Genomic DNA, 56,229 nt, shown 5'->3' with positions numbered 1-56,229 from the left:
GCAGAAATTCGCGGGCATTCATGGCCAGGTAGCCGATGCCGGCGCTGGCGGAAATGGTTTCCGCGACGATCAGCGTCAGCCACATAAAGCCGAGGGCAAAGCGCACGCCGACCAGGATCGAGGGCAGGGCGCCGGGCAGGATTACCTGACGGAACAGGCTGAAGCCTGACAGGCCGTAGCTGCGCGCCATTTCCACCAAGGCTGGGTCGACGTTGCGAATGCCGTGGTAGGTGTTCAGGTAGATCGGGAACAGCGTGCCGAGGGCGACTAGAAAGATCTTTGCGCTCTCGTCGATACCGAACCAGAGGATCACCAGCGGGATCAGCGCCAGGTGCGGCACGTTACGGATCATCTGCACCGAGCTGTCGAGCAGGCGCTCACCCCAGGTCGACAGGCCGGTGATAAAACCCAGTAGCAAGCCCAGGCTGCCGCCGATAACAAAGCCAATAGCCGCGCGCCAGCCGCTGATGGCCAGGTGGGTCCAGATTTCACCGCTGCGCAGCAGCTCCCAGGCCGCGTTGAGCACTGCGCTGGGCGCCGGGAGAATCCGCGTGGACAGCAGGCCGCTGACCACCGCCAGTTGCCAGGCCGTCAGCAGCGCCACGGGCAAGGCCCATGGGGCTAAGCGCAGGGTCAGGTTGTTTAAGATTGTGTTGCTCATCGGTACCTCGAAATATCGTTATCCACATCTCCGCGTAGCCCGGATGCAATCCGGGGAAACCGGAGTGCAGAGCCCCGGATTTCATCCGGGCTACGATGTCTTCAGATCAACTGGCCGACGCCGCTTTGGGCAGAATGTCGCTGGAGATCATTTCCCCAAACGGGCTGACATAACCCTGGCTAGCTGGCACTTCGGGACGGTTAACGTCCAGGTGCGGGAACAACAGTTCGGCAACCCGGTACGACTCCTCCAAATGCGGATAGCCAGAGAAAATAAAGGTGTCGATGCCCAGGTCGGCGTATTCCTTGACCCGCGCGGCCACCGTCGGGCCATCGCCAACCAGTGCCGTGCCGGCACCGCCGCGTACCAGGCCGACTCCGGCCCAGAGGTTGGGGCTGACTTCCAGGTTGTCCTTGCTGCCGTCGTGCAGGTCGGCCATACGCTGCTGGCCGACCGAGTCAAAGCGCGCCAGGGAGGCCTGAGCGCGGGCGATGGTGTCGTCGTCGACATGGCTGATCAGCTTGTCAGCAGCAGCCCAGGCTTCGGCATTGGTTTCGCGCACAATAACGTGCAGGCGGATGCCGAAGCGCACTTCGCGGCCTTGGGCTGCGGCCTTCTCGCGTACCGCTGCAATCTTCTCGGCCACGGCGGCCGGTGGCTCGCCCCAGGTCAGATAAAGCTCGACCTGCTCGGCGGCCAGGTCCTGCGCCGCGTCTGACGAGCCGCCGAAATACAGCGGCGGACGTGGTTGTTGAATGGGCGGGTAGAGCAGTTTGGCGCCTTTGACTTGAATATGTTTACCGTCGTAGTCCACCACTTCACCTTCCAGCACGCGGCGCCAGATGCGGGTGAATTCCACCGAGGCTTCATAGCGTTCGGCGTGGGGCAGGTTGAGGCCATCACCGGCCAACTCATCCGGGTCACCACCGGTCACCAGGTTGAACAGCGCGCGGCCGCCCGAGAGGCGATCCAGGGTTGCAGCCTGACGCGCGGCCACGGTTGGCGAGATGACCCCGGGGCGCAGGGCGACGAGAAATTTCAGGCGCTGGGTCGCGGCAATCAGCGACGCGGCCACCAGCCAGGAGTCCTCGCAGGAACGTCCGGTCGGGATCAGTACACCGCCAAAACCCAGACGGTCGGCTGCTTGAGCAATTTGGGTGAGGTAGCCGTGATCGACGGCGCGCGCGCCCTCGCTGGTGCCCAGGTACTTGCCGTCGCCATGGGTGGGCAGGAACCAGAAAATATTCAAACTCATGGAGTGGTCTCCTTTTACGAAATCGGTGGTGCAGCCCGGCGTGCATCCGGGCTGTGTGGGGAGAGCGTGGTGAGCCTTATTGGGCCGCTGCTACCTTGGCTGAGGACGCCGTAGTTGGCGCTCCATCTGGCCGAGTCCAGATCACGTCCTTGATCACCAGGCGCTTGGGGATCAGCTTGAGGTCGGTGAAGGTGTCGGCGATCTTCTGTTGAGCCTCGACCACGTCCGGGGTGATCAGCTGGGCACCGTAACCCTGGCGCTCTACTGCAATGCGCGTGATCTCAGGAGACAAACCGAGCAGTGGCGCAACTTGGGCTGTGGCCGCATCAGTGTTGGCTTTGGTCCACTCACCGATTTTGCGGATTTCATCAACCAGGGCGACGACCACTTCCGGGTTCTTCTGCTCAAAAGGTTTGGATGTCAGGTAAAACTGGTGATTGCTGACCAGGTCTTTGCCGTCACGCAGGGTGCGTGCGTGCAACTGGTTTTCTGCTGCTGCCTGGAAGGGGTCCCAGATGACCCAGGCGTCGACGCTGCCACGCTCGAAGGCGGCGCGGGCATCGGCGGGCGGCAGGTACACCGGTTGGATATCGCTGTATTTCAGGCCGGCATCTTCCAGGGCGCGTACCAAGAGGTAGTGCACGTTGGAGCCTTTGTTCAGGGCGATTTTCTTGCCTTTGAGATCAGCAACCGATTTCAGTGTTGAGTCTTTCGGCACCAGAATGGCTTCGCTGAACGGTGCTGGCGGCTCAAAGGCTACGTATTGCAAGTCAGCGCCTGCTGCCTGGGCAAATACCGGTGGGGTTTCGCCGGTGGTGCCGAAGTCCACCGAACCGACGTTCAGGCCTTCGAGCAACTGGGGGCCGGCCGGGAACTCCGTCCACTTCACGGTTACGCCTTGATCGGCAAGGCGCTTTTCCAGTGAGCCACTGGCCTTGAGTAGCACCAGGGTGCCGTATTTCTGATAGCCGATACGCAGTTCTTCGGCTTGGGCTTGAGTGATGGCGCCAAAAGCGCTGGCCGCGACAAACAGGGCGACCAGACTCCGACGCAAGGTTTTAGTGCGCATAGCGCTCTCCTTTGCAGTTGGGGTTTTTGGGTTGCGACCTGCTTGCCCGTTGGCGGGCGAGTAAGGTGAGGTAAAACGTCTTGCGGTGTGTCAGATACTCCAGCGGGCGTTGATCAGTCGATCATTCAGCACACCCGGTTCAATCGGTGCCGGACGGCGGGCCAGGGCCTGCTGGAAGTGCTGTAAGGCATCATCCAATCGTTGTTCCAGGGCCGGTGCCAGTTGCGCCGGTGCGCCGTTCTCGCCGTAGGCAATCTGGCTGTCGTCAGCAAAGATGGCGTGCAGCATTTCCTGAGCTTTCAGCGCCGCCAGTACCGGCTTGAGCGCATAGTCCACCGCCAGCATGTGCGCGCTGCTGCCACCGGTGGCAATGGGCAGCACCACCTTGTGGTTCAACGCGCGCTCGGGCAGCACATCGAGCAGGGTCTTCAGCGCGCCGGAAAACGACGCCTTGTACACCGGTGTGGCGATAATCACGCCGTCGGCGCGCGCTACCTGCTCAATCAGTTGCTGCACGGCCGGGCTGCTGAAATTGGCAAACAGCAAGTCTTCGGCATTGAAATCACGCCCCTGGTAGCTGATCACTTCAACACCGCGCAGCTGTAACCAGTGTTTGGCGCGATCAAGCAGAATATTGCTGCGTGATTTCAGGCTCGGGCTGCCGCCTAGGGATACGACCAGCATTATTCGGGCTCCTTAGGTCCTTAGAGCCTATTTACGATCTCGCAGCAGGGCCGACGCGCAGCAGATCGTAAACAGGTTCTTAGCGGTTTGGCTGCGGGGTTAGGCGCAAGTAAGGTTTGACCGCGCGATAGCCTTTGGGGAAGCGCTGCTTGATCTCCTCCTCATCCTTGAGCGACGGCACGATCACAACCTCATCACCGTCCACCCAGTTGGCTGGGGTGGCGACCTTGTGGTTGTCGGTCAATTGCAGCGAATCGATCACCCGCAGGATCTCGTGGAAGTTGCGCCCGGTGCTGGCCGGGTAGGTGATGGTCAGGCGCACTTTCTTGTTCGGGTCGATGATGAACAACGAACGCACGGTCAGGGTGTCGTCGGCGTTCGGGTGGATCAGGTCGTAGAGGTCGGAGACCTTGCGATCGGCGTCGGCCAGGATCGGGAAGTTGACCGTGGTGTTTTGCGTTTCGTTGATGTCGTCGATCCATTTGATGTGCGAGTCCACCGGGTCAATCGACAGCGCGATGGCCTTGACGCCGCGTTCGGCAAACTGCTCTTTAAGCTTGGCGGTAAAGCCCAGTTCGGTGGTGCATACCGGGGTGAAGTCAGCCGGGTGGGAGAACAGCACGCCCCAGCTATTGCCCAGCCATTCGTGGAAGCGAATGCGGCCTTCACTGGAGTCCTGTTCGAAATCGGGGGCGATGTCGCCGAGTCGGATGGTCATGCGTGTTCTCCTTGGGTCGGTCGTTACGTGGTACTCACTATGCTTAGGCTTTTTATATTTTAAAAAGAATAAATAACCATTTATTTAGCACTTAAAGGAATATGCGATTGGTGAGGCAGTAATGCGTAGGATGGATTAGGCGCGAACCGGGATCAGACAAACACCATCGACTCTCAACGCGCCTTAACCCACCATCGCGATCTACCGGCAAACCACGATGGTGGGTTACGCGGCACTCAATTGTGTGGTGCCCCTATAACCAACCCCAGCGCCGCTAACCCACCCTACAAAAGCGCTGTGCAACACCTACTGGGTACGTACACAAAAAAACCGGGCATGCGCCCAGTAAATATTCCACCTGAGGAATCTGGTTATAGCGCGTGGGACTGGTACAGCTCGGTCAGGGCTTCTCCACGCAGGTAGGCCTGTTCGCCCGAGCGCCGGTCTCGCGGACGGGCCAGCTCGCTGAGCAGCTCCTGCAGCTTCATGCGGGTGAAGGCATCCACAGCACTGAACGGCCCATCGAGTAACGGCACAGCGGCCTGCGATACAGCCCACGGGCAATAACCGCGCGCTGCACCTGGCCGCCGGAAAGTTGCGTAGGCCTTGCCGTTAAGGCCGACATCGCGCAGCAGTGGCTACACCCGTTTGGGGCAGGGCTGCCTTCCGGCCCGTTGGCGCGCCGGTCAGGAGATGCAGCACAACGTGGGTTTAGGGTTACAGCAGGGGCAGGCTGTAGCTGACGATCAGACGGTTCTCGTCCAGATCGGTCGCTGCGTTGCTGCGGAAGGTCGCGTTTCGCCAGGACAAGCCCAGGCCTTTCAGCGGGCCGTCTTGCAGGGCGTAGTCCAAACGGAAGTCGCGTTCCCATTCTTTGCGGTCGCTGGCAGCAGCGTCGATGTTGTTGCCAGACAGGTAGGTCACGGTGGCTTTCAGGCCTGGAATGCCGGCGCTGGCAAAGTCATAGCCGTATTCGGCCAGCCAGGTACGCTCGCCGGCGCTGGCGAACTTACCGATCTGCCGGTCAGTGATCAGGTACGCGCTGGCACCGTCACCCTGGTTTACAAACGGGAAGGCGCTGTCGCCGGACACTTGCTGATAACCGGCGATCAGCGCATGGCCACTCAGGCTGTAGGTGAACAGCGCGCTCCAGGTGTTGTTGTCGACTTCACCGGTGTTGCTGTCGCCAGCACGCCAGAAACCGCTGCTTTTGTAGCCTTCGGTACGGCCGGCGAGGCTGCCGTTCTTGCCATCGGAACCGCTGTTGAAATAACGCAGATCGGTTTTCAGCGCGCCGACTGGCAGAGCCAGGTTATGGGTCAGGCCGAGGAAGTGCTGTTTATAGAAGTCTTCCAGGCTGCCGTAGTAGTACTGCGCGGTGAGGTCCTTGGTGATCTTGTAGTCGCCACCGGCATAGATGAATTCATTAGAGTCGGCGGCCTTGCCCTGGACGCTACCGGCGCCACCAATACGCAAAGCGACATCGTCGGTGGAGCTGCGGGTCTTGGTGCTTTCCAGTTGGCCGGCGGTGAGGGTCAGGCCGTCGATCTCGGCGGAGGTGACTTGTGCGCCTTCAAAGGTTTGCGGCAGTAGACGACCATCGTTGAAGGTGATCACTGGCAGCTTGGGCTGCAGGGTGCCGATGCGCAGTTCGGTCTTGGAGAGACGCACTTTGCCGGTCACGCCCGCCTTGCCGTAGTTGTCCACCGCACTGCCGTCGCTTTCCAGGGGGAACAGCGCGCCAGGGTTACGGCTGCGCTCGGCTTTGCTCGTAGTGCCGCCGCTGTCCAGCTTGACCCCGACCAGGCCGATGGCATCCACACCAAAACCAACGGTGCCCTGGGTGTAGCCCGAGACGAAGTTGAGCTGCAAGCCCTGGCCCCATTCGTTGGCCTCGGTGTTGTTATTGGCGGTGTTTTTATCGTTACGGTCGTAATAGAAATTACGCAGATTCAGCGTGGCCTTGCTGTCTTCGATAAAGCCGGCGGCGGTGGCCTGGTTGGCGAGGGCAACCAAAGTGATGGCCAGGGCCAGTGTGGACTTGTTCATGCTCGATGCTCCAAATGCAGGTCTGTGCGAAATGTGTGTGGCACTGCAGAAGGGGCTCGAGCGGACGGTGTGCGTTGCACCAGTCTTAGCGGAAACAAGGAGCCCCTGTTATGGGCCCGATGCGGTAGTCCGCTGTCGGCTTGGGCGCACTGTAGGGATTATTAGTAATCCCTAAAAAGAATTTATTTTTACTTTGTAGTAACTAAAAAGAATAAGCGTTGCTTAGTCGTGAAGCCCATAAGCTAATGCTAAAAAATTATTTGCTACGACTTTTTTAGATCATTTAGTTTGTCTCTACCGGATCACCGGACTTCCTGTTCAACCCTGAAGTTTGTCGTGATCCGGTCTGCCTAAAAGGCCGGCACGCCCTTGACGAGGTCTGCTATGCCTAGCCGTTCCCAATTCAAACATCGCCCTATGTTGAGCGTGGCCCTGGCTCTGAGCCTAGGGCTGGCCAGCGTGCTGCCCGCCGATGCCGCCACGCAACTGCGCATCGGTTACCAAAAATCCTCAACCCTGATCAGCCTGTTGAAAAGCAACGGGGATCTCGAGAAGGCCCTGGCCAAGCAGGATGTCAGTGTCAGCTGGCATGAGTTCCCCAACGGTCAACCGCTGCTTGAGGCACTGAACGTCGGCAATATCGATGTATCTGCAGATGTTGCCGATACCGTACCGGTGTTTGCCCAGGCTGCTGGCGCGCAGTTGACCTATTTCGCCCAGGAAGCGCCATCGCCGTCGGCCCAGGCGATTATCGTGCGTGATGATTCGCCGCTGCACAGTGTTGCCGAGCTGAAAGGCAAGAAGGTGGCGGTGACCAAAGCGGCTGGCAGCCATTACCTGTTGCTGGTGGCCCTGGCCAAAGCCGGCCTTAAATTCAGCGATATCGAAGCGGCTTACCTGACCCCGGCCGATGGCCGCGCCGCATTTGAAAACCGCAAAGTCGATGCCTGGGTAACCTGGGAACCCTTCCTCAGCGGTGCGCAGCAGCAGTTGCCGACTCGTACGCTGGCCGACGGCAAACAGTTGGCTGATTACCAACGCTATTACCTGACCAGCACCACGTTTGCCAAAAACAATCCGCAGGTTTTGGCGGTGGTTTTCGACGAGCTGGTTAAGACCGGTGATTGGCTACTCGCCAACCCGCGTGCTGCGGCGCAAGTGCTCAGCCCGCTGTGGGGCGGTCTGGACCCTGCCATCGTCGAGCAAGCCAATGCTCGGCGCAGCTATCAGGTGCGCCTGGTACAACCGCAAAGCCTCAAGGAACAGCAGAAAATTGCTGATGCCTTCGTCGCCGAAGGTTTGTTGCCCAAGCCGGTTAATGCCCTCGATGTGACTATCTGGAAGGCGCAATAATCATGGCCACCGAGCTACGTGCCAGTTCCCAGTCATTTGATAGCGCTTTGCCGCTCTTCGATCCCCGGCTGTTTCCCTGTGACTTCGCCAACCGCAGCGGCAAGGTTGAACGCCTGGCGCGCAAGCTGGCGGCCACTGCGGTGCAGCGTGATCGGCAGGGCGGTAGCGCCCAAGCCGAACGTCAGCTGCTGCGCGACAGCGGCTTGCTGACCCTGGCCATTCCCAGCAGTTTGGTGGTCAGGGTCTGGTATGGCCGGAGATCTACCTGATCATCCGTTACTTGGCGGCCGTGGACAGCTCGCTGGCCCATCTGTTTGCCTTTCAGCATCTGCAGGTGGCGACCATTCTGCTGTTTGGCAACCTCGACCAGCAGCGCCACTGGTTGAGCCGCACGGTGCATGAGCGCTGGTTCTGGGGTAACGCCACCAATGGCCGCGATAGCCGTCTGACACTCAGCCGCCGTGAGGAGCATTACGAACTCAATGGCAGCAAGTCATTCTGCTCCGGTGCCTTGGGCGCCGATGCTCTGGTGATCAGCGCGCCGCGCAGCCACAACCCGGAGGACCGCGTGTTTATCGTGCTGCCCAGCCAGCGTGAAGGGCTGGCGGTGAATGATGACTGGGACGGTTTCGGCCAGCGCCAGACCGACAGCGGCACGGTGCAATTCGACAATGTGTTTGTCGACAGCAGCGAGCTCCTCGGCCCCAGCGGCGTAAGCCCGCGCACCACGCTACGTGCCTGTCTGTCGCAGTTGATCCTGACCCAGTTGTACCTGGGTAATGCCCAGGGCGCGCTGGACGCGGCGCTGCGTTACACCCGCGAAAATAGCCGCGCCTGGCCGGCTTCCGGGGTGGCCTTGGCCAGCGATGATCCCTATATCCAGCAGCGCTATGGCGAGCTGTGGCTGCTGTTCCGCAGTGCACAACTGTTGGCCGACAACGCCGCGCAACGCCTGCAGAGCGCCTGGGAAAAACCTGCGCTGACGGCTGCCGAGCGCGCCGACGTGGCGCTAGCCATCAGCGAAGCCAAGGTGGTGTCAGCCCGCGCCGCGCTGGAAATCACCTCGCGGATTTTTGAAAGCATGGGTGCCAGTTCTACCAGCTCGAAATACGGCTTCGACCGCTTCTGGCGCAACGTACGGGTGCACAGTCTGCATGACCCGCTCGACTACAAGGTGCGCGATCTCGGGCACTGGTTACTCAACGGCAAGGCGCCCGCGCCTTCGCTGTATGGCTGAACCTGCAGAGTCAGAAATGATTCGGTAAAGCATCCATAGCATGTACCCATGCCCAGTTTTAGGGGGAGCGTTCAGGCAGGACGCTGCCCCTTCTGTTATTGGCCGCAGGTTGGCCAAAAGTATTTCCGGCTAGCCGTGCTGCGCCTGCGTTGCTCACGCAGGCCGTTTTAGCATCGGCTAGTGAGTGGCCTCGGCGCGCTGCATCAGTGTGCGCTGGCGCCATTCCATAAAGGTTTTCAGCAGCAAGGTCAGCAGTGCCATGCAGGCCAGCAGCGCGGCGGCGGTAAAGGCAGCGGCGGGTTTGTAGTCGTTGTTCAGTTGATCGACCAGCAAGGGCAGGGTCAGGGTCTGGTTGATGATGGTGCCGGACACCACCGACACCGCGCCGAACTCGCCCACCGCGCGGGCATTGGTGATGACCACGCCATACAGCAGCGCCCATTTGATTTTCGGCAGGGTGATATGGCGGAAGATCTGCCAGCCGTTGGCGCCCAGGCACAGGGCGGCGGTTTCTTCATCTTGGCCTTGGGACTGCATCACCGGAATCAAGATGCGCGCGACATACGGCGCGGTAACAAACACTGTGACCATGACGATGCCCGGCCAGGCAAACATCAGCTGCATGCCGTTATCGTAGAACCAGCGCCCCAGCGCGTGCTCCAGGCCATACACCACCAGGTAACAGAGCCCAGCCACCACCGGTGACACCGCATAGGGGATGTCGAGCAGGGTGGTCAGCAGCTTGCGCCCGCGAAAATCGTAATGGGTCACGCACCAGGCCAGCAGAATGCCGAAACACAGGTTAATCGGCACGGTCAGCGCCGCCACCAGCAGGGTGAGGCCGATGGCGTGAAGCATGTAGTCTTCGCCGAGGTTGCCCCACAGCAAGGCCAGGCCACCGGAGAAGGCTTTACTGAAAATCAGCGCCAGCGGCACCAGTAGAATCAGGGTAATCAGGCTCAGCCCGAGGCCGATCAACAGCCATTGATGCCAGTATTGAGGTTTTTTCATTTGCCTTGCCGTTGCCATTTAAACAGGCGGCCTTGCAGCACTTGCAGGGTAAACAGCAGCACCAGTGAGGCCAGCAGAATGACTGAGGCAATTGCCGCAGCCGCGGGGTAGTTGAACTCCTGCAGACGCACGAAAATCATCAGCGAAGACACTTCGGTTTTGAACGGTATGTTGCCGGCAATCATGATCACCGCACCGAACTCACCGAGGCTGCGGATAAACGATTGCGACGCCCCGGTGACCAGCGCTGGGATCAGGGTGGGCAGCACCACGTAAAAGAACGTCTGCACCCGATTGGCACCCAGGGTGCTGGCGGCTTCCTCGTAATCGCGGCCAAGGTCCTGCAGCACCGGCTGTACGGTACGCACCACAAACGGCAGGCTGGTAAACACCATTGCAATCAGGATGCCCGGATAGGCATAGGCCAGCTTGATGCCCATGGGCGCGAGCCATTGCCCCAACCAGCCACCGGGCGCGAGCAGGGTGGCCAGCGTCAGCCCGGCCACCGAGGTGGGCAGGGCGAAGGGCAGGTCGATCAGCGCATCCACCAGGCGACGCCCGGGGAAGTCATAGCGGGTGATGATCCACGCCAACAACAGGCCGATCAGCACGGTGGCGATGGTGGCGTAGAACGCACCACTGATGGTCACCTTGTAGCTCTGCACCACGCGTGGGTCGCTGATTGCTCGCCAGTACTGCGCCCAGCTCATGTCGCTGACATACAGCAGCAACGCCGACAGCGGAAACAGGATGATCAGCGAGATGTAAAAGGTGCTGAAGCCGAAACTCAGACCAAAGCCTGGTAGCAGCGGGTTCTGCAGAAAGAAGCGAGGTGTCTTAGGCACACATAAATCCCTGAAAGCACAAACCGCCGTAAAGACGGCGGCTGTTTGTTGCTCAAACCGATGAGGTCTTAGCGACCCTCGGCCAAAAGTTGGTCAAGGATACCATCGGCATCGAAGTGCTTGGCAGTGATCTCATCCCATGTGCCGAGGACTTCGGTTGGGTTGATCAGGCGAATCTGCGGGAACTGCGCCGCGGTAGCCGCCACCACTTCCGGGTTGTGCACACGGTAGTTGTAGGTGGTCAGCAGCTGCTGGATGTCTTTGCTGTACTGGAAGTCCAGGTAGGCTTTGGACACTTCACGGGTGCCTTTTTGATCGACCACTTTGTCGACCAGCGCCACTGGGAACTCGGCGAGCACGCTAACCGGCGGTACGACGATTTCGTATTCGCCGGATTTGAATTCCTCACCATTGGCGATGTTGACCACTTCCGATTCAAAGGTCAGCAGCACATCACCTTGGCCGTTCTGGGCGAAGGCAACGGTGGCGGCTCGGCCACCGGTAGGGAAGTTTTCGACGTTGCGCAGCACGTTACCGACAAAGGTTTTGATCTGGCTTTCATCGCCCTTGAACTGCTCGTTGGCATACAGCCAAGCGCCCAGGTAGCTGTAGCGAGCGTTGCCGGAGGTTTTCGGGTTAGGGAATACCAGCTTCACGTCATCACGGGCCAGGTCGTTCCAGTCCCTGATGTTCTTTGGGTTGCCCTTGCGCACCAGAAACGCCGTGGTGCTGTAGTACGGCGAGCTGTTGTTAGGGAACTGCTTGGCCCAGTCTTCGCGCAGCAGGCCGCGCTTGGCCAGGATGTCGACGTCGGTAACTTGGTTGAAGGTTACGGTGTCGACTTTCTTGCCCTGGATGATGTCCTGAGCCTGGCGCGAGGAGCCGGCGAATGACTGGTCAATCTTCTGTTCTTTACCGGTCTGTGCTTGCCAGTGGGCGACAAACTTGGGGTTGATCTCGGCAAACAGCTCACGGGCGATGTCGTAGGACGCATTCAGAATCGGCGCGTCTTCGGCCAGCGCAGCGGCGCTGCCCAGTAGGCTTGAGGTGATGGCGCTGGCCAGCAGAATTTTCTTAAGCATGATGAAGGCGTTCCTCGTCACGGCGCCGGCAGGCAGCGCGGGGTAGAGCCTGACCTGTTGGCCAGAATGTGGCGCCGATACTGCACAAGTTTTTTATTCTTAAAAAGAAACATTTAATGCTATTGATATAACCGAAAGTGACTTTGGTGCCGACATTTTTGCAGCCTTTAGCCGCTGACTTGAGCGGCTAAAGATCTGTCGCGACAGTTCTAGGCGCCGACGGTCAGGCGCTGCGAAGCCTGTGTTGATCAACACGGTTTTGTAGGCGGTAGAGGTAGGCGAAACCCTGCTCCCAGCGCTGATGCCCGGACTGCACATTAATATGCCCGGCGCCGCTGAGGATCGTCACATCGCTGCCCCAGTCACGGGCCAGCTCGATCGCCCGGGCAGCGCTGGCAGCAGCGTCGTTGTCCGAGCCCACCAACTGGCTGGGGAACGGCAGTGGCTGCTGCGGTATCGGTGCGAAGTTCTGCAACGCTGCCGGGCAATTGCTGCGCTGCACATCCGCTGGGGCGACCAACAAGGCCCCTTGTACCCGACCCAGCAACTCGACTGGCGCTTGAGCCGCCCAGTGCGCCACGGTGATGCAACCCAGGCTGTGGGCAATCAGGATGGTCGGGCGCGGGTCACTGGCGATACTGCGCTGCAGTTCGGCCACCCAGGTGTTGCGGTCAGGGTTCAGCCAGTCGGCCTGCTCCACACGTGCACTGTTCGGCAGGCTACGGTGCCAGTGGCTCTGCCAATGCGCGTCGGCCGATCCTTGCCAGCCCGGCACTATCATGTAACGGATAGTTTGGTTGCGCATCGTGCGCCCTCCTGCAGATGTGAGTGGCTGCAGTGTAGGGAGGGATTATAAATATCAAAAAGAATAAGAACTTATTTGCTTATGCCTAAAATTTCATTCCGTTGCGTCAGGTATGCAAGGGTTTGTATATGCAAAAAAGAATATAAATGTTCTTAAATAATATTTTTAAGAATATTGGCGCCTCTCTATTATCCGCTCCATGCCCACTGACTACGGCCAGTTTTCGCCGCTTATAGGGGCTATTTCAAGGAGCACTACCATGACCGCAACCCTACGCAACCTTGAAGGTCAGGACGACGCCAGCATCCTGCGCGAGATCCAGGCTGCGCTGAATGGCCTGAAGTTTGGCGCGGTGGAAATCACCGTGCACAACGGCCAGGTCGTGCAGATCGAACGCAAGGAAAAATTCCGTTTGCAGGCTCCGGCCGGCAAAAACGCCTGACCACTAGAACCAACCTCAAAACCCGACTGGACCACCGGAGGGTGTGAGCATGAACCGAGCACAAACCATGAGCACACACCGGTATTGCAGCTGTCAGCCGCGAATGCGCTGTTGATCGCCACTCCCTAAAGAAAAACCAAGCCATTAGAAAATCAAAGATTTTAGGAGCTGCACCATGTCCATTCGCCGTTTTGCTTTTGCCGCCCTCGCCAGCGCACTGACTATTGCCGGAGCCGCAGGCCCGGCAGCCGCTGCAGAAACCCTGCTCAACGTGTCCTACGACCCGACCCGTGAGCTGTACAGTGACTTCAACGCCGCCTTCAACAAGCACTGGCAAGCCCAGGGCCATGAAGCTGTGACCATCCAGCAATCCCACGGTGGTTCGGGCAAACAGGCCCGTGCGGTAATCGATGGTCTGCGTGCCGACGTGGTAACCCTGGCTTTATCCGGTGACATCGACGAGCTGTACAAGCTCGGCAAGTTGATCCCTGAGGACTGGCAAACACGCCTGCCAGACGCCAGTACGCCGTATACCTCGACCATCGTGTTCCTGGTGCGTAAGGGCAATCCCAAGGGGTTGAAAGACTGGGATGACCTGGTCAAACCGGGCGTTGAAGTGATCACCCCGAACCCGAAAACCTCTGGAGGTGCACGTTGGAACTTCCTCGCGGCCTGGGCCTTCGCTCAGCAGAAGTACGGCAGCGAGGCAAAAGCCCAAGCGTTCGTGGGTCAGCTCTACAAAAACGTGCCGGTACTCGACACCGGTGCCCGTGGTTCGACCATCACCTTCGTCAACAACCAGATCGGCGACGTGCTACTGGCCTGGGAAAACGAAGCCTTCCTGGCGCTGAAGGAAGAGGGCGGCGACAACTTCGAAATCGTTGCGCCGTCGCTGTCGATCCTGGCCGAGCCGCCGGTGGCTGTAGTGGATGCAAACGTCGACAAGAAAGGCACCCGCAAAGTAGCTGAGGCCTACCTCAACTACCTGTATAGCGATGAAGGTCAACGTCTGGCGGCCAAGCACTTTTACCGCCCGCGTAACCAGGCTATTGCGAGCGAGTTCGCCGAGCAGTTCCCGGCACTGAAACTGGTCACTGTCGATAAAGACTTCAACGGTTGGAAGGCCGCACAGCCGAAGTTCTTTAACGATGGTGGGGGGTTCGATCAGATCTATCAGGCGCAGTAAGCCTTAGTCCGTAGGGTGGATGGCCACCCCGTGGATCACGCTTCACCGATCCACCATCAACCTGCGCGAAGGTGACGCAGGTGGAAGTGAAAAGCGACTTCCACCCTACAGCCTGCATGGGTATCGCTGCGCTCAACCCATCCTACGGATTCGTCTGTGTCGTTAGATCGTCGCTTAACAAGCACAAGGCCAAATCATGTCTCGTCGTACTTCCCCCGTCATACCCGGCTTCGGGCTGACGCTGGGTTACACCCTGGTGTACCTCAGCCTGTTGGTTTTGATTCCGCTGGGTGCCATGTTCGTTCATGCCGCTCAGCTCACCTGGGCAGAATTTTGGGCGATTATTTCCGCGCCGCGGGTACTGGCAGCGCTCAAACTGAGCTTTGCCACGGCCTTCGCGGCGGCCATCATCAACGGCATTATCGGCACGCTGCTGGCTTGGGCGCTGGTGCGCTACACCTTCCCGGGGCGCAAGGTCATCGAAGCGATGATCGACTTGCCCTTCGCCTTGCCCACCGCCGTTGCCGGTATCGCCCTGACCGCCTTGTATGCTCCAAGTGGTCTGGTGGGACAGTTCGCCACCGACCTGGGCTTCAAAATTGCTTACACGCCCATCGGCATCACCCTGGCGCTGACCTTTGTCACCTTGCCGTTTGTGGTGCGCACTATCCAGCCGGTGCTGGCGGACATCCCGCGTGAGGTCGAAGAAGCGGCGGCCTGCTTGGGTGCCAAACCCTTGCAGGTGTTTCGCTATGTGCTGCTACCGGCGTTGCTGCCGGCTTGGTTGACCGGCTTCTCGCTGGCCTTTGCCCGCGGTGTCGGCGAGTACGGTTCGGTGATTTTTATCGCCGGCAATATGCCGATGAAAACCGAGATCCTGCCGCTGTTGATCATGGTCAAACTCGACCAGTACGACTACACCGGTGCCACAGCTATCGGTGTGCTGATGCTGGTGGTCTCCTTCATCCTGCTGCTGCTGATCAACTTGCTGCAGCGCCAGATCGCTAAAGCCTGAGGAGGTCGCCATGTCTTCTATCACCCTAAGCGCTTCAGCCTCGGCCAACGCGGCGCGGCGCGGTAATGTGCTCGGTCGCCGGCTGCTGATCATCAGCGCCTGGTTAGTGTTTGTGCTGTTCCTGCTGTTGCCGCTGTTTATCGTGCTGAGTGAGGCGCTCAAGCAGGGCATCGGCACCTTCTTAGGTGCAATCTTTGAAGCCGATGCGATTGCCGCGTTGCAGTTGACGCTGCTTGCCGTGGGCATTTCGGTGCCGCTCAATCTGGTATTTGGCGTGGCCGCTGCCTGGTGCGTGAGCAAGTATGAGTTTCGCGGCAAGAGCATTCTGGTGACCCTGATCGACCTGCCGTTCTCGGTGTCGCCGGTCATCGCCGGTCTGATCTACGTACTGCTGTTCGGTGCCCAAGGCTTTATTGGCCCGTGGCTGCGTGAGCACGATATTCAGATCATTTTCGCGTTGCCGGGCATCGTGCTGGCCACGGTATTTGTCACCGTGCCCTTTGTCGCCCGCGAGCTGATCCCGCTGATGCAGGAGCAGGGCACCCAGGAAGAGGAGGCCGCGCGCCTGCTCGGCGCCAACGGCTGGCAGATGTTCTGGCATGTCACGTTGCCCAATATCAAATGGGGCCTGATCTACGGCGTGGTGCTGTGTACGGCGCGGGCCATGGGCGAATTTGGGGCGGTATCGGTGGTGTCTGGGCACATCCGTGGTTACACCAATACGCTGCCGCTGCATGTCGAGATTCTCTATAACGAATACAATCACGTCGCCGCGTTCAGCGTCGCCAGCCTGCTGCTCTTGCTGGCGCTGTTTATTCTGCTGCTCAAGCAGTGGAGCGAGTCACGTATCAACCGCCTGAAAGCCAGTGCTGGCGAGGAATAAGTCATGTCGATCGTAGTATCCAATGTCAGCAAGAACTTCAATGCGTTCAAAGCGCTGAACGACATCAACCTGAACATCCAGAGCGGCGAGCTGGTAGCTCTGCTCGGCCCGTCCGGCTGCGGCAAAACCACCTTGCTGCGGATTATTGCCGGTCTGGAAACCCCAGACGTCGGCAGTATCGAGTTCCACGGCGAAGATGTATCGAGCCACGATGTGCGCGACCGTAATGTCGGTTTCGTCTTCCAGCACTACGCACTGTTCCGCCATATGACCGTATTCGACAACGTCGCCTTTGGCCTGCGCATGAAGCCTAAGCGCGAACGCCCGAACGAGAATGTGATCAAGAAGAAGGTCCATGAGCTGCTCGAACTGGTGCAGCTCGACTGGCTGGCCGATCGTTACCCCGAGCAGCTCTCTGGCGGCCAGCGTCAACGTATCGCCCTGGCCCGGGCGCTGGCGGTAGAGCCGAAAGTGCTGCTGCTTGATGAGCCCTTTGGGGCCCTGGATGCCAAGGTGCGTAAAGAGCTACGCCGCTGGCTGGCGCGTCTGCACGAAGAAGTGCACCTGACGTCGGTGTTCGTGACCCACGACCAGGAAGAGGCTATGGAAGTGGCCGACCGTATTGTGGTGATGAACAAAGGCGTGATTGAGCAGATCGGCTCGCCAGGTGAGGTGTACGAGAAGCCGGCCAGTGATTTTGTCTATCACTTCCTCGGCGATGCCAACCGCCTGTATGTCGGCGACGACACCCATGTCCTGTTCCGCCCGCACGAGATTCACCTCTCGCGTCAGGCTGAAGAGGGCCATCAGGCCGGTGAAGTACGCGACATTCGCCCGCTTGGCGCGATCACCCGCGTGACCCTTAAAGTCGCCGGGCAGAGCGAGCCAATTGAAGCCGAAGTGGCTAAAGATCACCTCAGCCTGGCTAACCTGAGCCGTGGTGAAACCCTGTATTTCAAACCCAAAGCTGGGCAGCCGGTGATTCAGCAGCGCTGAGAGCCTGCATACGATCTGCTGCGCGTCGGCCCTGCTGCGTTAAAAACAGGCTCGGAATGCTCATGTACAAAAGTACACTCCGCTTCCTCGCCTCTTTTTGCCTTGCAGGACTCTAGCTCGCGAGATCGTAAGTAGGCTCTAGGTAGAACCAACAAGGAGCGCAATGCGCTCCTTGTTTATTTTGGGCTTCAAGCTATTTGCGTTGCCACTTACCTTGTAGCTGGATGTACTGCCCAGGCGGGGTTTTGTCGATGGCTTTCTGCCCGGCAATGGCTTCCACATCAGTTAGTTTGATGCCGTTTTGCGCGGCCAGCTTTTGGTACTCAGCGCGCCGTGCTTGGTTGATCAACTGGGCGATTTCCGCGGCTTGGCCACCGCCGCTGACAACCCCTAGATAGCCATTGGGCATTTCACCCAATTGGCCGCTGGCTTTGGCGTCGCCAAGGGCAGACATGGCTTCGTTGAGGTTCAAGGCGACGGCTGGCAGGCTCAGGCTAAGCAGCAGCAATAGGCTGGCGAGGTGTTTCGTTAGGTTCATGCTCGGGCTCCTTAGAACAATCCACTGGATTCGCTGAACATGCTGTCCAGGGCTTTATCCACCTTGATATAAATTTCGTGTTCGATCTTCACATTGAGGTTGATGTTGATTGGCTCATTCGGCATCGCCAGCTGCACGGTCGGGGTGCAGGCCGTGCTGAGCAGCCCTAGTAGCAGGGCGGCGAAACAATTACGCACGCGCATGGCGCTTCTCCTTGATCTGAATCATGGCTCTGTCGGAGCCGTCTTGGCATTGCGCTCCAGCATACGCTGTTGCACGCGCTGTCTGATGATATCGCTAACCTTGTCGGTCAGTTGCAGGCTGGCCAGCAGTGTCGGGATGTCTTCTTCCAGGTTGATCGTGAAGTGAATCGGCCGGCCTTGCTCGATGGCCGGGTTTTGTCCCTCCAGGCGCAGGGCCAGGTTCAGTTTGCCCTGCGGGTTGTAGTCGACCTGGCTGCTCAGGGTGGTAAAGCGGAAATCCTCCAGTGATTGGGTCACCAGTTGCATCGCCGGGTTGCTTTGGCCCAGGGCGCGGATGCGTTCGGAGTGGAACTGTAGCTGGCCGCCAGGTGCGCGTGCGCTCAGTTGGCCTTGTCCGATGGTCACGCCTTGACGGCTGATTTGCAGCGGTAAGCGGCCATCGAGGGTGCCCGTGCCGGCCAAACCTTCTGTGGGATAGAGGATAAACAGCTGTTCAAGTTCCACGCCCTGCACCTCTATAGGGAACAGCAGCGGTTCGGCGGCGAGGCTCCACTGCCCAGGCGCCACACGCAGGTTGCCGCCCATCAAGGCCGTCTCGGCTTGCTGCAGCTCAAGCTGGCCTTGGCTGGGCGTTTGCAGGGCAGCGCTGTAGCGGCCTTTGAGTTGCAGTGGCCCCAGCGGAATCCCGGGATTGGCTTGGGCCAGGCGCAGTTCGCTGAGTTCAAGCTGCAGCTGCTTGGGGTCGATTCGCACACTGAGTTTGCCGTCCAAGCCCTCTAGGACGGTGCGGTCATAAATCCCGCCCAGGCCTTTACCTGTGAGCTTGAACACCAGGGTGGGTAGCTGTTGACCGCTGGCCAGGCTGACGCTTGCGTTGGCATTCAGGCGACCGCTATTCAGCTCCAGCAAGGCCGGCCAGGCGCTGAAACTGGCTTGGAATGGGTTGCCGCTGCGCAAAAAAACTTCATTCAGCTGCGCTTGCAGGCTGAGGCCTTGGGCGCTGGTGTGTTGCGCCTGCAGTTTGAGTTGCAGCTCGGCATCGTTGCGCAGCGTGCCCTGCAGCTCCACGCGCTGCTGGCTGGCATCCACGGGGCCCTGCCAGTACCAGCGTTGCGCCTGCAACTGCTGATGCTGCAGCTGCGCGCTCAGGTCGAGGGGGCCGTGCAGGCGCCAGTCGCTCAGCACACCGGCCGCTAGCTGTGCGTGCAGTTGCAGTGAGGGGCTGTTGGCCTTGAGTTGCTGCGCACGAAAATCGCCGTTACCCAGGTGCTGCAGGTTGAGCTGTGAGCCTGGCGCCAGCGTGAGATTCAGTTGTTGTGCGTCCAGGTACGCGTCGAGTTGTAACTGCGCCTGCAGTGCGCCGACATCCCAACCTCCCACCTGCAGTGCGGGGCTGTTGGCGCTGAGCGTGCCATCCAGCAGTTGCAAGCCCCAGGGCAGGCCGTTGGCCAGGATTAGCGTGCCTTGCAACGCCAATGTACTGCGGCCCTTTGCGCTCAGTTGCAGCTGAAGGGGCAGGGCGCGGCCGCTCAACTGTTCGGCAATAACAGGTGGCATTGCTGTGGCATGGATTTTTAGCTGCACAGCCTCAGGGTACAGCTCGGGCGGCAGATCACTGACAAGGCCGGGGGCGATGTGTTGGAGGCTGAGGTCGGCGCTGAGGCTGTCCGCCAGCCACAGTCCATCCAGCGTGTGGGCGGCCAGCTCGAAACTGCCCTGCAGTTCTCCAATTGCCGGTATTGGCCAGGGCTCTGGCAGGTTGGCGCTGGCGTTGAGCTGGCCGCTGGCTTGTTGCAATTGCGACAGGTCGAGCGGGCCTGGAGCAAGGTGCAATTGCCAGCTCGCCTGCAGCTGCGCGGCGGCCGGGGTGGTCGGTAAGTCATCGCGGGGGCTGGGTAGCCATTGGCTGAGCCAGCTGTGCAGTGCCTTGCTCTGTTGCAGGTCGCCACTGATTTTACCCTGCCACAGCGTTGCGCCATTGCCTGGCTGCAAGCGACTGCTGAACTGCAATTGGGGCTGTTGGTTGATGGCCAGGCTCAGCTGCAGCTCTGGTGCGCTAGCTGAACCCTGTAACTGGGCGTGCCAGCGCAGTTGATCCTGCTGGTGCTGCAGGTTGAGTTGCAGGTCGAGTTGTTGCCCCGTGGTTGAGGGCTGTTTTAGCAGCTGCAGATCGCCCAGCAGTTGGCAGCGTGTTGCGCCGCAGGGCAGCTCGATTTGCAGCGCATCGACCTGCAACCGTTGCGGTAACAGGCTGATGACTGCGCCAAGCTGTTGTAGCAGTGCGTCCAGATTGCGGCTCTCAGCGCTTGTTGAGGCGGTGCTAGAGGGGAGGCTCAGTTGTAGGTTGGTGATGTTAATCTGCTGCCAGAACGGCAGTGCCAGGCTGAATCCGCGCCAGTGCAGCTGCAGGTGTTGCAGTTGCACTTCGCCGCTTGGGTGCTGCAGGCTGAGCTGGTCAAGCCGGACGCCTTGGCTGTTGAGGCTTAGGCCGCGCCAGTCGAGGTTTTCGATGTGCTCGCGTTCGAGTAGGCGGTTGAGGCTCACATAGGCGTAAGCACTCAGCAGCGCGAGCAGTAAAACCAAACAACCGATAAGTCGCAGCCAGGTGCGCCGGCTGGGCATAAGCACTGATCCATAGTGAGGGGAGTGTGGCGTGGCAGGACGTTAACCCATGTCTGGCAGGCTGCCAATCACGCGGCGTGTTATCGGCATGAGCCTGGCATTCAGTTGCAGCATCTTTTAAACGCGGGCTTACGCCCATGCCAGGGCTTATCACAGCGGTCAAACGTCGGCCGTTTTGATGGACGCAGTCGGCCGCGAGGCTGTTGCTTTTATGCGGGCCAAGGTTCTAGCGCCCCCGCGTCGTTCACTTAGCGCCCTATCAAGGGCATCGCCGGCGATAGCGTCAGCCTAGATGGGGCGGCGTTTAGCGGTTGATTTGCCCTCAAAAAGGGCAGTGCGACGGCTTGCCGCATCGACTTGTGCACAATTGCGATGCACCCCGTCAAGCAAAATTTAGTGCGTGACGTAAACCCTTGATTCTTTTTATTGATTTTATAAGTCAATGAAATATATGAGTTTTTTGTGCTGGTGAAAAAATCACCAGTTTGAGCTCAGGCCCCACGGGGTAAGCGATCACGGCGCTTGATCCCATGTTATCCACTAAGTTATCCACAGCTTTTGTGGATTAAGCCAAGCGCTTGCTCTAGGCCGCGGGTTAGCGCTTTTTACAAGGCTTTACCTTGGCGAAAATAAGAGTAGAGTGGCGCGCCTTTCCAGCTACCTCTGCTTTTTATGCCACGCGTAATTACTCGTATCCCTGTTGCTCACTCTGTTGTCACGCCTCGTTTGCCTGCGCGCGTTGCGCTCTGGCTGCTAGACAGCCCGCGCCTGAGTGAAGCGCCGAGCGTTAAACGCTTTGCCGGTCGACTGCTCAAGCAACCTGCCTTACAAGGTGTGGTGAAGGCGCAAAGCCGTCTGGGCCAGCTGCTCTGCCGCGACTGCGGTAATCCGCGTGATCGGCGCATGGGTTTTGAGCTGCTACGTCAGGCAGCGCGCGCCGGTGATGTGGGCGCTCAGCTTGAACTCGGTCAGTTGTATTGCCAGTCGCGCCACAACGAGCCGAAAAAAGCGCGGCATTGGCTGGAGTTAGCGGCGGGACAGGGTTCGCTAGAGGCGCAACAACTGCTTAAACAGCTCTGACTCTGTTTAGGGTACTGGTTATACTGCCAGTACTTTTCTGCGGAGCTGCTTATGCCCATCGATCTATCCACCGCGCTGGCGCCGGCATTGCTCGGCGTTGCCGCTGCAGCCCTTCCTCTTATCTATCTCGCGTGGTCGTTGCAGCGCCGCCTGGCGCGCCAGCAGCTGGAATTCAGCTTGCTGCAGGAACGCCTGAGTAACGCGCAACTGGCCCAGGCCGGCCTGGCGGCGCAGCTGGATGATTGCCGCGAAGACATCGCCGAGATCAGTGAAATCAAGGCCGATCAACAGGCCGAACTGGCGGCGCTACGCCGTGAGGCCGACCTGTTGCAACAAGAACGACAGATTGCCCGTGAAGCTGCCCAGGCCTGGGCCGGTCAGCGCGAACAGCAGGAAGCCGAAATTCGCCGCCTGGATGCATTGCGCGCGTCGCTGAGTGCTGAACTCAAAGAACAGCAGGACAGTCATCAACAGCGCCTCAGCGATCTGCAAGGCTCACGCGATGAGTTGCGTGCGCAGTTTGCCGAGTTGGCCGGGAAGATCTTCGATGAGCGCGAGCAGCGCTTTGCCGAGGCGAGCCAGCAGCAACTCGGCCAGTTGCTCGACCCGCTCAAAGAGCGCATCCAGTCCTTCGAAAAACGCGTGGAAGAAAGCTACCAGCAGGAAGCCCGTGAGCGCTTTTCCCTAGGTAAGGAGTTGGAGCGCCTGCAGCAGCTCAATCAGCGTTTGGGGGATGAGGCGACTAACCTGACCCGCGCCCTTAAAGGGCAGAAAACCCAGGGCAACTGGGGCGAATTGGTGCTGGAAAGGGTGCTGGAGCATGCTGGCCTGGAGAAAGGCCGTGAATACCAGACCCAGGTAAGCCTGAAGAGCGCCGACGGTGAGCGTTTCCAGCCCGATGTACTGATCCAGCTGCCGGGCGACAAGCAGGTAGTCGTAGATGCCAAGGTCAGCCTGACTGCGTACCAGCAGTTTATTGCCGCTGAAGATGAACCGAGCCGCCAGCAGGCACTTAAACAGCATGTGCAGTCGCTACGCAGCCACCTCAAAGGCTTGTCACTCAAGGATTACCAGCGTCTGGAAGGCTTGCACAGCCTGGACTTCGTGCTGCTCTTCGTGCCGATTGAGGCGGCCTTTGCCTGCGCGCTGCAGGCCGATCCCGGCTTGTCTCAGGAAGCCTTCGACCAACATATCGTGATCGTCAGCCCGACGACCTTGCTCGCCACGTTACGGGTGATCGACAGCTTGTGGCGCCAGGAGCGGCAAAGCCAGAACGCCCGTGAGATTGCCGAGCGCGCCGGGGCGCTCTACGACAAGTTCGTGGCCTTTATTCAGGACCTGGATGAAGTTGGTACACGCCTGCAGCAGCTGGACAAGGCCTATGCCGGGGCCCGCAATAAGCTGTGTGATGGCCGGGGCAATATCATCAGCCGGGTGGAAAACCTCAAGCTGCTGGGCGCCCGCGCCAGCAAGAGCCTGCCTACCGAGCTGCTCGAACAGGCGGCAGGGGTGATGGCGCTGGATGATCAAATAGCCGAGTAGGGCGCATGATTCAGACGGTTGACCGAACGCTCGCTCAACTCGTCTGAGGGTTTATGGCGTGCCGTTGCTTTAACGCAGCAGTAATACCGCAGCACCTGCCAGCAGGCCGGCCGCCATAACCGGCAGGGTCATCAGCGCCAGCTTGCGACCGCCAATCAGGGCGACGAGGCAGGCTTTGACCACGCTGTTGCTGAGCGCGGCTAGAAAGATCCCCTGCACGGCGACTTGGGCATTGAGGTCACCTTGCGCGCTGCGCGCCAGCGACAGGGTGATGGCATCGACATCGGCCAGCCCCGAAAGCAATGCGACCAGGTACACGCCGACATCGCCGAGCCAGCGCTGCGCCGCTTCAACCAGTAGCAGAATCAACGCCAGCAGCGAGGCAAAACGCAAGGCCGGCCCCAGTTCAAACGGGTTTTTCAGCGGCGGCTCGGCCGCTTCCTCATTCTCTGTGCCCGCGCGGCGGAAATACAGTAGTGCACCGCTGGCGTATACCAAGGTGGCGACGCCCAGTGGCCAGGCCAGCTGTGGCAATAGGCTGGCGTTAACCAGGCCGACTTCCAGCAGGATGCGCGGAAACATCAGGGCTGAGGTAGCGAGCAGGCCGCAGGCCAGGATCGCTTGCAGGTTACGTCCTGCCGCCAGTCGCGCCAGGGTTATGGTCATGGCGGTGGAGGAGACCATGCCGCCGAGCAATGAAGTGATCAGCAGGCCACTGCGCATGCCCACCAGGCGGATCGCCACATAAGCGGCAAAGCCGATGCTGGCGATCAGCACCACCATCCACCAGATGGCGTAGGGGTTAAATACCTGCCAGGGGCCGTAGCCCTGATTGGGCAGCGCCGGCAGCAGCACCAGGGAAATAAACAGCAGCTTCAGCGCGCCGGAGAGTTCCGCCTCGCTGAGCCGCTGCAGGGCGCTGTGCAAGGATTGTTTGAGGCTCAACAGCAGCGCCACGGCCACCGCGCCCCCAGCAGCCAAGCCCGCATAGCCGGCCATGGCCAGGCTGCCAAGCAGAAAGGTGATCAGCAGCGCCACTTCGCTGGTCAGCCCCATATCACCCTGGCGCTTCAGCTCGCCAAAGTAGGAGGCCAGCACTAAGAGGGCAAAACCGGCAAAGATCACCGCCCAGGCAATGACATTGAAATGCTCGCCGAGCAGCATGGCAAAGGCCCCGAGCAGGCTGCTCAGGGCGAAGGTGCGAATCCCCGCCACCAGCTTTGAGTCATCGGCATTGCGGCCCTGCCAGCCGCGCTCGGCACCAATCAAAAGGCCGGCGGCCAAGGCGCTGGCAAAATTCAGCAAGGTGTCGAGAGCTTCCGGCATGAGCGCGTCCTGGGTGAACAATGCGGGCAGTTTAGCCAGTACACCCCAGGCTGTGTTGCGGCAAATCAGTGTCTGGCTGGGTTGATGCGCAAGATTGTTCAAGACGTTGTGGCTGGGATGCGGCAGGCTGTCCTGCTCAAGGAGGGCGCATGAGCCGTTTGCAGCATTTTCTCTATGGTAGTCGCGACAGTATTCCAATGATCGTCGGTATTCTGCCGTTCGGTTTGATCTACGGTGCCTTGGCCAGCCTGGCCGGGCTGAGCCTCGGGCAGGCGCTGGGCATGTCGTTGCTGGTCTATGCCGGCTCTGCGCAATTTATTGCCATCAGCCTGCTGACACTGGGCAGCGGGGCCGTGGTGATTCTGCTCACCACCTTGGTCGTCAACCTGCGCCATGTGCTCTACAGCGCGGCGCTGCAACCTTATGTGGGGCCGCTCGCGCAGCGCTGGCGGGTGCCATTGGCATTCGGCCTGACCGATGAAACCTTTGCCGTGGTGCAGCGCCGTTACTTGGCGCGCGGCATGGCCGAGCACGGTCAGTGGTACCACGCCGGGGTGGCACTGGCGTTGTATGTGTCGTGGGTCGGCAGTTCATTGGTCGGTGCGCTGTTTGGTCAGAGCGTGCCGAACCTGGCGGGCTGGGGGCTGGATTTCGCCATGCTGGCGACCTTTATCGGCATTGTCGTGCCGGCCCTGCGCAGCCAGCCACAGATTGCTGCGGCATTGGTCGCGGGCGCAGTGGCGTTGTTGTGCCATAGCTGGCCCTACAAGCTTGGGCTGATGGCGGCCGCGCTCAGTGGTATTGCGATTGGTGTGCTGCTGGAACGTCGCAAAATACCGGTAGCAGCCGGGGAGGCTGGCTGATGGATATCTGGTTGCTGATTCTTGGCATGGCGCTGATTACCTTTGCCATTCGCTACAGCTTGTTTGCTTTTCCGACGCTGCGTTTCCCGCCGCTGGTGCGCCAGGGGCTGCACTATGTGCCGACGGCGGTGCTGAGTGCGATTGTGCTGCCGGGCATGCTGATACCTGATGGCCAGCAGTGGGCATTCAATCTGCACAATGCCTATCTGCTGGCGGGGGTGGCGACTATTGCCATCGCGGCCCTGACGCGGCACTTGCTGGCTACGATTGGTGGCGGTTTGTTGGTGTTCTTTGTGCTGCGCGGCTTGCTGGGGCAATTGCCGTTGTAGGCGCCGCTAATTTGCTGCGGGTGCAGCAAAAAGTGCGCGCGGTTGTGGCTTTGTCGGGTGGTCTTGCAGTCAAATGCCTGACCACCTCGCAGACAGGTACACGGACGATGACCGAACAATCACAATTCGCATTGCTGGGTAAAAAACGCTTTTTACCGTTTTTCATTACCCAGCTGTTGGGCGCCTTCAACGACAACATCTTCAAGCAATCACTGATTCTCGCCATTCTGTTCAAGATCAGTTCCGGCACCGACAAGGCCTTGCTGATCAACCTCTGCGCCTTGCTGTTTATCCTGCCGTTTTTTCTGTTCTCGGCCCTCGGCGGGCAGTTTGGCGAGAAGTTCGCCAAGGACGCGCTGATCCGCAAGATCAAGTTCGCCGAGATTGTGATCATGCTGTTAGGGGCCGCCGGTGTGCTGCTCGGTAGCCTGCCGCTGATGCTCGCGGTGCTGTTTGCCATGGGCACGCAGTCAGCGCTGTTCGGTCCGGTGAAGTATTCGATTCTGCCGCAGCACCTTGAAGAACAAGAGCTGGTGGGCGGCAACGCGCTGGTGGAAATGGGCACCTTCCTGGCCATCCTCGCCGGCACCATTGCGCGGGGATCATCATGGCCAGCAGCGGTTATGCATCTATCGTTGCCGCCTGCGTAGTGTTGGTGGCCGTGCTCGGGTATCTGGCCAGCCGGGGTATTCCCGCTGCGGCTGCGGCCATGCCGGAGCTCAAGCTGGACTGGAATATCCTGCGCCAGTCTTGGTTAATCATGAAGTTGGGGCTGGGCCAGCGCCCGGCGGTGTCGCGCTCGCTGGTGGGCAATTCCTGGTTCTGGTTCCTGGGTGCGGTGTACCTGACGCAGATTCCGGCTTATGCCAAAGAGTGGCTGTACGGCGATGAAAGTGTTGTCACGTTGATCCTCACCGTGTTCTCCCTGGGCATTGGTCTGGGTTCGATGCTGTGTGAGCGCATGAGCGGGCACAAGGTGGAAATTGGCCTGGTGCCCTTCGGCTCAATCGGTCTCACGGTATTCGGTATTTTGCTGTGGTGGTTTTCCGGCGGTTTCCCCGAGGGCGCGGTGGCGCATGACTGGCTAACGGTGTTGAGCTACAGCCAGGCATGGTGGATTCTCGGTTCGATTCTGGGCATCGGTTTGTTTGGCGGCTTCTATATCGTGCCGCTGTATGCGCTGATCCAGTCGCGTACCGTTGAACACGAGCGGGCGCGGGTGATTGCCGCCAACAACATTCTTAACGCGCTGTTTATGGTGGCCTCGGCTATTGCCTCGATCCTCTTTCTCAGCGTCGCCGAGTTGTCGATTCCGCAGCTGTTTTTGACCATTTCGCTGATGAACATCGCGGTCAACAGCTACATCTTCAAGATCGTCCCCGAATTCAGCATGCGCTTTATGATCTGGCTGCTCAGCCACTCGATGTACCGGGTTGAGCACGAGGGGCTGGAGGCGATTCCTGACGAAGGCGCGGCGGTGCTGGTGTGCAACCACGTGTCGTTTGTCGATGCGCTGCTAATTGGCGGAGCGGTGCGCCGGCCAGTGCGGTTTGTCATGTACTACAAGATCTACAACCTGCCGGTGCTCAACTTTATCTTCCGTACCGCCGGCACGGTGCCGATTGCCGGGCGTAGCGAAGACCTGCTGATCTACGACGCCGCCTTCAAGAAAATCGCCGAATACCTGCGCAATGGCGAAGTGGTGTGCATCTTTCCGGAAGGCAAGTTGACCACCGATGGCGAGCTCAATGAGTTCAAGGCCGGCATCGAACAGATCATTGCGCAGAACCCGGTACCGGTGATTCCCATGGCATTGCAGGGTTTATGGGGCAGCTTTTTCAGCCGTGACCCGCATAAGGGTTTGTTTAAGCGTTTGTGGTCGCGCATCACCCTGGTGGCCGGTACGCCGGTAGCACCCGAAGCGGTCAAGCGTGAACTGCTGCAGACACAGGTGGCGGCGTTACGCGGTGATCGGCTGTAGCGCGCGGCCTCAGCCACTGAGGGTTTACTCGGTGGCTGATTGACAGGCTGGTCGGTCTCGTTTGTCATGCCATCATTGCGCCACTCAGTGGGTGTGGAATCGATGCAGTCTTGGGGTGGTATGCCGTTTCTTGATCAGATGTTTATAAGCAATACCGATCCCAGTGTGCTGGTACTCAGCAGCTATGACCCGCTGCTGGTTGTGATGTCGTTGTGCATTGCCGTGTTTACTTCAGGTATGGCCCTGCAGTTGGCCGGGGTTGCCCGCGATAGCCAGTTAGCCTGGTGGCGGCAGGTAACCATCCTCACGGGCTCGCTGGCGCTCGGGGCCGGGATATGGGCGATGCATTTTATCGGCATGCTGGCCTTTCAGCTGTGCGCGCAAGTGCGTTTTGACCTGGGCGTAACCTTGTTGTCGATGCTGCCGAGCCTGGCGGCGTCGTGGGTCGCACTGAGCCTGCTGGCACGTCGTGACGTGAGCGTCACCCAGCTGTGTGTGGGCGGCGTGTTGGTCGGGGCGGGTATCGGCGCAATGCACTACAGCGGCATGGCGGCGATGCAGATGACGCCGCTGCTGCGTTACGACCCCTGGATGTTTGCTTTATCAATTGTGCTGGCCGTCGGCCTGGCCATTCTTGCCCTTTGGGTACGCTTTGGCCTACAGGGCCGCCTGCCTGCGCGTTGGGCATTACTGCTGAGTGCGTTGGTGATGGGCCTGGCCATCAGTGGTATGCACTACACCGGTATGGCGGCTGCGCGTTTTGTTGGCGTTGCCCAGGCTGCCCAGCCGATTGCTATGAGCGATAGCCTGTATTTGGGCAGTGCCATTTCGCTGATTACGGTTGCCTTGACGGTGTTTGTTGTCGCCATCAATGCGCTACTGCGTTACCGCTATTTGAGCCAAAAGCTGCGGGCCAGTGAGCAGCATTTACGCTCGATCTTTGACACTGCACACGACTCGATTCTGACCATCGACCACACCGGGACCATTCGTTCAGCTAATCGCGCCGCCGCGCGCCTGTTTGGCTGGCAGCCCGACGCACTGGTTGGCCTGCCTATGCACCGGTTGCTCAGCGAGGCTGACGCGAAGTCGTTTGAGATGCACCTGCATACCTATTTAAAGAGTGGTGCAGTGAGTTTGCCTGGAGCAGAGCAGGAGGTGCTCTGTGTGGCCAGCGACGGTCAGGAAAAGCCGGTGCGCATCAGCATTGGCGTCACGCGTTCGGGCAGTCATCCGCTGTTCGTGGTGTTTGTGACTGACATCAGTGAGCGCATCCAGATGGAGCGGGCTTTACGTGAGAGCGAACAGCAATACCGCTCGTTGATCAGCAATATCCCTGGGGTTTCGTTTCGCTGCCTGCTGGATGACGACTGGACCATGTTGTTTATCAGTGATGCGGTGCAGCGCCTTACCGGCTGGGGTGCGGATGACTTCATCAGCCAGCGACAGTCAATCGCCGCGCTCTATCATCCCGACGATTACCAGCGGGTGGCTGATCAGGTGTTGGCCGCCATTGAACAGGGCTGTAATTACACCGTCGAGTACCGCCTATTTGACCGCGATGGTAATGAACATTGGATCTGGGAAAGCGGCAGTGCCGTATGCGATGAGCAGGGCACTCCACGCTGGATCGACGGCGTACTGCTCGACCAGACCGAGACCAAACTGCGCAACGCCGAGTACGAAGGCAAGGTCAACGCCATCAGCAAGGCCATGGCGCTGATTGAGTGTGATCTGCAGGGCCGCGTGCTGGCTATCAACGACAATGCATTGGACTTGTTCGGCTATCAGCGCGCCGATGTGATTGGCCAACACCACAGCCTGTTCTGTGACCCGCTGTATGTCGAAAGCGCCGACTATCAGGCGTTCTGGGCTTCGCTAAATGCTGGCGTGTTCTGCGCGGGCGAATACCGGCGTATCGGTTTTGGCGGTCGTGAGGTGTGGATTCAGGCGACCTATAACCCGATTTTCGACACGGACGGTAAGCCTTTTAAAGTGGTCAAGCTGGCCACCGACCTGACGCAACGACGGCTGATGGAGCAGGAAATGCGCGCGGCGCGTGATCGCGCCGAAGCGGCGGCGGCAGCGCGCAGCAGTTTCCTGGCCAATATGAGCCATGAGATCCGCACGCCGATGAACGCCATTATCGGCTTTACCGAACTGCTGATCGAGACACCGCTGGCCGACGACCAGCGTCGTCATCTGCAAACTGTGCAGCAGGCTTCACGCTCGTTACTGGGCTTGCTCAATGACATTCTCGATACCGCCAAGCTCGACCGCGGCGCGATTGAACTGGAAGACCTGGATTTTTCCCTGCGCGAGCTGTGTGAGCAGGTGTGTGCCACCCAGCGCCTGGCGGCGGAAAACAAGGGCCTAGCGTTGCGGCTGGAGTACCCGCCGCAGCTTCTGGAGTTCTACCGTGGCGATGCCCTGCGCCTGCAACAGGTGCTGACCAACCTGCTGGGCAATGCGGTGAAGTTCACCGCCCAGGGCCAGGTGTACCTGCGTGTACAGGGTGAGGCTGGCGCAATCCGCCTGATCGTCGAGGACAGTGGCATCGGTATTGCTGCTGATCGTCTGGAGAAGATTTTCGAGCCCTTTGCCCAGGCTGATGCCTCGATGAGTCGGCGCTTTGGTGGCACCGGGCTGGGTACCACTATTTCGCGCCAGTTGGTCGAGCTGATGGGCGGGCGCTTGCGGGTGGAAAGTACCCTGGGTGAAGGCAGCCGATTTATTGTCGAATTGCCCTTGCGCGCCGGCCAACGGCTGGCCCCGCAGGTGCGCCAGGCGCTGCCGCAACTGGCGGCATTGCATATTCTGGCCGCTGACGATGTTCCGCAAAACCTTGAGCTTCTGCAGCTCAACCTGCAGCGCTTGGGCCACCAGGTGTCTTGCGTGCCCGATGGGCAGGCGGCAGTTGCGGCCTTTACCAACGGCGGCTTTGACCTGATCCTGATGGATGTACAGATGCCCTTGGTCGACGGACTGGAAGCGTCCCGGCGTATCCGTGCCCTCGAGGCCGCTCAGCAGCGTGCGCCAATCCCGATTATCGCCTTGACCGCCAGCGTGTTGGATCAGGATCGCCAGGCGGCGCTGGATGCCGGCATGAACGGCTTTGCCTCCAAACCTCTTGATTTGCCTGCCTTGCTTGCGGAAGTGGCACGCCTGCTGGGTGCGACTCAGGATCAAGGGATTGTCGAGAGCACTGCGGCGGCAACGGCCGGGCTATTCGACTGGCAGCGCGGAGCCAGCCTGTGGGGCGGACCGGTGCAGATGAGTCAGGCAATTCAGCGGTTTCTCGCCGAGCAGGGTGTGCTGGTCGAGCAACTGGGCAGCATGCTGGAGAAAAATGACTGGGATACCGGACGCAGCCTGGCGCACCGTTTCCGTGGTGCGGCGTCCAATCTGGCGTTGACCCATCTAGCCGGCCTGGGGCTGACAATCGAGCAAGCCTTCAACCAGCGCGAGGGGCTGCACTTGCGCAGCCTGCTGCAGGAGTTATCACGCGCGTTGGCGGCTGTTGCCGAGGCCCTGCCGCAGGTGCCAGAGACGCCCACGCAGACTCAGACGCTGGACCTTGATCAGCTGCGTGCAGCGCTGCTGCGTTTGCAGCAAGCCGTCAGCCGTGGCGGCTTGATGATCAGGCATTGGACTGTTTGCGGCAGGGGCTGCATAGCGCGCAGCAGAAAACGGCCCTGGCGCATATTCGCCAGGCGCTGGATGATTTTGACTTTGACCTGGCTCAGCAAGCGCTTACCGAGCTGCTACACCAGATGCATGACGAGGAAAGCCAGACACCATGATCACCCCAGTTGATGCTCGCCCGTTGCTCCTACTGGTTGACGATGAGGCCACTAACCTGCAGGTGCTGCGGCATATTCTGCAGGAGGACTACCGCCTGCTGTTTGCCAAGGATGGTGCCAAAGCGTTGGAAATGGCCGAGCGTGAGCGTCCGGATCTGATCCTGTTGGATGTGATGATGCCCGGCATGACCGGTTATGAGGTGTGTCAGGCACTCAAGGTGCAGGCCCATCTGGAGGCGATTCCGGTGATCTTTGTCACCGCACTGGCCGATGTTGAGGATGAGGCTCATGGGTTTGCCGTGGGCGCGGTCGATTACATCACCAAGCCGGTCAGCCCACCGATCGTGCGCGCACGGGTGCGTACGCACTTGTCGTTGGTGCGCATGGATGAATTGCGCCAGACCCGTCTGCAGATCGTCCAGCGTCTCGGCATGGCGGCCGAGTACAAGGACAACGAGACCGGGCTACATGTCATCCGCATGAGCCATTTCTCCAAGGTCTTGGCCCTGGCCGCTGGCTTTAGCGAGGCAGCTGCCGAAGAATTGCTCAACGCCGCGCCGATGCACGATGTTGGCAAGATTGGTATCCCCGATGCGGTACTGCGCAAGCCGGGCAAACTCGATGAGCAAGAGTGGGCGGTGATGCGTCAGCACGTGGAAATTGGCGCGCAGATTATTGGCGAGCATGCCTCGGGTTTGTTGCGCACGGCGCAGCGCATTGCCCTGTCGCACCACGAGAAGTGGGATGGCAGTGGTTACCCCAATGGCCTTAGCGGCGAGGACATCCCGCTGGAAGGGCGCATCGTGGCGATTGCCGATGTGTTTGATGCGCTGACCAGTGTGCGGCCCTATAAAGCCGCCTGGTCGGTTGAGGACGCTGTTGAGCTGCTGAATAAGGAGCGCGGTCGCCACTTTGATCCGCACTTAGTTGAGCTGTTTATCCAACAGTTACCGGCGATTCTGGAAATCAAAGAGCGCTGGGCTGAGCAAGCATAGCTTCGAAACAGGCTGAAACCTTTGCCCGGTGTGTTGTCTGCTGCTGCGCTTGGTCATCCTGATGCTGCGGACTATGGTTGATGTTCTGCTCAAGTCCATCAGGAACTCTCCATGTCTACAAAACGTCTATTGCCTCTGTTATGTGCTGGAGTGATCGGCATGGCCGATGCGGCCGTAGTGGTTAAACCGGTGCCGTATGAAATTGACGGTGAAGCTTACGAAGGCCTAGTGGTCTATGACGATGCGGTCACTACGCCGCGTCCGGGCCTCTTGATGGTGCCTAACTGGATGGGCGTTAGTGAAAACGCAGCCACCAAGGCCGCGCTGCTGGCTGGCGACAAATACGTCATATTTGTTGCCGACATGTACGGCAAAGCCATTCGTCCGACTAATGCCGATGAAGCCAAGGTCGCGGCCACGACGGTGCGCAGCGATAGGCCGTTGATGCGCAAGCGGGCGCAGGCGGCGGTTGAGGTGCTCAAAGCGCAGGCCGAGCAGGTGCCATTGGATACCACGCGGCTAGCCGCTATCGGTTTCTGCTTTGGTGGCGGAACGGTACTGGAACTAGCCCGTTCTGGTGCGCAGCTAAAAGGCTTTGTGTCTTTCCACGGCAACCTGGATACGCCTGACCCGCGTGATGCACAAAACATTAAGGCACCTGTATTGGTGCTGCATGGCGCGGATGACCCGGCAGTGCCGCAGGAGCAGGTCGATGGCTTTATTGCGGAGATGAAAGCGACGAAAGCCGATTGGCAATTGGTCAGCTACGGCGGAGCGGTGCATTCCTTCACCAACCCGGAGGCCAATGTGCCAGGGCGCAATGAGTACCACCCGCTGGTGGCCGCTCGCGCGTTCAAGGCCATGGATAATCTGTTGGATGAAACCTTTGCCAAATAAACCGTGAACGGGAAGGCCTGGCGGCCTTCCCGCATCGTTGCTTAGAACCTGTTTAGAGTCTCGCGAGCTAGAGCGAGACAAGGCGCTACGTAGTAACAGCCTCTGGCTGGTCAACGCGCCGAGGAAGCGGACTGGGCTCGCACACGAGTTTACGTGCTGTAAATGAGCATTACTCGTTTCACTCGCCCTGCGGGCCGCGCTAAAGCGCGTTAGCCGCAAGCGGCTTGCCGAGGCCATTTTTAACGCCGTATCGCCGACGCGCAGCAGACTCGATATAGGTTCTACATGCCTGGCAGTACGGCGATATCAATGATATTGCCCGGCAGGCCGGCAACATCGCCTAGCGTCATTGGCTTGCCGCTGGCCAGGTCCACGGTATGCAGCGTGGTGCCGGTCAGCAGGTAGGCGGTGTTGCCGCCTTTGCCGTCGCTGGAGATGTCCATCGCAGCGGTTTTCAGACCATCGGCGACCATGCCAACCACTTGCTGAACGCCATCGTTTGGCGGGTTTTGCAGCATCAGGCTGCTGCTGGCCAGGTCGACGTTGTACAGCGACGTCGCCTGGGTGCCGGCATAGGAGTTGGTGTAGGCCCCAGCCACCACGTGTGCACTTTTGCCTGCATAGGCGCCGTCAGCGGCGTAGGCCACTGAACCATCGACCGTTACTTCACCGGTGTCGACATTGACGCGGAAGTTGGTGCCGTCGGCCGCCAGCATGCGCATTTTGTCAGCCACCGGGTTGAAGTCGATGACCGCCTGGCCGCTGCCTGGTAGCTGCTTGTTCAGGCTGGCGACCTTGCTGGCTGCGCCAGTGGTCAGGTCCAGGGTGTAGAGCTGATTGTCACCGCCCAGCGCATAGAGCATGCCGTTGGCCGGGCGTACATCGATGCCACGCAGTGGGCTTGGGCTGCTGGCAGACATGGTCGCGGTGATTTTCTGGCTGGCGCTGTCGATCTTGAACAGCTGACCGTCGGCGCCCAGGGCCAGTAGGGTCGCTGCGCTTGCAGTGCCAGCGGCGAGGCTGAGGGTGGCAGTGGTAACGGCAGCGGTCAGCAGGGTATTGAAGCTGTTCATATGCGTTCTCTCATCTGTGGTTATCCAGCATCGATGCAAGGCCGAAAATCGCCTGCCTTGCAGGTGCCTCGATGAAACACCTGATAGCTATACCCACGAGAGAACGTCTGGATGTCGTCGCCTGAAAATAAATTCAGTTTTTTTGCAAACAACCTCAGTTGATCGATGCCATAACCGCACGGCCGATATACAGCACCTTGCCGGTTGGCCGGTCCTTCGGCGAGCCGCCGGCCGGTTCTAGGGTCAGTTCGAACAGCTGGCCGGCTTGTACCGCGCCAATCTGCTCGGCAGACAGTTCCAACGCTTTACCCGGTTCGACCAGGCCCAGGGAGCGCGGGCCGATGGCTGGGTCGATAAGGGTCCAGAACTGCACGGAACGATCGGCCGGGATCTGATCTGCCAGCAGCGGTTGCAAACGTAAGCCGCCAGTGCCGTCGACATGCACCACCCAACCTGGTTTAGCCGCCTCACCTGGCGCTTGCAGCACCACGGTGTAGCTGTTGGCGGCAGTATCCGCGCGCCATAGATCAGGCAGCACGGCGATGATCAGGGCAAAGGCCAGCGCGGCGCTGGTGAGGCGCCAGGTGGTCAGGCTCTGCCACCAGGCCAGCCAGCTGTTGGCGCGGCTGACGGCTGGCGTCAGACCGAGGCTGTCCTGCAGGCGTTGCCATAATTGCGCTGAGGGTGTCTGTGGCGGCAATTGGTCGCTTAGCTCAAGAAAGTGCTGCTGCCACTGCAGGGCCATTTGCGCGGCTTCGCTGTCGTGTTCAATCAGCTCGCGCACTTCAGCGGCTTCGGCTGCATCGAGCAGGCCCAGGACGTATTCGCCGATTAATGCGCGGCGTTCGGCAGGTTGCTGCGTAATCATGCTTGCAAACACTCCTGCAGCGCGCGCAATCCGGCGCGGATACGGCCTTTGATGGTGCCCAGCGGGGTGGTCAGGCGGTTGGCAATTTGTTCATGGGTCAGGCCGCGATAGAAGGCCAGCAGGATCGGGTGACGGCGATTGCGTTCGATGCCCTGTAGGCAGCGGCGCAGTTGCTGGTGTTCGCCTTGTTGTTCCAGTAGTTCGTCGGCCTGCGGGCTGTCGTCGGCGGCGCGTTCGATAAAGTCGTCATCCAGCTCCACCGTACGACCCCGGCTGCGTAGCTGGTTTAACGCGCGGTAGCGCAGGATGCTGTAGATCCACGCGCGACCACTGCCAAGTGCTCGCTGAAAGCGTTGGGCGTTGCGCCAGATCTGCACAAAGGCATCGTGCACACAGTCTTCGGCTTGATCACGACGGCCGAGCAAGGTGATTGCCAGCCCGAGCATCTGCGCGGCCTCCTGTTGGTAGAGCGCCTGGAATGCGCGGTCGTCCTGCTGAGCACAGGCTTCCAGATGGCTTTCGTAATCAAACAGCGGCTGCGCCATGCACCGGGTTCCTGAGTGTGTGAGCGTGCCAAGGGTTATACCCGAGTGCGACCTGTTTGGATGTCGCGCGAGTGCAACAAATTTTCTCGGTCAGCGTGGCAGTTCGATTCGTGCGGTTTCGCCCGGCACTGTTGGCCAGTCCTGTGCGGTCCAGCGCTGACGGGCCTGATCGATCAGGGCCTGGTCGCTGGCGACGAAATTCCAGTTGATCCGCCGTGGGCCAATCGGCGCGCCGCCGATCAATACCAAGTGGCTCTCGCTGCAGGCGCTGAGGGTGTAAGTCTCGCCTTCGGGCAGCACCAACAGGCCGCTTAAAGGCAGTTGTTGGTCATCCAATGTCGCCTCGCCATCAATCAGGTACAGCGCGCGTTCGGCATGTTCGGCGGGAATTTGCAGCGCTGCACCAGCAGCCAGCTTGATCTCGGCATAGACAGTTGGGGACAGCACCGGTACGGGTGATTGCAGGCAGAAGCCGCTGCCGGCAATCAGGCAGATGTCGACGCCCATGGTGGTACTGCGCGGCAAGCTGCTCGCGGGATGATGGCTGTAACTGGGTTCGCCTTGCTCATCCTCTGCGGGCATGGCCAACCACACCTGCAGGCCATGCATGTGCGAGCCGCTTTCCCACAGCGTCTGTGGTGTGCGCTCGACATGCGCTACAGCACGGCCTGCGGTCATCCAGCTGACTTCGCCGGTGCCGACCAATTGATTCGAGCCGAGGCTGTCCTTGTGCTGCAATTGCCCTTCGAACAGGTAGGTGAGGGTGGACAGGCCGATATGCGGATGCTGGTTGATATTCATGCCGCTGCCGGCCGGGTAGGTGTTCTCCAGAATATGGTCGAAGAACACGAACGGCCCGACGCTGCGGCACTTGGCCGAAGGCAGGGGGCGCAGGATAGGTTGTCCGCCGAGGTTTTCCGGGCGCGGTTGGATCAGCAGAAAGTCGCTCATTCCACGCCCTCGCTTAGCTGAGTGCTGACCTGAACTTCGCTGCTGGTCATCAGCTTGTGAATCGGGCACTTGTCAGCGATGCGCAGCAGTTGCTGGCGTTGTGCATCGTTCAGGGCACCATGCAAGGTCAGCTCGACATTTAAGCCGTAAATGCCTTGGCGTTCCTGAGTGTTATCGCGTGTCAGTTGCACGTCCAATCCGGTCAATGGCAACCCTTTTTGCTTGGCATAAAGCGCAAGTGTCAGGGCTTTACAAGCGCCCAAGGACGCATCGAACAAGTCATGCGGATCGGGTGCCGAACCTTCGCCGCCCAGTTCCACCGCCACATCGCTGTGCAGGGTATGCGGGCCAATATCGATGCGCTGCAGCAGGCCTTTTTCATTACTGATGCGGATCATTGAAGCTCCTGTGGCTGAAACTATGGGGCAGAAGGTATCTGCTTTAATCCTGGTTTCTGAACTTGGCAACAGTGTAGTGAGTCAATTGCACTCACGTCTTCAAGAGGGTTGGGGTTTGAAACGACTTGCGCTGAGTCTTGCTGTTCTCGTTGGCATTTGCAGCCCGCTGGCTGTGGCGCGGGATTATCGCTACAGCGATGCGCACCTGCACTACGTGGATTTTTTCCAGGAAAGCGCCGGGGCAACCGAGCTGTTTGAGCAGATGGCCGCCGGCAATATTGAGCATGTGATGCTCTCGGGTATTCCGGTGGCGAAGAAATGGCACGAGAACGAGCCCAAGCGGCCCCGTTATTACGCCGGTGATGATGCCAATGCCTATTGGTACAGCGCCACCGATGTTCTGGTGGCGCATGCCTACAAGCAAGTACCAGCTGAGCAGCGCAAGCGCCTGCATCCATTTCTCTCAGGCTTTAACCCGAACGATAAGAATGCCGATGCACATATCCGTCGCATGCTCGAACTCGACCCTGGCCTGTGGCAGGGCATCGGCGAGATATTCACTAGGCATGACGATTTGACCGCACTGATTCACGGCGATGTCCCACGGGCTAATAACGAGGCCCTCGCGCGGGTTTTTCACCTGGCCGCTGAGTACGATCTGCCGGTGATGCTGCATTCCAATATCACCTCCAAGCGTGAACGTAACCCGCTGTATCTGCAGGAAATCGAGGAGCCGCTGCGCAACCATCCGCATGTACGGTTTATCTGGGCGCATGCTGGAACAAGCATGGAAATTCATCGGCACCAGGAAAAGCTGGATTTCCTTTTGCCTACTCTCGAACGGATGCTCAAGCAGTACCCCAACCTGTATGTCGATCTGTCCTGGACCATGCTCCAGCCTTATTTGCTAGATGCCGACGGCAAGCCTGATGCAGCCTGGGTGAAACTGGTCAGCAGCTACCCGGCGCGCTTTATGCTCGGTTCCGATGTGGTGGGGCGTTTTGATAGCCTGGCTGACTCTATGACCGGCTTCAAACCGTTTCTCGATGCTTTGCCAGAAACGGTCGCGCATCAAGTGGCGCACGACAACTTTCTCGCGGTGCTGCCGCGTCGTGTGCAGGCCGAGCTTACTGAGTAGGTCTGTCATCGGGCTGTCACACGGGTGTCATAGGCTCGCGCTCATCTAAAAAAGGAGCGCGACATGCAATACAGCCGTTTCAGCAGCCTAGCCGCACTTATGTTGATCAGCAGCCTGGCACAGGCCGAAGTCCGGGTAGACGGCCCGGTCGAGCACGGTGTTTTCGCCAGCGATTATCAGGACTTCCAGGCCGGTGAGCGAGTGCTGACCCGCAGTAATCAGCAAATCGAGCCCACTGAAGTGATTCCGGCCAAGCTGGGTACCAAGTTTGGTATGCGTTACACCTTAGCGGGTAAGGTCGCTACGGAGTCACCGCTGACCCTGCTGTACCTCACGCCAGGGGTGGTTACGCCGGACGGTAAGCGTCATGACAAATTTGTGGTGACGCAAAAGTTGGTGCCCGGTGCGCCGCAAGATGTAATGGCATTCGAGTTCACTGAAGCGCATGAAGTGGTGCCCGGCGAGTGGCGCTTTATGGTGTTTCAGGATGACCGGAAATTGTTAGAACAGCGGTTTATCGTGCGTTAATAGACTAGAGTGATACCTGCAAAGCCGAGCCCATGCTCGGCTTTTTATTGTCTAAATTAAAGAAACCCGTATTTCAGTCGCTAGTATGGTTAGTTACATCTTTCGTCATGTTGCGGGGCGACTTTAAATCTAAAGACTTTGTGCGGCTGACACTTCAACTAAATATTAAAAAGGGACTGCCTCGATGAATCTCAGAAACCTCAATATCGCCCCTCGGGCGTCGCTCGGGTTCGGCTTGGTTGCAGTACTGGTTCTGCTACTTGGCAGCTTTTCTTTGCAGCAGATGGGCGAAATGCGCAAGCAGTCGCAGCAGATAAACGAAAATTGGTTACCCAGCATCTTGAGCCTCGGTGAGATTAACCAGCAGGTTCTCCGTCTTCGGGCGCTGACCATGCGCTTAGTAATCATCAGTGATGAAGCCATGATGCGTACGAGCCTTGCAAACGCTGAAGAACTCCGGAAATCATTGACTGAATCGGAAAGCACCTATCAAAAGCTAATTTCTAACGCAGAAGAAGAGACTGTCTACGAGCGCTTCAGGCAGGCCGAAAAGGCGTATCTGGAAGAACAGGAAAAGGTCATCGCAGCGGTGCGCCAGAGTGATCTGGATAGTGCTGCGGCTTTGTTCAATGGGCCGATAAATGGCTACGCCGACACCATGGCTAAGGCCCTTGTCGAGCTTTTAGAACTTAACCGTACGGGTGCTAGTGCTGCGACCCATCTGGCCGATGAGATATTTGCCAGCGCGCGCTTGTGGGTGGTCGTGATGATAGTGCTGGCGCTGTGCTTGACTGTGGCTCTGGCGTTGCTCCTGACCCGCAGTATTGTCAGCCCGCTCACCGAAGCGGTTAGGGTTGCTGAGACAGTGGCGAGCGGTAATTTGACCCAGCCAATTGATGTGCTGGGCTCGGATGAACCAGCACGTTTGCTGGGTGCTTTGAAAAGTATGCAGCAGAGTCTGCGCAGTACCATTCAGAATATCTCCGACTCATCTACGCAACTGGCCTCGGCGTCAGAGGAACTCAGTGCGGTGACCGAGGATTCGACCCGCGGTCTGCACCAGCAAAACAACGAAATCGAGCAGGCAGCTACGGCAGTCAATGAAATGACCAGCGCCGTGGAAGAGGTGGCGCGCAACGCCGTGAGCACCTCGGAAGCCTCCAGTGAGTCCAATCGCACGGCTCAGCATGGTCGCGAGCAGGTGCGTCAGACTGTCGACTCGATCACCAGTTTGGCTGATGACGTGACTCATACCGCTGCGGAAGTCGAGCAGTTGGCTGGTCAGGTACGCGATATCAGCAAAGTGCTGGACGTGATCCGTTCGATTGCCGAACAGACCAACTTGCTCGCACTCAACGCAGCCATTGAAGCGGCGCGAGCCGGTGAAGCAGGGCGCGGTTTTGCCGTAGTGGCCGATGAGGTACGTGCCCTGGCGCATCGTACTCAGCAATCGACTCAAGAGATCGAGCAAATGGTCAGCGGCATTCAGCAGGGCACCGACAAGGCGGTTAATGCTATGCAAACCAGCAACAGTCGGGCGCGTTCGACGCTGGATGTAGCCAAGGCCGCCGGCCAGGCGCTGGAAGAAATTACTGCAGCTATTTCGCAAATCAACGAACGTAACCTGGTGATCGCTAGCGCTTCCGAAGAGCAGGCGCAGGTGGCCCGTGAGGTGGACCGTAACCTGGTGAATATCCGCGACCTGTCGATGCAGTCTTCGGCCGGGGCCAACCAGACCAGTGCGGCCAGTCAGGAGTTGTCGCGCCTGGCGGTGGACTTGAATGCATTGGTGGCGCGTTTCTCGATTTGATCCTGGGTGCGATCAGCAACAAAAAAGGCCACCCCTAGGGGTGGCCTTTTTATGCAGCAAACAAACGATTGGACTTACTTACCAGCCCAGCGCTTGAGTACCAGTGTCGCGTTGGTGCCACCGAAACCGAAGCTGTTGCTCATCACGGTATCGAGCTTGGCGTTCTCAACGGTGCTGCGCTGAATCGGCAGGTCGGCGATTTCCGGGTCGACTTCGTCAATGTTGACCGAGCCGGCGATGAAGTTGCCTTCCATCATCAGCATGCAGTAGATCGCTTCCTGCACGCCGGCAGCGCCCAAGGAGTGACCGGACAGGCTCTTAGTCGAGCTGATGGCTGGCGCCTTGGCACCGAACACTTCGCGCACTGCACGGCTTTCCGCGACGTCACCGACAGGCGTCGAGGTGCCGTGGGTGTTCAGGTAGTCGATTGGCGTGTCGACAGTGGCTAGGGCTTGCTGCATGCAGCGCACTGCACCTTCGCCGCTCGGGGCAACCATGTCGTAGCCATCGGAAGTTGCGCCGTAACCGACGATTTCCGCATAGATCTTGGCACCACGCTTGAGGGCGTGTTCCAGTTCTTCGACCACCACCATGCCGCCACCGCCGGCGATGACGAAGCCGTCACGCTTGGCGTCGTAGGCGCGCGAGGCTTTTTCCGGGTTTCGTTGTACTGGGTGGAGAGGGCGCCCATGGCGTCGAACAGGAAGCTCTGGCTCCAATGCTCTTCTTCACCACCGCCGGCAAATACGATGTCTTGCTTGCCCAGTTGGATCTGCTCCATGGCATTGCCGATGCAATGCGCGCTGGTAGCGCAGGCCGAGGAGATCGAGTAGTTGACACCCTTGATCTTGAACGGCGTGGCCAGGCAGGCGGACACAGTGCTGCCCATGGTGCGCGGTACGCGATACGGACCAACGCGCTTAACGCCTTTCTCGCGAAGGATGTCCATGGCCTCCATCTGGTTGAAGGTCGACGCGCCGCCGGAACCTGCAATCAAACCCACGCGTGGGTTGGAGATGTCTTCGGCGCTGAGCCCGGCATCCGCAATGGCCTGCTGCATCGACAGATAGGCAAAAGCGGCCGCATCACCCATAAAGCGATAGACCTTGCGGTCGATCAGCTCTTCAAGGTTGAGGTCAACCGAACCGGAGACCTGGCTGCGCAAGCCCATTTCGGCATACGCCGGGTTGAAACGGATGCCGGACTTGCCTGTGCGCAGGCTGGCAGAGACGGTGGCTTTGTCATTGCCTAGGCAGGAAACGATGCCGAGGCCGGTAATTACGACGCGACGCATGCAGAGAGTCCTTTAGAAATTGTCGGTGGAGGTGAACAGGCCGACCCGCAGGCCCTCGGCACTGTAAATTTCGCGGCCATCGACGCTGACGGTGCCATCGGCAATAGCCAGGACCAGAGAGCGGGCAATGGTGCGTTTGATATGAATGTTGTAGGTGACTTTCTTGGCGGTCGGTAGGACCTGGCCGAAGAATTTCACTTCACCCGAACCGAGGGCACGGCCACGGCCGGGGTTACCCTGCCAGCCGAGGTGGAAGCCAACCAGTTGCCACATGGCATCGAGGCCCAGGCAACCTGGCATGACCGGATCACCTTCGAAATGGCAGGCGAAGAACCACAGGTCTGGAGTGATATCGAGCTCGGCGACTATTTCGCCCTTGCCGTACTTGCCGCCGGTATCGCTGATATGGGTGATGCGATCGATCATCAGCATGTTCGGCGCGGGCAGTTGCGCATTACCTGGGCCAAACAGTTCGCCGCGACTGCAGCGCAACAGGTCTTCCCGGGTGAAGGCGTTTTGTTTGGTCATGCGAGCTCCTCAATATGTCCCATGCGCCAAGGCTGGGCGAATCGTCCTGGCTGGCGGCGCAGTCTGTCTGCTGCGCCTACCGATAGCCTAGTCATAGACTGTTGCGTTGTGGTGAAAGTCACAGCTTTGTGAGTACAGTTGTACTCCGCTCTGAAGGCCTGTCATAGCGCACATGCGCGTTAGCCTGCAGCAGTTCGATCTTCTTGACTACCCGTCGAAGGTCGAGGGGGCAGCCAGCGTTGCAGTATTCGCTGTAAGTCAGCCCGCTTGAAAGGCTTAGCCAGGTAGTCGTTCATGCCGCAATTCAGGCAGGCTTCGCGGTCGCCCTGAAGCGCATTGGCGGTCAGGGCGATAATCGGTAGCTGCGCGCAGTCAGGCAGTTGGCGGATCTGTCGCGTGGCTTCATAGCCGTCCATGATGGGTAGCCGGCAGTCCATCAGAATGGCCGCGTAACGGTGCTGGCTGACTTTATCTACAGCCTGTGCACCATCAGCCACCACGCTAACCTGGTAGCCCAAGCTGCGCAGCATGGATTCGATCACGGTTTGGTTGACGGGGTTATCTTCAACTAATAACACCGACTGACCGCTGCCCTGATCCGATAACTGTGTTTTGCCGCTTGCCGTTGGGGCGACTTGCTGAGAAAAAGGCAGGGGCACCTCTAGGGTAAAAACCGAGCCCTGACCTTCCACGCTTGTAGCCCGCAGTGTGCCGCCCATGCGCTCTACCAGCGTGCGCGCGATAGGCAAGCCCAGGCCGGTGCCGCCGTAACGTCTTGAAATAGAAGTGTCGGCCTGCTGGAAGGCATTAAACATGTGCTCCAGGCGCTCGGGAGGGATGCCAATACCACTGTCATGCACCGCGCAACTGAACCACAGCACTTGGTTGTCCAGCGCTTGCCAGCTGCAGTGCACGCGAATGCTGCCGTTCTCGGTGAATTTCAGGGCATTACCGATCAGGTTGACCAAAACTTGCCGCATACGCGTTGGGTCACCCCAAACCTGCAGTTGCTCAAGGCCGCTCTGAGCGTCCAGAAGCAGGTGCAGGCCGCGCTGCTGCGCGCTGTGTTGGAACACTTGAATTGAGCTTTGTAGCAGGGCTTGCAAGCTGAAAGGGATGTGCTCCAGTTCCAATGACCCGCGTTCAATCCGTGAGAAATCGAGAATGTCGTTGATGACCTTGAGGAGGTGTTCGGTGGATTCAGTGGCCAGGGCAGCATATTCCGCCTGCTCCTGAGTCATCTCGGTGGTTTCCAGTAACTGCAACATCCCCAGCACGCCGTTCATGGGGGTGCGCAGCTCGTGGCTCATCATGGCCAAGAAGTCGGATTTTGCGCGGTTAGCCAGCTCCGATTGCTCGCGCGCTTGAATCAGCAGGGTCATAGCCCGTTGCTGTTCTTCACTGGCATTGGCGAGGCCATGGGCGAGGTTGTTGATATGCCGTGCCAAGGCCTGCAGTTCACCTTCGCCAACCTCCGGCAGGATGGTCTGGTAATTACCGGCTTGAATCGCGCTAACAGCATCACCCATGGCGCTGAGAGGTTGCGACAGGTGGCGGGCCAGGCGGCGGGCAAGAATAAAGGTCAGCGCCAGGGCAAACAGCGCGAGTAGAGCGGCCTTGAAGAGGATTTCCTGCTGGCGCGTGTTAAACGCGTCGCTGCTGATACCGACGACCACGCGGCCCAGATAGTCATTCGCGAGAGGCGCAGTATTGGCGTTTTCACTGTGCATAAAGTCTGCGTTGAGGGTGACCTTTTGCAACAAAATCGGCGCCTCGAAGACGCTGACTGCTGCATGAGAGGTGGCATCACCGCTGGGCTGTTCGACGTAAAGAAGGATGCGGTCGTTGTGGTCGCGCACTTCGAGAAAACGCACATGTGGGGTCTGCAGCGTGACCCCGAGCAGCGATTCGAGCACCGTCAGATTACCGGAGATAACCCCGTACTCGGTGGCTGGAGCCAGTTGGCTGGCAATCAGTTGGCCGGTCTGCTTGAGCTCCAGTTGCAGTTCCTGGAGGCGGGTGAAGGTAAAAAAGCTTGTCAATAGAAGGGTCAAGAGCAGTGCTGGCCCGACGCTGATGAGCTGGGTGCGGGTATGGATATTCCAATGGCGTGGCAGCTTCATGGCTGTTCTCCTTCTGCGAGCTTCTGCGCCAGTGATTCGTTGCTGGGCAATTCAATTGCCAGTGATCGCGCAACCTGGGGGTTGCTGGTGACTTTGAAATGACTGGGGTAGCTGTGTTTTGGCCATCTGTCTGGCGATCGATTGAGGATTTCCTCAAGGCTGTCCAACCAGTCGCTTTGGTCGCTGTAAGTGCTTGCCAAACTGCCGGCCTGGACGAAGCTGGCGCTAGGGCCAATCACCGGTCGCTGATGGGTGTAGCTGGTGAGCAGTAGGTTTTTCACGGTGAGCGAATTGAACAGGTGGGTGTCGTTGATACCCAGCAATAAGTCGCTGTGCGACAGCAGGTAGAGCAATGGTCGACTGTCGCGCGTATCAGGCCAGCGCCTAGTCACGAGCCGCATGTCCTGCTCCGCCGCGGCCTGCCGGTACTCATCAAGGAGAAAGGCGCTGTCAGCATCAAACAACAGCCCAGCGCGCTTCGCTGCGGGTAGCAGCAAGCGCGCCAGGCGCATTTGCCGCTGTGGCGAGGGATCGCTCCAGAGCAGGCTCAATTGAGCGGGCAGGGTTGCCGGTAGGTCACGGGCTTGCACGCGGCTGATGCGCATGGCCAGAGTGGGCGGCCCTGCTGGATCGGTTAGACGCCAGTCCAGTGTTGGTCTGTCAAGTAATACCAGGCGGTTTGTGTCGGGCAGTTGTGAGGGGGCAGGGAGCTTGTTCAGGGCGACAAAGCTGACCTGGTCATGTGGCCTGCGCTGCTGCAGCTCGTTGACGAATCCCTGAATGGCGGGATTGCCTGTAGTGCTGCTGAAAATAATTTCAGCCGTCCAGGCGGGCAGCGCTATCAGCAGACAGCAGTAGAGCAATATCAGGCGGCTCATCCATTGGCCTCGCCAGCAATCCTTGGCAGTTTGGTCATTTAAAAGTCCAGCTGAGCGCTGACAGACATTAGGCGGCGCTCGTCATAGAGATTCTCGCGCCAGGTCAGGGCTTCATCATCCAGGCGCTGTTGCACCATCAGAGCCAGTTCCAGATCACTTTTACCCAGGTTAAAACGCTTGGCTATGCGCAAGTCGGCGCGCTCGAAACGGCGCTCGTTGAGTAGATCTGCGCCGTAGTAAAACAGGCTGCTTGACCAGCCGTGGCCCCACTCATGTAACCAGCCTGCCGAGCCGCTGTAACGGGCGGTTAGGCGTTGGTAGGACTTTTCAGACGTCTCGAAATCCACATAGGCATAGGTCAGGCGCAAGCGATCTGAGGAGGTGAATGTCCAGTCGATTTCAGTTTCCGCGCCGCGCAGCCACATGTAGTTTTCATTGTTCTGGCTGAACTCCTTGATATCCAGGGGCTCGGCAATCATCTGATGGATTTCGTCGTTGAACAGCTTGATGTCGATCTGTAAGCCGAAGTCGAATTGGCCGTTATAGCCGACCTCCCGCGAGCGCATGATCTCCTGCTGCAGGTCGCCGGGCCCTTGTGCCGTGGCAAAGTAGTAAGCCGAGGTGCTGCCATTAAGGCTTGGCGACAGGTTCTCCATCCGGTAGGCCCAGTTGACGTTGTTTTCCTGCATGTCCGGCGAGCGGATCGCTTCGGAGTAGACAAAGCGCAGGCCATGACGCGGAGTGATCAAGTAGTTGAGAGCGATGCGCGAGGTCAGTGAGCTACCGCTCAGGCTGTCGTCCTCATGCATGGTGCCACCCTGCAGGACGAAATGTTCGCTCAAGTGCCATTCCAGATGGCCAAACAGGCGCCAGATTTCATTATCCAGGCTGCCTTGAAAATAGCTTTGTGAGTTGCTGCTGTCCTTGCGGTAGCTGAGGCCACTGAGTAGGCGCAAATCATCGTTCAGGCTCAGGGTGTCCTGCAGCTCAAAGTCGTAGCGAGTTTCTTTGATGTTGTTGTTGATGTCGCCGCATACCGGTGCCTTAAATTCGCCACCGGCACTGAGGAAGTTGGCGCTGATTGTTTTGGCCAGTGCATTTTGCGTCGGGTCAGTGATGGTGCTGTCAATTTTATTGGACCTGCCATCTCTGAGCAGTCGAGATAGCGTATCCACGGCGTCTGGATTAAGCCGGTGCAGCGCGGCCACTTCAGGCGTGAAGGCCAGCGCCAAATCGCAGGTGCGCCATTCCTGGGTGCGTTCCCAGCGCTGCGCATAGGCCTGTAGTTGCAGGTTATGTGTGCTGCTGGTGTCCAGGCTCCAGCGAACCGAGGCGGAGTAGTCGCGGGCGGTGATGTCCTTGTTGCTGTCACCATTGGGACGATGCCTTTGACCAAGGCCTCTTCATCGGAATAGAAGTTTTTTTGGTTGCTGCCTTCTTTGGCGGCCAGTTGCCAGTCGAGGATTTGGCTGTCGTCCAGCGTATGCGTGGCGCTGAGCTGCATGCGCGTGCTGCGGCGGCTGTCGCGGTAGGGCTGATCTTCATCGGTGCGGTCAAAACCACTGTCTTGCTGGCCGGAGAGCGACAGGCGGAAATCACCGTTACCGCTGCTGAACCCCTGGCTGCCATACCAATCATCAATGCCGCGCTGGCCGTGGATGTATTTCAGTCGGGTGCCATGGCTATTGGCGGGGTTGCGTGTGGTGATGCTGATCACCCCCGTCAGGGCATTGGCGCCGTAGCTAACGGTGTTGGGGCCGCGAAAGACCTCGATGCGCTCAATATCTTCTATGGCCAGTGGCAGGTCGGTCCAATCAACGGTGGCCAGGCCCGGTCGGTAGACTGAGCGGCCATCGATCAACACCTGCATGCGCCGGGCTGAATCAACCTGACCACCGTGGTGGTTGACTGTTATTTCGTTGCCTTTGACATAGCCGACCATCATGCCGGGCACTAAACGCATCAGCTCAGGAATGTCGCGGGCCCCACTGGCATCGATCAGTGCGCGGTCAATCACTGAAACACTGCCGGGCACCGCTGCAGGCGATTGCTTCAAACGGGTTGCACTGAGAATTTCAGGCAGCGCTTGGCCTTGACCGAAGAGGTCTTCGGCGACCACCAGTGTGGGAGGCAGCAAGCTCAATAAGCCGATCAGTGTCGCCAGGGGGGAAGTGTTAGCCACGCAAACGCTCGGATGGTATGCAAAGGCCAGCATGGTAACCGAGGCCTTAGGCTTTTGCAGTGGCCGCAGCCAATGGCATAAATTGGTCGCGCGGGCTGCGCACCGTATAATGCGCTCGTTTTGCCACTTTCAATGGTTCACCACGGATGCGTTATGACAAATCAGCAACCCATCGCAGTGCTTGGCGGCGGTAGCTTCGGCACTGCAATTGCTAATTTGCTGGCGGAAAATGGCCAGCACGTCCTGCACTGGATGCGCGACCCCGAGCAGGCTCAAGCGATTCGACTGACCCGTGAAAACCCACGTTATCTTAAAGGCATCAAAATTCATCTCGGCGTGGAGCCTGTGACCGATCTCGCCGCGGCATTGAGCGCCAGCCAGTTGGTTTTTGTGGCGTTGCCTTCCAGCGCCCTGCGTCAAGTCTTGCAGCCGGTGGCGGCGCAGCTGGCAGGTAAGCTGCTGGTGAGCACCACCAAGGGTGTCGAGGCGCAGAGCTTTTTGTTGATGAGCCAGATTCTCGAAGACATCGCCCCGCAGGCACACATCGGCGTGTTGTCGGGGCCGAACCTGGCCCGTGAAGTGGCCGAACATGCGCTGACGGCTTCAGTCGTGGCCAGTGAGGACGAAGACCTTTGCCAGCAGGTTCAGGCTGCGCTGCATGGCCGAACCTTCCGTGTGTATGCCAGTGCCGACCGTTTTGGCGTTGAGCTGGGCGGTGCACTGAAAAATGTCTACGCGATCATCGCCGGCATGGCAGCCGCCATGGGCATGGGCGAAAACACCAAGAGCATGCTGATTACCCGCGCGCTGGCGGAAATGACCCGCTTCGCCGTCAAGTTGGGCGCTAACCCCATGACCTTCCTCGGCCTGGCTGGCGTGGGTGACCTGATCGTGACCTGCTCATCCGCGAAAAGCCGTAATTACCAAGTCGGCTTTGCCCTCGGCGAAGGCTTGAGCCTGGAGGATGCAGTTGAGCGCTTGGGCGAAGTGGCGGAGGGCGTCAACACCATTAAGGTGCTGAAGGCCAAAGCCGAGGAGCTGGATGTCTACATGCCGCTGGTGGCGGGCCTGCATGCGATTGTGTTTGAGGGCCGAACGTTGGATCAGGTCATTGGTGCGCTGATGAACGCAGAGCCCAAGACCGATGTCGATTTTATTCCAACCACTGGTTTCTGAGTTTTATCGTTAAAACCTGCAAGGAGATGAGCATGAGTGATGGCAATCAGGAACTGCAGCGCGAATCGATTCTGCTGCGCATTCTGTGGATGGTGATTTTCACCATCGTCTGGCAACTGGCGGAAATACTCTTGGGCGCCGTGGTGCTGCTGCAACTAGGTTATCGCCTGTTCTACGGCGCGCCAAACGCTGGTCTGCTGGGTTTTGGCGACAGCCTGAGCCAGTACCTGGCGCAGATCGGTCGCTTTGGCACCTTCAACAGTGATGAAAAGCCCTGGCCGTTCGCCGACTGGCCAACCCCACAGGCACCGCAGGGCGAAAGCCCGCACAGCATCCCGGCCGCCGCACACCCGGTGCGTGATGAAGAGCCCAAGTTGTGAGAAACCGCTTAGTGAGGGCAGGGCGATGAAGCTGTGGCTGCTGCGTCACGGTGAAGCCGAATCGGCGGCGCGCACTGATGCCGAGCGCAACCTGACGGCCCATGGCCGGCGGCAGGTACGTGAGGCGGCTGGGCTTTTGCAAGGCCGCCCATTGCAAGCGGTACTGGTCAGCCCTTATGTGCGCGCTCAGCAGACGGCCGATGTGCTGTGTGAGGTGCTGGGGTTTAGTGGCAGTCGAGTAACCGTGCCCTGGCTGACGCCAGATAGTGATCTGCGGCAAACCCTGCGTGAGCTTGACGGTTATGCGCTGCAGGAGTTGCTGCTGGTGACCCATCAACCGCTGGTAGGCACCCTGGCGGGGCTGTTGCTACACGGCCATCGTCAGCAACCCCTAGCAATGAATACCGCCAGCCTGGCGCTGCTTGAGGGCGATGCGCTGCTCGCTGGGCTGATGACATTGTCTGCTCACAAGCACCCCGCGCCGATCTGACGCGGCACTACACACCGAAACATTTCTCCTCTTGCGGGTCGCCTTTGTGCGTGGAATAGTCCAACCAAGCAATTGCTTGGTTGGCTCCACAAAAATAACAAAGGAGGAAGCCCTGTGGCTGAAGAAATCCGATTGCCGCTTGAAGTGTTCTATGAGCGTGAGGCTCGGCACCCGAATAAACCATACATGGTGCAGCCGCTGCCGGGCGGTCAGCTGCTGGAGCTGAGCTGGGCCGATGTCGGCGAGCAGGCGCGCCGTGCGGCTAACTGGTTGCGCAGCCGCGAACTGGAACCGGGCAGCCGTATTGCGATCATTTCCAAGAACTGTGCGCATTGGATCGTTGCTGACCTGGCAATCTGGATGGCCGGCCACGTCTCGGTGCCGCTGTACCCCAACCTCACAGCGGAATCAGTCGGCCAGGTGCTGCGTCACTCCGAGGCGGCGCTGGTCTTCGTCGGTAAGCTGGATGACTGGCCGGGCATGGCGCCGGGCGTGCCGGAGGATATTCCGACCATCGGCCTGCCACTGCGTCCGCAGGGAGAGTTCAGCTTTATCTGGGATGACTTGCAGGCCTGCACACCGATTCAGGATAACCCCACGCCAGCCGCCAATCAGCTCGCCACCATCATCTACACCTCTGGCACCACCGGCACACCGAAAGGGGTGATGCATCACTTTAGTAACTTCGGCTTTGCCGCCAGTCATGCCACCGAGCTGTTTGGCGTAGGCGAAAATGACCGAGTGCTGTCCTACCTGCCGCTGTGTCACGTGGCTGAGCGCATGTTTGTTGAGTTGGCGTCGATCTACGCCGGGCAGACGATCTTCTTCGCCGAGAGCCTGGATACCTTCCTAGAAGACCTTAAGCGTGCGCGGCCAACGGTGATGTTCGGCGTGCCGCGCATCTGGACCAAATTCCAGATGGGCGTTTACAGCAAGATGCCGGCGGAGAAATTAGACTTTCTACTCAAACTGCCCATTGTCGGCCGTATTGTCGGCAAAAAAGTACTGGTCGGTCTGGGGCTGGATGCGGTGCGCTACGCTCTGTCTGGCGCTGCGCCGGTGCCTGAGGCCTTGCTCAACTGGTACAAGCGTTTGGGCCTGGATGTGCTGGAGGTCTATGGCATGACCGAGAACTGTGGTTATTCGCATGTCTGTCGGCCAGGCAAATTCCAGCAGGGCTGGATCGGGCAGAACAGCCCAGGTGTTGAGGTACGGGTCGCGGAGGATGGCGAGGTGCAGGTGCGCAGTGGTGCGACCATGCAGGGTTATTACAAAGACCCGGAAAAAACCGCAGAAACCATGACCGCCGATGGCTACCTGCGCACTGGCGACAAAGGCGAACAGGATGCCCAGGGCAACCTGCGCCTGACCGGGCGAATCAAGGAAATCTTCAAAACCAGCAAAGGCAAGTACGTCGCGCCGGCACCGATTGAGAACCGCCTGGGCGAGCATTCGCGCATTGAGCAGGTGTGTGTGGTGGGCGATGGCATGACTCAGCCCATGGCCTTGTGCGTGCTCTCCGATGTGGGGCGCAGTGAAGCCGTCAATGGTGGTCGCAGCGAGCTGCAAAGCAGCCTGGAAACGCTTCTGGTGCAGGTCAATAAGAGCCTCGACAAGCATGAGCGCCTGCAGCGTCTGGTGCTGGTTAAGGATGTCTGGGCGGTGGACAACGGCTTCCTCACGCCAACCCTGAAGATCAAACGTGCGGTTGTGGAGGGCGCCTACGCTGAGCGCTTCGGCGAGTGGACCGAACGCAGCGAGGCTGTGCTCTGGCACGAGTGATCACGCGCCTGGCCGGCGTGTATGCCGGCCACGTTCTCACGGCACCTACCTTTAAGGATTGTTTATGGCCCTCTGGCAGCAACCCCCCAACCTCGAACAGCTCAATGCGATTCTGAAAAACACCATCGGTGAGCAACTGGATATCCGTTTTGAAGCCTTTGATGATGAATCCCTGACCGCCAGCATGGTGGTTGATTCACGTACCCATCAACCCTACGGGCTGCTGCATGGAGGTGCTTCGGTGGTGCTGGCGGAAACCCTCGGCTCAACCGCCAGCCACCTGTGCATCGACAGCAGCAAGTTTTACTGCGTGGGCTTGGAGGTCAACGCCAACCACCTGCGCGGCCTACGCAGCGGTCGGGTTACCGCGGTGGCGCGGCCGGTGCATCTGGGGCGCACCACCCACGTCTGGGATATTCGCTTGAGCGGTGAAGATGGCAAAGCCAGCTGTATTTCTCGGCTGACCATGGCCATCGTACCGCTGGGTGAAAACGGTCCAGCCCAGCGCTAATCACACACTCCGTCAGTGCGGCTGATGGGGTCTCCCATCAGCGTTGGCTACAGTGCCGTCATTCACTGGCCGCTTTGTCATTGCTGCCTGTCAAACACTGCCGGACAATCAGTCCAACTTCCCTGATAAGCCCCCGCCATGACTCAGTCTGTGTTCTTCGCCCATGCCAACGGCTTTCCCTCGGCCACTTACGGCAAGTTGTTTTGCGCGCTGGCACCTGATTATCAGGTGCAGCACCTTGACCAGCATGGCCACGACCCGCGTTTTCCAGTGAATGACAACTGGAGCAATTTGGTCGATGAGTTGATCCATCATCTCGAAGCCAATCAGCAGCCGGTATGGGGCGTTGGGCATTCATTGGGCGGTGTGCTGCATTACCACGCCGCCTTGCTGCGCCCTGAGTTGTACCTTGGGGTGGTGATGCTCGATTCCCCAGTGCTGACCCTGGCCGACAAAATAGTGATTCGCGCGGCCAAGCGCTTTGGTTTTATTGACCGCATTACCCCGCCGGGCGCACCCTGGGCCGGCGTGAGGAGTTTGTCGACCTGGCCGAAGCACGCGGCTATTTCGCCACCAAGAGCCTGTTTCGCCGCTTCGACCCCGAGTGTTTGGAGGCTTATGTTCAGCATGGCCTGCAGGCGAGCGCGAATAACCTGCGCCTGCGCTTTGATCCCGCCACGGAAATCAGCATTTATCGCAGCGTGCCGCACACCAGCCCTGGGCGCCCGCAGCAACTGCAAGTGCCGCTGGCTATGGTGCGGGGTCGGCACAGTCGGGTGGTCATGCCGCACCACACGCATCTGGTGCGGCGTGTGCCGAAAGGTGAGTACCTGACGCTGCCGGGCGGCCATATGTTCCCCTTGGAGCGCCCGCAGGACACCGCAGAGCTGCTGAAAAAACTCTTCCAGCGCTGGTCCGGCCAGCCCACAAACGAGCAAAGCGCATGAGCCTGAATTTCGAAGAGGTGCGCCTGCGCCTACCGCACATTGAATTAGCCGCCCATCTGTATGGCCCTGAAGATGGCCAGCCAGTGATCGCCCTGCACGGCTGGCTGGATAACGCCGCAAGCTTTGCCCGGCTGGCCCCTTTGTTGCCTGGGATGCGCATTGTGGCCCTGGACTTTGCCGGGCACGGCCATTCCGATCACCGGCCGCCCGGCGGCAGTTATGCCATCTGGGATTATGCCTACGACGTGCTGCAGGTCGCCGAGCAGTTCGGCTGGCAACGCTTTGCTCTGCTGGGGCACTCGATGGGGGCGATTGTCTCGGTGCTGCTGGCGGCGGCCATGCCGGAGCGTATCGAGCGCCTGGCGCTAATTGACGGGCTGATTCCTTACACCGGTGAAGCAGACAGCGCGCCGCACAAGCTCGGTGAAGCGCTTAAGGCGCAGCTGGCGCTGGCCGGTAAGCGTAAACCGGTATACGGCGAATTTTCCCGCGCAGTCGAAGCACGCATGCGTGGTGTTGGCGCGGTTAGCCGTGAGGCGGCCGAGCTGCTCGCCCAGCGTGGCCTGATGCCGGTGCCCGGCGGTTACACCTGGCGTACCGACAGCCGTTTGACCCTGCCATCGCCACTGCGCCTGACCCATGCTCACGCCCTGGCATTTGCGCGCAGCCTGCAGTGTCCAACTAAGTTGGTGATGGCGCAGCAAGGGATGTTGCTGGCGCAACCGGATGTCAACGCGTTGCTTGCGGGGCTGGCTGTCGAGGTGGCGCAATTGCCTGGCGGCCATCATCTGCACCTGGATGACGACGTAGGCGCGGGCTTGGTAGCAGACTGTTTCAAAGCTTTCCTGGGCGCGGCTTGACTTGCTGAAGGCAACTGGGGAAAGGTGTGGCGATAGCCACGGAGATTCGCATGATCGACCTGTATACCGCCGCCACCCCCAACGGCCATAAAGCGTCCATCGCACTGGAAGAGCTGCAGCTGCCGTATAACGTGCAGGCATTGAGTTTCGACAAGCAGGAGCAGAAGGCTGCGGCCTTCCTCAAGATCAATCCCAATGGTCGCATTCCGGCGATTGTTGACCGCGACAACGATGATTTCGCGGTGTTCGAGTCCGGCGCCATTCTGTTGTACCTGGCCGAGAAAACCGGTCAATTGCTGCCCAGCGATGCCAAAGGTCGCTCGCGGGTGATTCAGTGGTTGATGTTCCAGATGGGGGGCGTCGGCCCGATGCAGGGGCAGGCCAATGTGTTCTTCCGCTATTTTCCGGAAAAGCTGCAAGGCCCCATCGACCGCTACCAGCGTGAGACCCGGCGCCTGTATGAGGTGCTCGATACGCGCTTGAGTGAAGCGCAGTACCTCGCGGATGACTACAGCATCGCTGATATCGCCACCTATCCCTGGGTGCGGATCCACGACTGGGCTGGGGTGTCGGTCGACGGGCTTGAGCATTTGCAGCGCTGGATGGCTGAACTGGCCGAACGCCCAGCGGTGCAGCGCGGCTTGTTGGTGCCGCAGCGCGAAGAAGACGGCGACAAAATCGTCAAAGCCGCCCAGTCGATGTTGATCAAATGAGCCGGTTTAATACTTATTGCCTCGGCCTAAGCCTGCTGCTGGCCAGTACCGTTGCGAGCGCAGATGTACCGGGCAGTCATGACCTTGACGTGCTGCCGCGTTTTGCCGGAAGCACGATTGTCAGCTTCAAGGATGTGGCCGAGCAGGAACGCATCTACCCGCAAGGCTCGATACGGCGCATCAGTGGCAACCTGCGTTATGAGCGAGAAGTCGCCGCTAAAGGCGAGTTAACGGCCGTGACCTATGAGTTGCCGCGCACCCACTCGGCCAATGAGGTGTTCGCTAACGCCCGGGAAGCCCTGCAAGCGCAAGATGCCGAACTGCTGTACTGGTGTGTGGGCCGCGAGTGCGGCTCAAGCAGCCTGTGGGCGAACGCGGTATTCGACAACACCAGGCTGACGGGCGCGGATGACGAGCAAACCTATGCCTTGATGCGCCTGGCTGAACCCCGCCAGGACAGCCTGTTAGCGTTGTACAGCATCACCCGCGGCAACAAACGCGCCTATCTGCATGCCGAATTACTCACGGCCAATGCTGCACTGGGTGAGGTACTGCCATCCCCGGCGACGCTGCAGCGCCAGCTGAAAAGCACCGGTGAACTGCGTCTGGCCAAGCAGGTCGAACCCAGCGCGGCGTGGGCTGAATTGCTGGCGCGTAGCCTGCGGCTCGACAGCACCTTGCGCGTGAGTATCAGCGGTGCCCAGGCTGAAGCCTGGCGTGAGGCGCTCGTTGCACAACGTGTACGTGCTAGCCGCCTGGAATTAGGTGAGCCAGATGTCAGTGGTGTGCAACTTAACGTGCTGCGTTAGCACCTCAGTGGCGCTACGCTTGTCGCTATAAAACTTCCCGGCTCTGCCCCTATGGCAGAGCCTTTTTTGTTGTGCAGGGAGCAGGGTAAATGGCCAATAACGATCGGCTGCTGGTGCAGATTCTGCTTCTTTTCTTATTGGGCGCGAGCCTTTGGGTGTTGGCGCCGTTCTGGTCGGCGCTGTTTTGGGCGGCGGTGTTGTCGTTTGCCAGCTGGCCGGTGATGCGCGTGCTGACGCGTTTGCTCGGCGGGCGCCAGGCGTTGGCGGCGGGGCTGCTGACGCTGGTCTGGACTGTGGTGGTTGCCGTACCGCTGGTGATGCTCGGGTTCAACCTGGCGGATCACATCAAGGATGTCACCGCCTTGCTCAAGGGTTTTCAGGTCGAAGGATTGCCGCCAGTACCGGCGTGGTTGGCCGGCGTACCGCTGGTGGGGGATCGTCTGGTGAGTTTCTGGCTGACCATCGACCAACAGGGCGCCGCGTTTTTCGCCACGGTACGGCCTTATTTGGGGCAAGTGGGTAACTGGCTGCTGGCGCGCAGTGCGCAGATTGGCGGTGGCATGCTGGAGCTGGCGCTGAGTTTGATTTTGGTGTTCTTTTTCTATCGCGATGGGCCGCGCCTGGCCGCATTTGCGCAAAGCCTGCTGCAGCGTTTGATTGGTGATCGCGCCGACCACTACCTGGAGCTCGTGGCCGGTACGGTGCAGCGGGTGGTTAACGGGGTGATTGGTACGGCCGCCGCGCAGGCCATTCTGGCCTGGGTAGGCTTTACCAT

The 56,229-nt window shown here is 59.4% G+C and carries 49 protein-coding genes and 5 pseudogenes (2 of these 54 cut by a window edge); 29 read left to right on the top strand and 25 right to left on the bottom strand.

The genetic code is table 11. The features are described 5' to 3' along the window. The 7 genes and pseudogenes from ssuC to ACEPAJ_RS12300 form a co-directional block, all read right to left on the bottom strand. On the bottom strand, positions 1 to 661 hold the 5' portion of the coding sequence (ssuC, locus tag ACEPAJ_RS12330; RefSeq protein ID WP_425915080.1) for an aliphatic sulfonate ABC transporter permease SsuC. 134 nt of this gene lie to the left of the window's left edge; 661 of the gene's 795 nt are visible here — the first part of the coding sequence; it begins with the start codon at positions 659 to 661; the stop codon falls past the left edge of the window. A gap of 106 nt (positions 662 to 767) precedes the next feature. Next, a complete protein-coding gene (gene ssuD, locus ACEPAJ_RS12325) occupies positions 768 to 1,916 on the bottom strand; it encodes an FMNH2-dependent alkanesulfonate monooxygenase (RefSeq protein ID WP_425915079.1) in 1,149 nt (382 codons plus the stop codon). A 76-nt stretch (positions 1,917 to 1,992) separates the two neighbouring features. Further along, the gene (locus ACEPAJ_RS12320) at positions 1,993 to 2,985 is read right to left on the bottom strand and encodes a sulfonate ABC transporter substrate-binding protein (protein WP_425915077.1); all 993 of its coding nucleotides are present in this window, start codon (positions 2,983 to 2,985) and stop codon (positions 1,993 to 1,995) included. Between the two features lie 90 nt (positions 2,986 to 3,075). Further along, entirely contained in the window at positions 3,076 to 3,669 is a 594-nt protein-coding gene (gene ssuE, locus ACEPAJ_RS12315; protein ID WP_425915075.1) for an NADPH-dependent FMN reductase, read from the bottom strand. Positions 3,670 to 3,748: 79 nt separating this feature from the next. Further along, positions 3,749 to 4,387, bottom strand: coding sequence for a peroxiredoxin (locus tag ACEPAJ_RS12310; protein ID WP_425915073.1), 639 nt, complete (start codon positions 4,385 to 4,387; stop codon positions 3,749 to 3,751). Between the two features lie 371 nt (positions 4,388 to 4,758). Then, positions 4,759 to 4,991 (bottom strand): annotated as a pseudogene (locus tag ACEPAJ_RS12305) (ABC transporter ATP-binding protein); the annotation flags it as partial. Positions 4,992 to 5,104: 113 nt separating this feature from the next. Then, on the bottom strand, positions 5,105 to 6,436 hold the full coding sequence (locus ACEPAJ_RS12300; protein ID WP_425915071.1) for an OprD family porin: 1,332 nt from the start codon (positions 6,434 to 6,436) through the stop codon (positions 5,105 to 5,107). Positions 6,437 to 6,853: 417 nt separating this feature from the next. Here ACEPAJ_RS12300 and ACEPAJ_RS12295 point away from each other — a divergent pair, with 417 nt between their 5' ends. After that, positions 6,854 to 7,789 (top strand): aliphatic sulfonate ABC transporter substrate-binding protein, encoded by a 936-nt coding sequence (locus ACEPAJ_RS12295; protein WP_425918025.1) that lies wholly within the window; start codon positions 6,854 to 6,856, stop codon positions 7,787 to 7,789. A gap of 2 nt (positions 7,790 to 7,791) precedes the next feature. Then, positions 7,792 to 9,026 (top strand): annotated as a pseudogene (locus ACEPAJ_RS12290) (acyl-CoA dehydrogenase family protein). A 177-nt stretch (positions 9,027 to 9,203) separates the two neighbouring features. On the opposite strand, the gene cysW (ACEPAJ_RS12285) reads toward ACEPAJ_RS12290, so the two are convergent. The 4 genes from cysW (ACEPAJ_RS12285) to ACEPAJ_RS12270 form a co-directional block, all read right to left on the bottom strand. Beyond that, entirely contained in the window at positions 9,204 to 10,037 is an 834-nt protein-coding gene (cysW, locus tag ACEPAJ_RS12285; protein WP_425915069.1) for a sulfate ABC transporter permease subunit CysW, read from the bottom strand. Further along, positions 10,034 to 10,882, bottom strand: a complete 849-nt coding sequence (cysT, locus tag ACEPAJ_RS12280) for a sulfate ABC transporter permease subunit CysT (RefSeq protein WP_425915067.1) — start codon at positions 10,880 to 10,882, stop codon at positions 10,034 to 10,036. Before cysT (ACEPAJ_RS12280) ends, cysW (ACEPAJ_RS12285) begins: the two co-directional genes overlap by 4 nt. A 68-nt stretch (positions 10,883 to 10,950) precedes the next feature. After that, on the bottom strand, positions 10,951 to 11,964 hold the full coding sequence (gene cysP / locus ACEPAJ_RS12275) for a thiosulfate ABC transporter substrate-binding protein CysP (protein ID WP_425915065.1): 1,014 nt from the start codon (positions 11,962 to 11,964) through the stop codon (positions 10,951 to 10,953). A 223-nt stretch (positions 11,965 to 12,187) separates the two neighbouring features. Further along, complete coding sequence (locus tag ACEPAJ_RS12270) at positions 12,188 to 12,769, bottom strand: alpha/beta hydrolase (RefSeq protein WP_425915063.1); 582 nt, start codon at positions 12,767 to 12,769, stop codon at positions 12,188 to 12,190. Positions 12,770 to 13,028: 259 nt separating this feature from the next. On the opposite strand from ACEPAJ_RS12270, the gene oscA reads away from it, so the two are divergent. The 5 genes from oscA (at position 13,029) to ACEPAJ_RS12245 (ending at position 17,291) form a co-directional block, all read left to right on the top strand. After that, positions 13,029 to 13,211 (top strand): sulfur starvation response protein OscA, encoded by a 183-nt coding sequence (oscA, locus tag ACEPAJ_RS12265; protein ID WP_322950353.1) that lies wholly within the window; start codon positions 13,029 to 13,031, stop codon positions 13,209 to 13,211. A 175-nt stretch (positions 13,212 to 13,386) separates the two neighbouring features. Next, positions 13,387 to 14,397 (top strand): sulfate ABC transporter substrate-binding protein, encoded by a 1,011-nt coding sequence (locus ACEPAJ_RS12260; protein WP_425915061.1) that lies wholly within the window; start codon positions 13,387 to 13,389, stop codon positions 14,395 to 14,397. A gap of 196 nt (positions 14,398 to 14,593) precedes the next feature. Then, positions 14,594 to 15,412, top strand: a complete 819-nt coding sequence (gene cysT, locus ACEPAJ_RS12255; RefSeq protein WP_425915059.1) for a sulfate ABC transporter permease subunit CysT — start codon at positions 14,594 to 14,596, stop codon at positions 15,410 to 15,412. A gap of 10 nt (positions 15,413 to 15,422) precedes the next feature. Next, on the top strand, positions 15,423 to 16,295 hold the full coding sequence (cysW, locus tag ACEPAJ_RS12250) for a sulfate ABC transporter permease subunit CysW (protein WP_425915057.1): 873 nt from the start codon (positions 15,423 to 15,425) through the stop codon (positions 16,293 to 16,295). Between the two features lie 3 nt (positions 16,296 to 16,298). Further along, positions 16,299 to 17,291: a sulfate/molybdate ABC transporter ATP-binding protein gene (locus ACEPAJ_RS12245; protein ID WP_425915055.1), complete on the top strand. Its 993-nt coding sequence runs from the start codon at positions 16,299 to 16,301 to the stop codon at positions 17,289 to 17,291. A 193-nt stretch (positions 17,292 to 17,484) separates the two neighbouring features. Here ACEPAJ_RS12245 and ACEPAJ_RS12240 read toward each other — a convergent pair whose 3' ends face one another. Genes ACEPAJ_RS12240 through ACEPAJ_RS12230 form a run of 3 tightly spaced genes read right to left on the bottom strand, consistent with a single transcriptional unit; the run spans position 17,485 to position 20,654 of the window. Next, positions 17,485 to 17,829 (bottom strand): YdbL family protein, encoded by a 345-nt coding sequence (locus ACEPAJ_RS12240; protein ID WP_322950358.1) that lies wholly within the window; start codon positions 17,827 to 17,829, stop codon positions 17,485 to 17,487. Positions 17,830 to 17,840: 11 nt separating this feature from the next. Next, positions 17,841 to 18,032, bottom strand: coding sequence for a YnbE family lipoprotein (locus ACEPAJ_RS12235; RefSeq protein ID WP_274089355.1), 192 nt, complete (start codon positions 18,030 to 18,032; stop codon positions 17,841 to 17,843). Positions 18,033 to 18,053: 21 nt separating this feature from the next. Next, positions 18,054 to 20,654, bottom strand: coding sequence for an intermembrane phospholipid transport protein YdbH family protein (locus tag ACEPAJ_RS12230; protein WP_425915052.1), 2,601 nt, complete (start codon positions 20,652 to 20,654; stop codon positions 18,054 to 18,056). 672 nt (positions 20,655 to 21,326) lie between these two features. Between ACEPAJ_RS12230 and ACEPAJ_RS12225 the strand changes: the two genes are divergently transcribed. Together ACEPAJ_RS12225 and rmuC are read left to right on the top strand one after the other, a co-directional pair. Further along, on the top strand, positions 21,327 to 21,734 hold the full coding sequence (locus ACEPAJ_RS12225; RefSeq protein ID WP_425915050.1) for a tetratricopeptide repeat protein: 408 nt from the start codon (positions 21,327 to 21,329) through the stop codon (positions 21,732 to 21,734). Positions 21,735 to 21,911: 177 nt separating this feature from the next. Then, complete coding sequence (rmuC, locus tag ACEPAJ_RS12220) at positions 21,912 to 23,276, top strand: DNA recombination protein RmuC (protein WP_425918023.1); 1,365 nt, start codon at positions 21,912 to 21,914, stop codon at positions 23,274 to 23,276. 69 nt (positions 23,277 to 23,345) lie between these two features. Here the strand turns inward: rmuC and ACEPAJ_RS12215 are convergent, their stop codons facing one another. Next, the gene (locus ACEPAJ_RS12215) at positions 23,346 to 24,602 is read right to left on the bottom strand and encodes an MgtC/SapB family protein (protein ID WP_425915048.1); all 1,257 of its coding nucleotides are present in this window, start codon (positions 24,600 to 24,602) and stop codon (positions 23,346 to 23,348) included. Positions 24,603 to 24,751: 149 nt separating this feature from the next. On the opposite strand from ACEPAJ_RS12215, the gene ACEPAJ_RS12210 reads away from it, so the two are divergent. The 6 genes and pseudogenes from ACEPAJ_RS12210 to ACEPAJ_RS12185 all read left to right on the top strand — a co-directional run bounded on the left by ACEPAJ_RS12210 (position 24,752) and on the right by ACEPAJ_RS12185 (position 33,470). Then, a complete protein-coding gene (locus tag ACEPAJ_RS12210) occupies positions 24,752 to 25,465 on the top strand; it encodes an AzlC family ABC transporter permease (protein ID WP_425915046.1) in 714 nt (237 codons plus the stop codon). Continuing rightward, positions 25,465 to 25,794: an AzlD domain-containing protein gene (locus ACEPAJ_RS12205; RefSeq protein WP_274089360.1), complete on the top strand. Its 330-nt coding sequence runs from the start codon at positions 25,465 to 25,467 to the stop codon at positions 25,792 to 25,794. Before ACEPAJ_RS12210 ends, ACEPAJ_RS12205 begins: the two co-directional genes overlap by 1 nt. A 107-nt stretch (positions 25,795 to 25,901) precedes the next feature. After that, positions 25,902 to 27,775: pseudogene (locus tag ACEPAJ_RS12200) on the top strand (MFS transporter). A gap of 102 nt (positions 27,776 to 27,877) precedes the next feature. Continuing rightward, positions 27,878 to 31,591 carry a PAS domain S-box protein gene (locus ACEPAJ_RS12195; protein WP_425915045.1) on the top strand — a complete coding sequence of 1,238 codons (3,714 nt, stop codon included), beginning with the start codon at positions 27,878 to 27,880 and terminating at the stop codon, positions 31,589 to 31,591. Further along, positions 31,575 to 32,573, top strand: coding sequence for a response regulator (locus tag ACEPAJ_RS12190; RefSeq protein ID WP_425915044.1), 999 nt, complete (start codon positions 31,575 to 31,577; stop codon positions 32,571 to 32,573). Before ACEPAJ_RS12195 ends, ACEPAJ_RS12190 begins: the two co-directional genes overlap by 17 nt. Positions 32,574 to 32,684: 111 nt before the next feature. Then, entirely contained in the window at positions 32,685 to 33,470 is a 786-nt protein-coding gene (locus ACEPAJ_RS12185; RefSeq protein ID WP_425915043.1) for a dienelactone hydrolase family protein, read from the top strand. A 281-nt stretch (positions 33,471 to 33,751) separates the two neighbouring features. Here ACEPAJ_RS12185 and ACEPAJ_RS12180 read toward each other — a convergent pair whose 3' ends face one another. The 5 genes from ACEPAJ_RS12180 to ACEPAJ_RS12160 all read right to left on the bottom strand — a co-directional run bounded on the left by ACEPAJ_RS12180 (position 33,752) and on the right by ACEPAJ_RS12160 (position 37,305). Beyond that, complete coding sequence (locus ACEPAJ_RS12180) at positions 33,752 to 34,543, bottom strand: DUF4394 domain-containing protein (RefSeq protein ID WP_425915042.1); 792 nt, start codon at positions 34,541 to 34,543, stop codon at positions 33,752 to 33,754. Positions 34,544 to 34,697: 154 nt separating this feature from the next. Further along, complete coding sequence (locus tag ACEPAJ_RS12175; RefSeq protein ID WP_425915041.1) at positions 34,698 to 35,411, bottom strand: anti-sigma factor; 714 nt, start codon at positions 35,409 to 35,411, stop codon at positions 34,698 to 34,700. Further along, the gene (locus ACEPAJ_RS12170; RefSeq protein ID WP_425915040.1) at positions 35,408 to 35,956 is read right to left on the bottom strand and encodes a sigma-70 family RNA polymerase sigma factor; all 549 of its coding nucleotides are present in this window, start codon (positions 35,954 to 35,956) and stop codon (positions 35,408 to 35,410) included. The genes ACEPAJ_RS12175 and ACEPAJ_RS12170 overlap by 4 nt, the downstream gene beginning before the upstream one ends. A 90-nt stretch (positions 35,957 to 36,046) precedes the next feature. Continuing rightward, complete coding sequence (locus ACEPAJ_RS12165; RefSeq protein WP_425915039.1) at positions 36,047 to 36,907, bottom strand: pirin family protein; 861 nt, start codon at positions 36,905 to 36,907, stop codon at positions 36,047 to 36,049. Further along, entirely contained in the window at positions 36,904 to 37,305 is a 402-nt protein-coding gene (locus ACEPAJ_RS12160) for an OsmC family protein (RefSeq protein ID WP_425915038.1), read from the bottom strand. Before ACEPAJ_RS12160 ends, ACEPAJ_RS12165 begins: the two co-directional genes overlap by 4 nt. A gap of 115 nt (positions 37,306 to 37,420) precedes the next feature. Between ACEPAJ_RS12160 and ACEPAJ_RS12155 the strand changes: the two genes are divergently transcribed. The 3 genes from ACEPAJ_RS12155 to ACEPAJ_RS12145 all read left to right on the top strand — a co-directional run bounded on the left by ACEPAJ_RS12155 (position 37,421) and on the right by ACEPAJ_RS12145 (position 40,781). Next, positions 37,421 to 38,443, top strand: a complete 1,023-nt coding sequence (locus ACEPAJ_RS12155) for an amidohydrolase family protein (RefSeq protein WP_322950369.1) — start codon at positions 37,421 to 37,423, stop codon at positions 38,441 to 38,443. 63 nt (positions 38,444 to 38,506) lie between these two features. Then, complete coding sequence (locus ACEPAJ_RS12150; RefSeq protein ID WP_425915037.1) at positions 38,507 to 38,971, top strand: DUF3859 domain-containing protein; 465 nt, start codon at positions 38,507 to 38,509, stop codon at positions 38,969 to 38,971. A 184-nt stretch (positions 38,972 to 39,155) separates the two neighbouring features. After that, on the top strand, positions 39,156 to 40,781 hold the full coding sequence (locus ACEPAJ_RS12145) for a methyl-accepting chemotaxis protein (protein WP_425915036.1): 1,626 nt from the start codon (positions 39,156 to 39,158) through the stop codon (positions 40,779 to 40,781). 74 nt (positions 40,782 to 40,855) lie between these two features. On the opposite strand, the pseudogene fabB reads toward ACEPAJ_RS12145, so the two are convergent. The 5 genes and pseudogenes from fabB to ACEPAJ_RS12120 form a co-directional block, all read right to left on the bottom strand. Beyond that, positions 40,856 to 42,075, bottom strand: a pseudogene (gene fabB / locus ACEPAJ_RS12140) (beta-ketoacyl-ACP synthase I). A 12-nt stretch (positions 42,076 to 42,087) separates the two neighbouring features. After that, a complete protein-coding gene (gene fabA, locus ACEPAJ_RS12135) occupies positions 42,088 to 42,603 on the bottom strand; it encodes a 3-hydroxyacyl-[acyl-carrier-protein] dehydratase FabA (protein WP_274088616.1) in 516 nt (171 codons plus the stop codon). A 179-nt stretch (positions 42,604 to 42,782) separates the two neighbouring features. Beyond that, a complete protein-coding gene (locus ACEPAJ_RS12130) occupies positions 42,783 to 44,726 on the bottom strand; it encodes an ATP-binding protein (protein WP_425915035.1) in 1,944 nt (647 codons plus the stop codon). After that, a complete protein-coding gene (locus ACEPAJ_RS12125; RefSeq protein ID WP_425915034.1) occupies positions 44,723 to 45,604 on the bottom strand; it encodes an ABC transporter substrate-binding protein in 882 nt (293 codons plus the stop codon). Before ACEPAJ_RS12125 ends, ACEPAJ_RS12130 begins: the two co-directional genes overlap by 4 nt. A 38-nt stretch (positions 45,605 to 45,642) precedes the next feature. Next, positions 45,643 to 47,819 (bottom strand): annotated as a pseudogene (locus tag ACEPAJ_RS12120) (TonB-dependent receptor plug domain-containing protein). A gap of 120 nt (positions 47,820 to 47,939) precedes the next feature. Here ACEPAJ_RS12120 and ACEPAJ_RS12115 point away from each other — a divergent pair. The 11 genes from ACEPAJ_RS12115 to ACEPAJ_RS12065 all read left to right on the top strand — a co-directional run. Further along, on the top strand, positions 47,940 to 48,962 hold the full coding sequence (locus ACEPAJ_RS12115; RefSeq protein ID WP_425915033.1) for an NAD(P)H-dependent glycerol-3-phosphate dehydrogenase: 1,023 nt from the start codon (positions 47,940 to 47,942) through the stop codon (positions 48,960 to 48,962). Between the two features lie 32 nt (positions 48,963 to 48,994). Further along, the gene (locus tag ACEPAJ_RS12110; RefSeq protein WP_425915032.1) at positions 48,995 to 49,342 is read left to right on the top strand and encodes a DUF4389 domain-containing protein; all 348 of its coding nucleotides are present in this window, start codon (positions 48,995 to 48,997) and stop codon (positions 49,340 to 49,342) included. A 25-nt stretch (positions 49,343 to 49,367) separates the two neighbouring features. Then, the gene (gene sixA / locus ACEPAJ_RS12105; RefSeq protein WP_425915031.1) at positions 49,368 to 49,832 is read left to right on the top strand and encodes a phosphohistidine phosphatase SixA; all 465 of its coding nucleotides are present in this window, start codon (positions 49,368 to 49,370) and stop codon (positions 49,830 to 49,832) included. Positions 49,833 to 49,946: 114 nt separating this feature from the next. Then, a complete protein-coding gene (locus ACEPAJ_RS12100; RefSeq protein ID WP_425915030.1) occupies positions 49,947 to 51,614 on the top strand; it encodes an AMP-binding protein in 1,668 nt (555 codons plus the stop codon). 64 nt (positions 51,615 to 51,678) lie between these two features. Beyond that, positions 51,679 to 52,125, top strand: a complete 447-nt coding sequence (locus ACEPAJ_RS12095) for a hotdog fold thioesterase (protein WP_425915029.1) — start codon at positions 51,679 to 51,681, stop codon at positions 52,123 to 52,125. A 138-nt stretch (positions 52,126 to 52,263) separates the two neighbouring features. Next, positions 52,264 to 52,959, top strand: a complete 696-nt coding sequence (locus ACEPAJ_RS12090) for an alpha/beta fold hydrolase (protein ID WP_425915028.1) — start codon at positions 52,264 to 52,266, stop codon at positions 52,957 to 52,959. Next, positions 52,938 to 53,072, top strand: a complete 135-nt coding sequence (locus ACEPAJ_RS12085) for an alpha/beta fold hydrolase (RefSeq protein WP_425915027.1) — start codon at positions 52,938 to 52,940, stop codon at positions 53,070 to 53,072. Before ACEPAJ_RS12090 ends, ACEPAJ_RS12085 begins: the two co-directional genes overlap by 22 nt. Beyond that, the gene (locus tag ACEPAJ_RS12080) at positions 53,069 to 53,932 is read left to right on the top strand and encodes an alpha/beta fold hydrolase (protein ID WP_425915026.1); all 864 of its coding nucleotides are present in this window, start codon (positions 53,069 to 53,071) and stop codon (positions 53,930 to 53,932) included. The genes ACEPAJ_RS12085 and ACEPAJ_RS12080 overlap by 4 nt, the downstream gene beginning before the upstream one ends. Positions 53,933 to 53,982: 50 nt before the next feature. Next, a complete protein-coding gene (locus ACEPAJ_RS12075; protein WP_425915025.1) occupies positions 53,983 to 54,645 on the top strand; it encodes a glutathione S-transferase family protein in 663 nt (220 codons plus the stop codon). Continuing rightward, complete coding sequence (locus ACEPAJ_RS12070) at positions 54,642 to 55,454, top strand: DUF4892 domain-containing protein (RefSeq protein ID WP_425915024.1); 813 nt, start codon at positions 54,642 to 54,644, stop codon at positions 55,452 to 55,454. The genes ACEPAJ_RS12075 and ACEPAJ_RS12070 overlap by 4 nt, the downstream gene beginning before the upstream one ends. Before the next feature lie 89 nt (positions 55,455 to 55,543). After that, positions 55,544 to 56,229, top strand: the 5' portion of a protein-coding gene (locus tag ACEPAJ_RS12065; protein ID WP_425915023.1) for an AI-2E family transporter. The gene runs 388 nt beyond the window's last position; only the first 686 of its 1,074 coding nucleotides appear in the window; it begins with the start codon at positions 55,544 to 55,546; its stop codon lies off the right edge, out of view.

The sequence above is a fragment of the Pseudomonas sp. GWSMS-1 genome (assembly GCF_049847425.1).
Taxonomy (GTDB): Bacteria; Pseudomonadota; Gammaproteobacteria; order Pseudomonadales; family Pseudomonadaceae; genus Aquipseudomonas.
The sequence above is the reverse complement of the archived record's forward strand: the minus strand, read 5'-3'. Positions and strand labels throughout refer to the sequence as shown.

Coding starts and splice junctions, on each gene's coding strand:
- ssuD (WP_425915079.1), bottom strand. CDS start 1,916: ATGAGTTTGAATATTTTCTGGTTCCTGCCCACCCATGGCGACGGCAAG.
- ACEPAJ_RS12320 (WP_425915077.1), bottom strand. CDS start 2,985: ATGCGCACTAAAACCTTGCGTCGGAGTCTGGTCGCCCTGTTTGTCGCG.
- ssuE (WP_425915075.1), bottom strand. CDS start 3,669: ATGCTGGTCGTATCCCTAGGCGGCAGCCCGAGCCTGAAATCACGCAGC.
- ACEPAJ_RS12310 (WP_425915073.1), bottom strand. CDS start 4,387: ATGACCATCCGACTCGGCGACATCGCCCCCGATTTCGAACAGGACTCC.
- ACEPAJ_RS12300 (WP_425915071.1), bottom strand. CDS start 6,436: ATGAACAAGTCCACACTGGCCCTGGCCATCACTTTGGTTGCCCTCGCC.
- ACEPAJ_RS12295 (WP_425918025.1), top strand. CDS start 6,854: ATGTTGAGCGTGGCCCTGGCTCTGAGCCTAGGGCTGGCCAGCGTGCTG.
- cysW (WP_425915069.1), bottom strand. CDS start 10,037: ATGAAAAAACCTCAATACTGGCATCAATGGCTGTTGATCGGCCTCGGG.
- cysP (WP_425915065.1), bottom strand. CDS start 11,964: ATGCTTAAGAAAATTCTGCTGGCCAGCGCCATCACCTCAAGCCTACTG.
- ACEPAJ_RS12270 (WP_425915063.1), bottom strand. CDS start 12,769: ATGCGCAACCAAACTATCCGTTACATGATAGTGCCGGGCTGGCAAGGA.
- oscA (WP_322950353.1), top strand. CDS start 13,029: ATGACCGCAACCCTACGCAACCTTGAAGGTCAGGACGACGCCAGCATC.
- ACEPAJ_RS12260 (WP_425915061.1), top strand. CDS start 13,387: ATGTCCATTCGCCGTTTTGCTTTTGCCGCCCTCGCCAGCGCACTGACT.
- cysT (WP_425915059.1), top strand. CDS start 14,594: ATGTCTCGTCGTACTTCCCCCGTCATACCCGGCTTCGGGCTGACGCTG.
- cysW (WP_425915057.1), top strand. CDS start 15,423: ATGTCTTCTATCACCCTAAGCGCTTCAGCCTCGGCCAACGCGGCGCGG.
- ACEPAJ_RS12245 (WP_425915055.1), top strand. CDS start 16,299: ATGTCGATCGTAGTATCCAATGTCAGCAAGAACTTCAATGCGTTCAAA.
- ACEPAJ_RS12240 (WP_322950358.1), bottom strand. CDS start 17,829: ATGAACCTAACGAAACACCTCGCCAGCCTATTGCTGCTGCTTAGCCTG.
- ACEPAJ_RS12235 (WP_274089355.1), bottom strand. CDS start 18,032: ATGCGCGTGCGTAATTGTTTCGCCGCCCTGCTACTAGGGCTGCTCAGC.
- ACEPAJ_RS12230 (WP_425915052.1), bottom strand. CDS start 20,654: ATGCCCAGCCGGCGCACCTGGCTGCGACTTATCGGTTGTTTGGTTTTA.
- ACEPAJ_RS12225 (WP_425915050.1), top strand. CDS start 21,327: ATGCCACGCGTAATTACTCGTATCCCTGTTGCTCACTCTGTTGTCACG.
- ACEPAJ_RS12215 (WP_425915048.1), bottom strand. CDS start 24,602: ATGCCGGAAGCTCTCGACACCTTGCTGAATTTTGCCAGCGCCTTGGCC.
- ACEPAJ_RS12210 (WP_425915046.1), top strand. CDS start 24,752: ATGAGCCGTTTGCAGCATTTTCTCTATGGTAGTCGCGACAGTATTCCA.
- ACEPAJ_RS12205 (WP_274089360.1), top strand. CDS start 25,465: ATGGATATCTGGTTGCTGATTCTTGGCATGGCGCTGATTACCTTTGCC.
- ACEPAJ_RS12195 (WP_425915045.1), top strand. CDS start 27,878: ATGCAGTCTTGGGGTGGTATGCCGTTTCTTGATCAGATGTTTATAAGC.
- ACEPAJ_RS12190 (WP_425915044.1), top strand. CDS start 31,575: ATGATCACCCCAGTTGATGCTCGCCCGTTGCTCCTACTGGTTGACGAT.
- ACEPAJ_RS12185 (WP_425915043.1), top strand. CDS start 32,685: ATGTCTACAAAACGTCTATTGCCTCTGTTATGTGCTGGAGTGATCGGC.
- ACEPAJ_RS12180 (WP_425915042.1), bottom strand. CDS start 34,543: ATGAACAGCTTCAATACCCTGCTGACCGCTGCCGTTACCACTGCCACC.
- ACEPAJ_RS12175 (WP_425915041.1), bottom strand. CDS start 35,411: ATGATTACGCAGCAACCTGCCGAACGCCGCGCATTAATCGGCGAATAC.
- ACEPAJ_RS12170 (WP_425915040.1), bottom strand. CDS start 35,956: ATGGCGCAGCCGCTGTTTGATTACGAAAGCCATCTGGAAGCCTGTGCT.
- ACEPAJ_RS12165 (WP_425915039.1), bottom strand. CDS start 36,907: ATGAGCGACTTTCTGCTGATCCAACCGCGCCCGGAAAACCTCGGCGGA.
- ACEPAJ_RS12160 (WP_425915038.1), bottom strand. CDS start 37,305: ATGATCCGCATCAGTAATGAAAAAGGCCTGCTGCAGCGCATCGATATT.
- ACEPAJ_RS12150 (WP_425915037.1), top strand. CDS start 38,507: ATGCAATACAGCCGTTTCAGCAGCCTAGCCGCACTTATGTTGATCAGC.
- ACEPAJ_RS12145 (WP_425915036.1), top strand. CDS start 39,156: ATGAATCTCAGAAACCTCAATATCGCCCCTCGGGCGTCGCTCGGGTTC.
- fabA (WP_274088616.1), bottom strand. CDS start 42,603: ATGACCAAACAAAACGCCTTCACCCGGGAAGACCTGTTGCGCTGCAGT.
- ACEPAJ_RS12130 (WP_425915035.1), bottom strand. CDS start 44,726: ATGAAGCTGCCACGCCATTGGAATATCCATACCCGCACCCAGCTCATC.
- ACEPAJ_RS12125 (WP_425915034.1), bottom strand. CDS start 45,604: ATGAGCCGCCTGATATTGCTCTACTGCTGTCTGCTGATAGCGCTGCCC.
- ACEPAJ_RS12115 (WP_425915033.1), top strand. CDS start 47,940: ATGACAAATCAGCAACCCATCGCAGTGCTTGGCGGCGGTAGCTTCGGC.
- ACEPAJ_RS12110 (WP_425915032.1), top strand. CDS start 48,995: ATGAGTGATGGCAATCAGGAACTGCAGCGCGAATCGATTCTGCTGCGC.
- sixA (WP_425915031.1), top strand. CDS start 49,368: ATGAAGCTGTGGCTGCTGCGTCACGGTGAAGCCGAATCGGCGGCGCGC.
- ACEPAJ_RS12095 (WP_425915029.1), top strand. CDS start 51,679: ATGGCCCTCTGGCAGCAACCCCCCAACCTCGAACAGCTCAATGCGATT.
- ACEPAJ_RS12090 (WP_425915028.1), top strand. CDS start 52,264: ATGACTCAGTCTGTGTTCTTCGCCCATGCCAACGGCTTTCCCTCGGCC.
- ACEPAJ_RS12080 (WP_425915026.1), top strand. CDS start 53,069: ATGAGCCTGAATTTCGAAGAGGTGCGCCTGCGCCTACCGCACATTGAA.
- ACEPAJ_RS12075 (WP_425915025.1), top strand. CDS start 53,983: ATGATCGACCTGTATACCGCCGCCACCCCCAACGGCCATAAAGCGTCC.
- ACEPAJ_RS12070 (WP_425915024.1), top strand. CDS start 54,642: ATGAGCCGGTTTAATACTTATTGCCTCGGCCTAAGCCTGCTGCTGGCC.